At 38.9% G+C, this 57,557-nt stretch carries 50 protein-coding genes and 1 tRNA gene; 37 read left to right on the forward strand and 14 right to left on the reverse strand.

All coding sequences use genetic code 11. The features are described 5' to 3' along the window. The 5 genes from menD to AB7E53_RS02810 all read right to left on the reverse strand — a co-directional run. On the reverse strand, window positions 1-893 hold an 893-nt coding region (menD, locus tag AB7E53_RS02790; protein ID WP_446774047.1), incomplete at its 3' end, for a 2-succinyl-5-enolpyruvyl-6-hydroxy-3-cyclohexene-1-carboxylic-acid synthase. Window positions 894-899: 6 nt separating this feature from the next. Then, window positions 900-2,006, reverse strand: a complete 1,107-nt coding sequence (locus tag AB7E53_RS02795) for an isochorismate synthase (protein WP_446774049.1) — start codon at window positions 2,004-2,006, stop codon at window positions 900-902. After that, on the reverse strand, window positions 2,003-3,232 hold the full coding sequence (locus AB7E53_RS02800; protein WP_068183733.1) for a Cof-type HAD-IIB family hydrolase: 1,230 nt from the start codon (window positions 3,230-3,232) through the stop codon (window positions 2,003-2,005). Before AB7E53_RS02800 ends, AB7E53_RS02795 begins: the two co-directional genes overlap by 4 nt. 155 nt (window positions 3,233-3,387) lie before the next feature. Next, complete coding sequence (locus AB7E53_RS02805; protein WP_068183736.1) at window positions 3,388-3,651, reverse strand: helix-turn-helix domain-containing protein; 264 nt, start codon at window positions 3,649-3,651, stop codon at window positions 3,388-3,390. 129 nt (window positions 3,652-3,780) lie between these two features. Next, the gene (locus AB7E53_RS02810; protein ID WP_446774050.1) at window positions 3,781-5,703 is read right to left on the reverse strand and encodes an AAA domain-containing protein; all 1,923 of its coding nucleotides are present in this window, start codon (window positions 5,701-5,703) and stop codon (window positions 3,781-3,783) included. A gap of 506 nt (window positions 5,704-6,209) precedes the next feature. Between AB7E53_RS02810 and AB7E53_RS02815 the strand changes: the two genes are divergently transcribed. From AB7E53_RS02815 to AB7E53_RS02825, 3 genes are read left to right on the forward strand one after another with little or no spacing between them, the layout of a single operon-like run. Further along, complete coding sequence (locus tag AB7E53_RS02815) at window positions 6,210-8,456, forward strand: aconitate hydratase (RefSeq protein WP_079683244.1); 2,247 nt, start codon at window positions 6,210-6,212, stop codon at window positions 8,454-8,456. A 7-nt stretch (window positions 8,457-8,463) separates the two neighbouring features. Beyond that, a complete protein-coding gene (gene icd, locus AB7E53_RS02820) occupies window positions 8,464-9,729 on the forward strand; it encodes an NADP-dependent isocitrate dehydrogenase (RefSeq protein ID WP_446774052.1) in 1,266 nt (421 codons plus the stop codon). Between the two features lie 3 nt (window positions 9,730-9,732). Continuing rightward, window positions 9,733-11,085, forward strand: coding sequence for a citrate/2-methylcitrate synthase (locus AB7E53_RS02825; protein ID WP_179398294.1), 1,353 nt, complete (start codon window positions 9,733-9,735; stop codon window positions 11,083-11,085). 71 nt (window positions 11,086-11,156) lie between these two features. Here the strand turns inward: AB7E53_RS02825 and AB7E53_RS02830 are convergent, their stop codons facing one another. Beyond that, complete coding sequence (locus tag AB7E53_RS02830) at window positions 11,157-12,416, reverse strand: type IX secretion system plug protein (protein ID WP_446774054.1); 1,260 nt, start codon at window positions 12,414-12,416, stop codon at window positions 11,157-11,159. 155 nt (window positions 12,417-12,571) lie between these two features. On the opposite strand from AB7E53_RS02830, the gene AB7E53_RS02835 reads away from it, so the two are divergent. From AB7E53_RS02835 to nqrF, 6 genes are read left to right on the forward strand one after another with little or no spacing between them, the layout of a single operon-like run. Further along, on the forward strand, window positions 12,572-13,921 hold the full coding sequence (locus AB7E53_RS02835) for a Na(+)-translocating NADH-quinone reductase subunit A (RefSeq protein ID WP_446774055.1): 1,350 nt from the start codon (window positions 12,572-12,574) through the stop codon (window positions 13,919-13,921). Between the two features lie 21 nt (window positions 13,922-13,942). Beyond that, window positions 13,943-15,136: an NADH:ubiquinone reductase (Na(+)-transporting) subunit B gene (locus tag AB7E53_RS02840; protein ID WP_179398291.1), complete on the forward strand. Its 1,194-nt coding sequence runs from the start codon at window positions 13,943-13,945 to the stop codon at window positions 15,134-15,136. Window positions 15,137-15,156: 20 nt separating this feature from the next. Next, on the forward strand, window positions 15,157-15,846 hold the full coding sequence (nqrC, locus tag AB7E53_RS02845) for an NADH:ubiquinone reductase (Na(+)-transporting) subunit C (protein ID WP_179398290.1): 690 nt from the start codon (window positions 15,157-15,159) through the stop codon (window positions 15,844-15,846). A 4-nt stretch (window positions 15,847-15,850) separates the two neighbouring features. Continuing rightward, window positions 15,851-16,480 carry an NADH:ubiquinone reductase (Na(+)-transporting) subunit D gene (locus tag AB7E53_RS02850; RefSeq protein ID WP_179398289.1) on the forward strand — a complete coding sequence of 210 codons (630 nt, stop codon included), beginning with the start codon at window positions 15,851-15,853 and terminating at the stop codon, window positions 16,478-16,480. A gap of 24 nt (window positions 16,481-16,504) precedes the next feature. Continuing rightward, window positions 16,505-17,122: an NADH:ubiquinone reductase (Na(+)-transporting) subunit E gene (gene nqrE, locus AB7E53_RS02855; RefSeq protein WP_179398288.1), complete on the forward strand. Its 618-nt coding sequence runs from the start codon at window positions 16,505-16,507 to the stop codon at window positions 17,120-17,122. A 29-nt stretch (window positions 17,123-17,151) separates the two neighbouring features. Beyond that, the gene (gene nqrF / locus AB7E53_RS02860; RefSeq protein WP_446774056.1) at window positions 17,152-18,411 is read left to right on the forward strand and encodes an NADH:ubiquinone reductase (Na(+)-transporting) subunit F; all 1,260 of its coding nucleotides are present in this window, start codon (window positions 17,152-17,154) and stop codon (window positions 18,409-18,411) included. A 634-nt stretch (window positions 18,412-19,045) separates the two neighbouring features. On the opposite strand, the gene AB7E53_RS02865 is transcribed toward nqrF, so the two are convergent. Next, window positions 19,046-20,224 (reverse strand): transglutaminase-like domain-containing protein, encoded by a 1,179-nt coding sequence (locus AB7E53_RS02865; protein ID WP_079683252.1) that lies wholly within the window; start codon window positions 20,222-20,224, stop codon window positions 19,046-19,048. Between the two features lie 150 nt (window positions 20,225-20,374). Between AB7E53_RS02865 and AB7E53_RS02870 the strand changes: the two genes are divergently transcribed. Together AB7E53_RS02870 and AB7E53_RS02875 are read left to right on the forward strand one after the other, a co-directional pair. Further along, window positions 20,375-20,557, forward strand: coding sequence for a hypothetical protein (locus AB7E53_RS02870; protein ID WP_068183770.1), 183 nt, complete (start codon window positions 20,375-20,377; stop codon window positions 20,555-20,557). A 134-nt stretch (window positions 20,558-20,691) separates the two neighbouring features. Further along, window positions 20,692-22,458, forward strand: a complete 1,767-nt coding sequence (locus tag AB7E53_RS02875) for a glycoside hydrolase family 9 protein (protein ID WP_446774058.1) — start codon at window positions 20,692-20,694, stop codon at window positions 22,456-22,458. Between the two features lie 9 nt (window positions 22,459-22,467). Here the strand turns inward: AB7E53_RS02875 and AB7E53_RS02880 are convergent, their stop codons facing one another. Further along, window positions 22,468-22,920, reverse strand: a complete 453-nt coding sequence (locus AB7E53_RS02880; protein WP_446774060.1) for a type I restriction enzyme HsdR N-terminal domain-containing protein — start codon at window positions 22,918-22,920, stop codon at window positions 22,468-22,470. Window positions 22,921-22,975: 55 nt separating this feature from the next. Here AB7E53_RS02880 and AB7E53_RS02885 point away from each other — a divergent pair, with 55 nt between their 5' ends. The 7 genes from AB7E53_RS02885 (at window position 22,976) to AB7E53_RS02915 (ending at window position 29,594) form a co-directional block, all read left to right on the forward strand. Next, window positions 22,976-23,752 (forward strand): AMP nucleosidase, encoded by a 777-nt coding sequence (locus tag AB7E53_RS02885; RefSeq protein ID WP_068183776.1) that lies wholly within the window; start codon window positions 22,976-22,978, stop codon window positions 23,750-23,752. A gap of 9 nt (window positions 23,753-23,761) precedes the next feature. Further along, window positions 23,762-24,784: a DNA polymerase III subunit delta gene (holA, locus tag AB7E53_RS02890; protein ID WP_079683255.1), complete on the forward strand. Its 1,023-nt coding sequence runs from the start codon at window positions 23,762-23,764 to the stop codon at window positions 24,782-24,784. A gap of 933 nt (window positions 24,785-25,717) precedes the next feature. Then, window positions 25,718-26,173 (forward strand): helix-turn-helix domain-containing protein, encoded by a 456-nt coding sequence (locus tag AB7E53_RS02895; RefSeq protein WP_446774062.1) that lies wholly within the window; start codon window positions 25,718-25,720, stop codon window positions 26,171-26,173. Window positions 26,174-26,233: 60 nt separating this feature from the next. Continuing rightward, window positions 26,234-27,016: a dihydroorotate dehydrogenase electron transfer subunit gene (locus AB7E53_RS02900; RefSeq protein ID WP_179398283.1), complete on the forward strand. Its 783-nt coding sequence runs from the start codon at window positions 26,234-26,236 to the stop codon at window positions 27,014-27,016. Continuing rightward, window positions 27,004-27,915: a dihydroorotate dehydrogenase gene (locus AB7E53_RS02905; RefSeq protein ID WP_446774064.1), complete on the forward strand. Its 912-nt coding sequence runs from the start codon at window positions 27,004-27,006 to the stop codon at window positions 27,913-27,915. The genes AB7E53_RS02900 and AB7E53_RS02905 overlap by 13 nt, the downstream gene beginning before the upstream one ends. A 162-nt stretch (window positions 27,916-28,077) precedes the next feature. Beyond that, window positions 28,078-28,725 carry an MgtC/SapB family protein gene (locus tag AB7E53_RS02910; RefSeq protein ID WP_394353436.1) on the forward strand — a complete coding sequence of 216 codons (648 nt, stop codon included), beginning with the start codon at window positions 28,078-28,080 and terminating at the stop codon, window positions 28,723-28,725. A gap of 374 nt (window positions 28,726-29,099) precedes the next feature. After that, window positions 29,100-29,594, forward strand: coding sequence for an ester cyclase (locus AB7E53_RS02915; protein ID WP_446774095.1), 495 nt, complete (start codon window positions 29,100-29,102; stop codon window positions 29,592-29,594). 110 nt (window positions 29,595-29,704) lie between these two features. On the opposite strand, the gene AB7E53_RS02920 is transcribed toward AB7E53_RS02915, so the two are convergent. The 5 genes from AB7E53_RS02920 to AB7E53_RS02940 all read right to left on the reverse strand — a co-directional run bounded on the left by AB7E53_RS02920 (window position 29,705) and on the right by AB7E53_RS02940 (window position 35,424). Next, complete coding sequence (locus AB7E53_RS02920; RefSeq protein ID WP_446774066.1) at window positions 29,705-30,319, reverse strand: aminotransferase class IV; 615 nt, start codon at window positions 30,317-30,319, stop codon at window positions 29,705-29,707. Then, on the reverse strand, window positions 30,303-31,346 hold the full coding sequence (locus AB7E53_RS02925) for an aminodeoxychorismate synthase component I (RefSeq protein WP_446774068.1): 1,044 nt from the start codon (window positions 31,344-31,346) through the stop codon (window positions 30,303-30,305). The genes AB7E53_RS02920 and AB7E53_RS02925 overlap by 17 nt, the downstream gene beginning before the upstream one ends. A 1-nt stretch (window position 31,347) precedes the next feature. Beyond that, window positions 31,348-32,229 (reverse strand): carbon-nitrogen hydrolase, encoded by an 882-nt coding sequence (locus AB7E53_RS02930; RefSeq protein WP_179398277.1) that lies wholly within the window; start codon window positions 32,227-32,229, stop codon window positions 31,348-31,350. A 4-nt stretch (window positions 32,230-32,233) separates the two neighbouring features. Beyond that, window positions 32,234-33,274 (reverse strand): agmatine deiminase family protein, encoded by a 1,041-nt coding sequence (locus tag AB7E53_RS02935; protein ID WP_446774070.1) that lies wholly within the window; start codon window positions 33,272-33,274, stop codon window positions 32,234-32,236. A gap of 158 nt (window positions 33,275-33,432) precedes the next feature. After that, window positions 33,433-35,424, reverse strand: a complete 1,992-nt coding sequence (locus AB7E53_RS02940) for a glycoside hydrolase family 97 protein (protein ID WP_446774072.1) — start codon at window positions 35,422-35,424, stop codon at window positions 33,433-33,435. A gap of 110 nt (window positions 35,425-35,534) precedes the next feature. Between AB7E53_RS02940 and AB7E53_RS02945 the strand changes: the two genes are divergently transcribed. Further along, complete coding sequence (locus AB7E53_RS02945; RefSeq protein ID WP_446774073.1) at window positions 35,535-37,274, forward strand: SGNH/GDSL hydrolase family protein; 1,740 nt, start codon at window positions 35,535-35,537, stop codon at window positions 37,272-37,274. 67 nt (window positions 37,275-37,341) lie between these two features. Here AB7E53_RS02945 and AB7E53_RS02950 read toward each other — a convergent pair whose 3' ends face one another. Further along, complete coding sequence (locus AB7E53_RS02950; RefSeq protein ID WP_446774075.1) at window positions 37,342-37,728, reverse strand: PaaI family thioesterase; 387 nt, start codon at window positions 37,726-37,728, stop codon at window positions 37,342-37,344. Between the two features lie 133 nt (window positions 37,729-37,861). On the opposite strand from AB7E53_RS02950, the gene AB7E53_RS02955 reads away from it, so the two are divergent. The 18 genes from AB7E53_RS02955 to AB7E53_RS03040 all read left to right on the forward strand — a co-directional run bounded on the left by AB7E53_RS02955 (window position 37,862) and on the right by AB7E53_RS03040 (window position 57,442). Further along, window positions 37,862-39,562, forward strand: coding sequence for a glutamine--tRNA ligase/YqeY domain fusion protein (locus AB7E53_RS02955; RefSeq protein WP_179398274.1), 1,701 nt, complete (start codon window positions 37,862-37,864; stop codon window positions 39,560-39,562). 13 nt (window positions 39,563-39,575) lie between these two features. After that, a complete protein-coding gene (locus AB7E53_RS02960; RefSeq protein ID WP_446774077.1) occupies window positions 39,576-41,000 on the forward strand; it encodes a tetratricopeptide repeat protein in 1,425 nt (474 codons plus the stop codon). Between the two features lie 3 nt (window positions 41,001-41,003). Beyond that, complete coding sequence (locus AB7E53_RS02965; protein ID WP_079683266.1) at window positions 41,004-41,906, forward strand: DUF368 domain-containing protein; 903 nt, start codon at window positions 41,004-41,006, stop codon at window positions 41,904-41,906. A 242-nt stretch (window positions 41,907-42,148) separates the two neighbouring features. Next, a complete protein-coding gene (locus AB7E53_RS02970) occupies window positions 42,149-42,376 on the forward strand; it encodes a 4Fe-4S dicluster domain-containing protein (RefSeq protein WP_068183827.1) in 228 nt (75 codons plus the stop codon). A 22-nt stretch (window positions 42,377-42,398) separates the two neighbouring features. After that, a complete protein-coding gene (locus tag AB7E53_RS02975) occupies window positions 42,399-43,478 on the forward strand; it encodes a 3-methyl-2-oxobutanoate dehydrogenase subunit VorB (RefSeq protein WP_350457076.1) in 1,080 nt (359 codons plus the stop codon). Between the two features lie 187 nt (window positions 43,479-43,665). After that, the gene (locus tag AB7E53_RS02980) at window positions 43,666-44,430 is read left to right on the forward strand and encodes a thiamine pyrophosphate-dependent enzyme (protein ID WP_446774079.1); all 765 of its coding nucleotides are present in this window, start codon (window positions 43,666-43,668) and stop codon (window positions 44,428-44,430) included. 18 nt (window positions 44,431-44,448) lie between these two features. Further along, window positions 44,449-44,991 (forward strand): 2-oxoacid:acceptor oxidoreductase family protein, encoded by a 543-nt coding sequence (locus AB7E53_RS02985; protein WP_068183837.1) that lies wholly within the window; start codon window positions 44,449-44,451, stop codon window positions 44,989-44,991. A gap of 213 nt (window positions 44,992-45,204) precedes the next feature. Continuing rightward, complete coding sequence (locus AB7E53_RS02990; protein WP_446774081.1) at window positions 45,205-46,500, forward strand: DUF3472 domain-containing protein; 1,296 nt, start codon at window positions 45,205-45,207, stop codon at window positions 46,498-46,500. A gap of 30 nt (window positions 46,501-46,530) precedes the next feature. Further along, the gene (locus AB7E53_RS02995; protein WP_446774083.1) at window positions 46,531-48,540 is read left to right on the forward strand and encodes a putative porin; all 2,010 of its coding nucleotides are present in this window, start codon (window positions 46,531-46,533) and stop codon (window positions 48,538-48,540) included. Window positions 48,541-48,546: 6 nt separating this feature from the next. Continuing rightward, window positions 48,547-49,374, forward strand: coding sequence for a transporter substrate-binding domain-containing protein (locus tag AB7E53_RS03000; RefSeq protein ID WP_446774085.1), 828 nt, complete (start codon window positions 48,547-48,549; stop codon window positions 49,372-49,374). Between the two features lie 94 nt (window positions 49,375-49,468). Beyond that, on the forward strand, window positions 49,469-50,755 hold the full coding sequence (locus tag AB7E53_RS03005) for a DEAD/DEAH box helicase (protein WP_079683271.1): 1,287 nt from the start codon (window positions 49,469-49,471) through the stop codon (window positions 50,753-50,755). A gap of 693 nt (window positions 50,756-51,448) precedes the next feature. After that, window positions 51,449-51,522 (forward strand) — tRNA-Thr (locus tag AB7E53_RS03010). A gap of 101 nt (window positions 51,523-51,623) precedes the next feature. Beyond that, on the forward strand, window positions 51,624-52,187 hold the full coding sequence (locus AB7E53_RS03015) for a DUF4199 domain-containing protein (protein ID WP_079683272.1): 564 nt from the start codon (window positions 51,624-51,626) through the stop codon (window positions 52,185-52,187). Next, a complete protein-coding gene (locus AB7E53_RS03020; RefSeq protein ID WP_446774087.1) occupies window positions 52,187-53,134 on the forward strand; it encodes a glycosyltransferase in 948 nt (315 codons plus the stop codon). The genes AB7E53_RS03015 and AB7E53_RS03020 overlap by 1 nt, the downstream gene beginning before the upstream one ends. Next, window positions 53,131-53,658 (forward strand): nitroreductase family protein, encoded by a 528-nt coding sequence (locus tag AB7E53_RS03025; protein WP_179398268.1) that lies wholly within the window; start codon window positions 53,131-53,133, stop codon window positions 53,656-53,658. The genes AB7E53_RS03020 and AB7E53_RS03025 overlap by 4 nt, the downstream gene beginning before the upstream one ends. A 1-nt stretch (window position 53,659) precedes the next feature. Beyond that, the gene (locus tag AB7E53_RS03030; RefSeq protein WP_446774089.1) at window positions 53,660-54,226 is read left to right on the forward strand and encodes a manganese efflux pump MntP; all 567 of its coding nucleotides are present in this window, start codon (window positions 53,660-53,662) and stop codon (window positions 54,224-54,226) included. A 125-nt stretch (window positions 54,227-54,351) separates the two neighbouring features. Continuing rightward, the gene (ilvD, locus tag AB7E53_RS03035) at window positions 54,352-56,082 is read left to right on the forward strand and encodes a dihydroxy-acid dehydratase (protein WP_446774091.1); all 1,731 of its coding nucleotides are present in this window, start codon (window positions 54,352-54,354) and stop codon (window positions 56,080-56,082) included. After that, complete coding sequence (locus tag AB7E53_RS03040; RefSeq protein WP_446774093.1) at window positions 56,075-57,442, forward strand: GntT/GntP/DsdX family permease; 1,368 nt, start codon at window positions 56,075-56,077, stop codon at window positions 57,440-57,442. Before ilvD ends, AB7E53_RS03040 begins: the two co-directional genes overlap by 8 nt. Window positions 57,443-57,557 lie beyond the last annotated feature (115 nt).

A 57,557-nucleotide genomic window follows, 5' to 3' on the forward strand; every position in this document is an offset into this window, starting at 1 on the left:
GGTTTACAGCTTCTCAAGAATTTCTTAATTCTTTTCGAAACGACATGACCTCCTAAGGTAATTAGTAAATCGGGAGAAAAACATGCAATTTCTTCGTTTAATAATTGATAAATAATGGCATCAAAGTTATAAATTACTTTTGAAGAACGAATGTTAGCCGTATGTTCGGCCAGAATAACACAATCAAACTTTTCAGCAATACTTTCAAGCGCTTTTTCCAATCCATTAAATGGAGGCAACTGACCTATCAGAATCATTTTCTTTGTAGACAGGTTCCATTCATCCAATAAGGCACTGTTATTTAGAGAATAATCAACCGGATTCCTTAGTATCGGCTTATTCTTTGGTAACTCTGTTACTGAAAAATCGAATAAAGGTTCTGATAATGGTATATTTATATGAGATGGTCCGGGAAGACGATTCATTAATTGAAATATAGCATCATGGATCATTCGTTTACAGTACCACTCATCTTCTTCCGAATCGGGCTCTAAAAGTTGTATTGATTGCTTTACAAGTGAATTAAAAACACCAGGTTGCGGAAGAGTTTGCCCATCCATTTGCCCGATCCATGATTGAGGTCTGTCGGCCGAAATAACCAGCAAAGGGATTTGTTGATAATACGCTTCTGCAACAGCAGGTCCAAGATTCAGCAATGCCGTTCCCGATGTACAACACACGGCAACTGGTTGTTGAATTTTCTGAGCCAGTCCCAATGCAAAAAATCCGGCACTTCGTTCGTCCACAACTGTGTAACAACGAAAAAATGGATTCTGGGAAAATGTTTGAATCAAAGGGGCATTTCTGGAACCAGGGCATAGTACCACCTCACGAATTGAATATGCTTCGAGCATGGATGCCAGTAACAATACATTTTTCTTTGATGAGTACATAAAAGTTTATTTTAAAATAGCCAACATGGTTTGTAATTTATCATTCGTCTCTTCCCATTCCTGATCAACATCCGACGAATCCAAGAGACCGCCTCCGGCAAAAAGCGTCAGATCATTTTCCCCTATATTCATGCATCGAAGGTTGACGTATATATCATTCCGCCCATCTGCATCAATCATTCCGATGAATCCGGAGTAATAACTTCTGTCGTATCCTTCATTTTCTTTGATGAATTGAAGAGCTTCCTTTCGGGGTAATCCACAAATAGCTGGCGTAGGATGAAGAAGTTCAACCAAATTACCTAAACATCTTCTATCTGCCGTTTCAAATCTGAATTCTGTTTTTAAATGAGCTAAATCACCTGCCTGGACAGTAAATGGACCATCTTCAAGTACATCAATATTAGCCGAAGCCAACTGACTTTTAATATAATCAGCAACCAGGGCCTGTTCTTTTCTGTTTTTATCATTCCAACTGTCGGGTAAGTTGTTCCCGATCAAAGGCTGTGTTCCAGCAAGTGCAACAGTATTCCAGTGACCCAATTGCCCAGACAATAGTAATTCAGGTGTACTACCTAACCAGGTTCCACTTTGAGGAGAATGACATAGGTATACAAAAGCTCTTTTATAGCGTCTGCAAGCATTGTAAAATGCTTTTGCCGGCGAGAATTCACTCGTTTTCTTTATATTAACCTTTCTAGACAATACCAACTTTTCAAATATGCCTTCTCGCAATGGTTTAATAAAGACATTAAAAGATTTATTATAAGCATAATACAAATCTTCTTTATCCAGCATAAATACTGTTTCTTTATTTGCACTGCAAGCAGATGACTGAAACGATGTTACTCCAGCTATTGATTTCCAACCAACAGACACAATATCAGCACGAATCAATACTATCGGATGTGATTCATTCAAGCAGAATGGAGCCAGAACAAATCCTTTTTTGTCGTTTAATTCTGTATACGACTTTAATTGCCCCATATCACCACCTTCCTGTAAAACAAGGGTAGGTTCATTATTTCCCGGCAAGAGATATAATGCGAAACTACGTTGTTGATGTATTAGGGAGTCGATACCACTAAAGTTAGTTACTTCACTAGGAATCATCTCTTCTTTAAAATGCTGTTCATCACCCTGATACTTGAGATTAATTTCCCCATTGAGGAAACTACATCTACATTCCAAATGTGAGTTGACCGTCCTTTGTGAATAACTTTGGCAATAGCTGTAACTGTATCTCCTTCTCTTGCAGAAGAAATATGATTTCCACTTACCTGCATTCCCACAACAAACTCGCCCTCATTACATAACAAGTTGGACCCAAAACCGGCAACAGTTTCCGCTAATGCAAGCGTAGCTCCTCCGTGAAGTATTCCAAATGGCTGACGTGTTCTTATATCCACAGGCATAATAGCTTCCACATGATCCTCTTCTGCAACGGTAAATTTCATTCCTAATGAATGCATCAGCGTATCCTTCAGATTATCATTAATCTTATCCAACGATGTGCTGAGTCCGATGAATGCGGAGAAAATATATTTCTCTATTAAATGTGCAACTCCATCTTCATCATTCGACAAAGTAACATAATCTGCACAAGCTTTAACCGGCTCCTGAGCGTTTGCCATTGCTACGCCAAGACCGGCATATTCTATCATTGAAAGATCATTAAATCCATCACCAACCGCGATTACCTCATTTTTTGTAATCTTAAGGTCCTTGACGAGCATATCCAACGATTTGGCCTTATCTGTATTTAGTGGAACTAATTCAAGGAAATAAGGCTCAGATCTATATACCCCAATTTGTCCACCGTAGGTGTTGTGCATTTCTTTTTCAAGCAAAGCCAGGCGGGTAGGTTCTCCCATCATAAGACATTTTGACGGAGAAAAATTCATAGCCTCCAAGAAATCATCTACCTGTCGAACAGGCATTTTATTCAGAAATGCCTCTTTTTGAACATATTCATTGTCGGGTGTCTCAGTAATAATTGATGATTCATCGAAAGAAACCAGCGCAAAATTCTTTTTCTTTGCTATTTGTTGAAAGTGGGGGAGTATATTTTTATTTAATCTTTTCTCATGTGTAATCTGGTCGGTTGCACACTCTACAATGCACCCTCCATTAAATGAGAGAATATATCCACCAAATTCAGAAAGCCTTAATTCTTCGGCTAGAGGCCTGATACCATATGTGGGTCTCCCCGAAGCAAGAACCAATTTTATACCTAATTCCTGAGCTTTAATAAGAGCCGATTTCGTCCGGTCTGTTATTTCTTTTTTTGTATTTGTAAGCGTTCCATCAATATCGAGGACCAATAGTTTATACTTCATGGGGTATATTTGTTTTTATTACAAAAATAAAACTTATTTCTGAAACTCACTTAAGTTAATCACTATTCCTGTATTCAATTTCATTTTTAAATAAAAACCCCATAAAAGAAGTCTTTCGAGCTCTTTTATGGGGTTAATGGGATTATAAAATAAATTTATACTCCTTCTACGGGACTAATTACAAGTTGCAATTTCAAACCTCTTGAAAGTCTGATAAGCGTTGAAAGCTGAAGGTCAACTTTTCCGGCTTCAATTCTTGAAATATATTCCGGCTTAACTCCTAGGAGTTCAGCAAATTGCTTCTGATTCAAGCCCATATCTTTTCTACGTGCTTTCAACATTTTGCAAATAACAACAACTTCTGCTTTCGGATCCAATTTCCCAGCAGCTAATTCTGCAGATTCTTTTAAATTTTCCATATTCTTCTAACTGTTTTCTAAACCAAATTATTAATAGTGTATCTTTTGTAACTATAACATACATATTGCACAGATTGTTCCATCAATTATTAAAAAAAATAATCTATAAATAGAAATAGCTCTATTTTCCTAGGATATTTCTTCTGTACAAACTGAAATTATTTTTCCTTTCTTCTTAATATAATCAAACAATTCTTTATAAAAAGAATGTTTTGTAAGTGTTGAAGCATTACCTAAAATAATAAGCTTCATCCTTGCCCTTGTAATCGCCACATTCATTCGACGAAGATCCTGTAAAAAACCAATCTGACCCTCATTATTAGATCTGACCAGACTTATTACTATCACATCTCGTTCCTGACCTTGAAAACCATCCACTGTATGAACAGTGATTAATTTTTTGAATGGCTTAAAATATCCATCTTTCTTGATTAGAGAACGAATGTATTGAATCTGCGCTTTATAGGGTGATATAAGTCCGAAATCTATCTTTTCATCTAAAATCCGTTCTTTTCCTATTTTTTCAATATACTCATGTAACGTCTCAATCAAAACATTTGCTTCAGTCTTATTAATTTTACTTAGTGAGCCCTCAAGCTGAGCTTCAGAACTATCACTATCGTCTGTATTAATCCATACTAAAGGCGTATCATATGCCAGAATTCCACGATTTTTAACTTCTGCTGCAGCAATCAATTCATCATTGTAGAACCATGCAGAAGGGAAACCCATAATGTCATCGTGCATTCTGTACTGGATTTTAAGCAAACTCACAGCTAACGGCTTCCTTGTTGCAACTTTTTGCATCAAGGTTTCACTTAATCCTCCTTTCGCAGCTTCCAAACACTTAATCGTTGGAGGAAGCTGAAAATGATCTCCGGCAAAAACCACACGATCAGCCTTATTAATCGCAACCCAGCATGCAGCTTCTAGTGCTTGAGCAGCCTCATCGATAAACAACGATGTAAATCGATGACTTTCCAACACTCTGTTCGATGCTCCGATGAGTGTGCTTGCTACAACGCGCGCCTGATCAAACAGCGAGGCATCAATTGCTAATTCCAGCTCAGTTGCCCTGAATCGCAAACGAGACATCCTGTTTCGTATCGTTTCACGTTCATCCTGATTTTTCCTCCTCATGGAGCGTTGCATATCTCGAATTGCTTTTCTTATGCTCCATAATTCTGGATAATCCGGATGAGCTTCAAAACGTCGCTCATAAGTAAATGAAAGCATCTTATCATTTACCCGGGTTGGATTACCAATCCTTAAAACCGAAATACCCCGGTCTACAAGTTTCTCTGCAATCCAATCCAACGCTGTATTACTTTGTGCGCAAACTAATACCTGATTTTCGCGCTGCAAAGTTTCACAAATTGCCTCTTCCAGAGTTGTTGTCTTTCCTGTACCCGGAGGTCCATGTACAACAGCAACATCTTTTGCCCGAAGCACCTTGTTTATAGCCTCTTCCTGAGTTGAGTTAAGCCATGGAAAACGAATTGGCATCAAATGCCTCTCCATCGCAGCATTTTTTCCAAGCAAAACATCCCTCAAATGTGCCAACCTGTTATTTTTAGCATTCATTACCGAAGTAATGGCTGCAAACATAGCTTTATAACTTGTTTCATCAAAATAAAGTTGCACTCCAAATGTATTTGCGTGCTGAAGTTCAATCAATGCTTCCGGATTTGGTAAAATAACCACCATTTTATCATCCTGTACATAACTTATTTGAACCGACCAATTAAAATAATGAATAGAACCTTCACCTCCTACACGAAAGAAACACACCGGTCTCCCATATTCAAAAGAATGTTCTATCTCTTTATCATCGGTTCTCACAACCTCAACCACAAACTGATTTAATGAATTAAAATAACTTTTTTCGGTAATAACAGGATACCAACAAAGTCCCTGTTGCTTTTTTTTCCAAATACCAACTTGTTCTGTTTGCTTTTTGTACGCTTCCTTTTCATAATTGTACTCCTTTTGCAATAATTCAAATTGATTTTGGAGTTCAGTTATAGGTGAAAGAGTTGGTTTTAATATCATTTAAATCATATTTGAACTGCAAATATACAATTTATTCTTATTTTACTTACTAGTTTAGCACAAACTAGCAAATTTTATTGAAAATATTATTTTTTAATAATTAATATATAATATTTCGACAAAATAAAGGCTATAAATAATGTCAATTGAAAACAAAAATTGTATTTTAAAATAAATGATCCTGATCAAAAGGATAAAAACAACGAATCTTATACTTAAATCACATATTAATATACCATATGGCCATTTTATTCTATTATTATGAGTACATATAATTACTATAGATAATTTTATTTCCGCTCAAAAAAATGCTTTTCATTCATAATCAAGTACTAATGATTACAAATAGTTGCCAAAGCGATTATTGTTATAAATAATTCTAATAAAATAGTCCATTTTCAGAACAAAATAGCAGTTCTTGCAGTTTTATAGAGGTAGAAAAGATAACATGATGCTTAACAATCAATTCCCGGTTGAAAAAAATAAATTATATAAATTGTTACGATATGATATTTGATATTGAAATGCTAAAAAAATTCTACGCCTCTTTTGGGAGCAGGGTAGAGCGTTCTAAACAAAGCGTTGGTAAATCTATGACGCTTGCCGAAAAAATCTTATATGCGCATCTTTTCAATCAAGAGGATTTAAAGAGTTTTAAACGAGGTATTGATTACGTAAATTTCCGACCAGATCGTGTTGCAATGCAGGATGCGACAGCTCAAATGGCCTTGCTGCAGTTTATGAACGCAGGTAAAGACAAATCTGCTGTTCCTGCAACAGTTCACTGCGATCACCTGATACAAGCAGACATGGGTGCAAAAACGGATATGAATACTGCAAACGAAAGCAATAAAGAGGTTTACGACTTTCTTAGCAGTGTTTCCGCAAATTTCGGAATAGGTTTTTGGAAACCGGGTGCTGGTATTATTCATCAGGTTGTTTTGGAAAATTATGCTTTTCCCGGAGGAATGATGGTAGGAACGGATTCCCATACCCCTAATGCCGGAGGACTTGGTATGGTTGCTATTGGTGTGGGTGGAGCCGACGCTGTAGACGTTATGACTGGTATGGAATGGGAGTTAAAGATGCCAAAACTAATTGGCGTAAAACTTACAGGAAGACTAAACGGATGGGCGTCTCCTAAAGATGTAATCCTTAAATTAGCAGGGATTCTTACTGTTAAAGGAGGAACAAATGCTATTATAGAGTATTTTGGCGAAGGTACAGCTTCTATTTCTGCTACTGGAAAAGCGACAATTTGCAATATGGGAGCAGAGGTTGGAGCAACAACATCTCTTTTCCCTTATGATAATCAGATGTCAGCCTATTTAAAGGCTACCAACCGAGAAGAAATTGCCCTAATGGCAGATGCTATTGAATCTTATCTTAAACCTGATCCGGAAGTAATTGAAAATCCCGAAGAGTATTACGACAGGGTAATCGAAATTGATCTTTCTGCATTAGAACCACATATTAATGGTCCTTTTACTCCCGATGCAGCCACTCCGATTTCTGAATTTGCTGCAAAAGTAAAGGAAAATGGTTATCCACGCAAAATGGAAGTGGGGCTGATCGGCTCGTGTACAAACTCTTCATATCAAGATTTAAGCAGAGCAGCCTCTATTGCCCGTCAGGCTTACAGCGATAAATTAAAAGTTGCAGCTCCGCTGATCATCAACCCGGGATCGGAACAGATCAGATATACTGCCGACAGAGACGGGCTTCTAGCTTCATTCGAGAATATAGGTGCTGTAATAATGGCTAATGCCTGTGGACCATGTATCGGTCAATGGAAAAGACATACAGACGACAACACACGGAAGAACTCGATAGTAACTTCATTTAACCGGAATTTTGCCAAAAGAGCTGACGGAAATCCGAATACGCATGCGTTTGTAGCTTCCCCGGAACTTACAATGGCTTTAACTATTGCAGGAGATCTCTGTTTCAATCCGCTTACAGATACTCTCGTAAATGAGGCCGGCGAACAAATTATGCTTCAGGAACCCAAGGGTACCGACTTTCCGCCAAATGGCTTTGCTGTAGAAGATAATGGTTATATAGCTCCGGGAGAAAAGAAAACTGAGATTAAGATCAATCCTGAATCTGCCCGTCTGCAAGTTCTTAAACCTTTTGCTTCCTGGGACGGAAACGATCTGTTGGAAATGCCGCTACTCATTAAAGCTGAAGGAAAATGTACAACAGACCATATTTCGATGGCTGGTCCCTGGCTACGCTTCAGAGGTCATTTAGAGAATATTTCCGATAATATGTTAATGGGAGCTGTCAACGCTTTTAACGGAAAGACAAATGCAGTCTTGAATCAGCTTAACGGTGGATACGAAGCTGTGTCATCCGTTGCCAAGCAATACAAAGCCAAAGGAATATCATCCATTGTTGTTGCTGAAGAAAATTATGGAGAAGGTTCTTCCAGAGAACACGCTGCAATGGAGCCTCGTTTCTTGAATGTGAAAGTAATTTTGGCAAAATCGTTTGCCCGCATCCATGAAACCAATTTAAAGAAACAAGGTATGCTGGCAGTAACGTTTAACAATAAGTCGGATTACGATAAAATAAGAGAAAACGATCATATTTCAATTGTAGGCTTGCGCTCGTTTGCTCCTAATAAGAATCTAACAGCCATCCTTTATCACGCAGATGGTACACAAGAATCCTTTGAAGTAGTTCATACTTATAATGAAATGCAAATAGAATGGTTTAAAGCAGGTTCAGCACTAAACGTTACAAAATAAAAGAATAATGAATAAGATTACAAAACAAAACGACAAGCTGTTGGTGCCGGATAAAGTTACGATCCCTTTTATAGAAGGAGATGGTGTTGGTGCAGAAATAACCCCGGTTTGCCAGTCTATTGTAAATAGTGCCATAAAAAAAGCCTATAATGGAAAGCGGGAAATCCTTTGGAAGGAAGTTCTGGCAGGAGAGAAGGCCTTTAATCTTACCGGGAATTGGCTTCCAGAGGATACAATGGAGGCATTCAGAGAATATTTAGTGGGTATAAAAGGTCCGCTTACTACTCCTATCGGAGGAGGTATTCGTTCGCTGAATGTTGCTTTAAGACAAGAACTGGATCTGTATGTATGTCTTCGTCCGGTTCGATGGTTTAAAGGGGTCGTATCTCCGGTTAAAGAACCTCAGAAGGTAGATATGTTTATTTTCCGTGAAAATACGGAAGATATCTATGCCGGAATCGAATGGCAGCAAGGAACTCCCGAAGCAGCAAAATTCCTTAAATTCCTTACAGAGGAGATGGGCGTAAAGAAAGTCCGTTTCCCTGAGACATCTTCTTTTGGTGTTAAACCGGTTTCCGTTGAAGGAACACAGCGATTGGTACGTTCGGCAATCGAATTTGCAATCACAAATAAATTACCAAGTGTAACGCTTGTCCACAAGGGCAATATCATGAAGTTTACAGAAGGTGGATTTAAATTATGGGGATATGCTGTTGCTGAAAATGAATTTGCAGCACAAACGTTTACAATGCCTCAATATGATACTATTAAAAAGAACGAGGGAGAAGCTGCCGCAAACAAAGCGTTAGAAAATGCCGTAAAAGAGGGTAGGGTAATCATTAAAGATGTTATTGCCGATGCCTTTTTGCAGAACACGCTGCTTATTCCGGAGGAGTATTCGGTAATCGCTACGCTGAATCTTAATGGAGATTATATATCCGATCAGCTTGCTGCTATGGTTGGAGGAATCGGCATAGCTCCGGGAGCAAATATCAATTATCAGACAGGACATGCCATTTTTGAAGCCACCCATGGAACAGCTCCGGGTATTGCTGGTAAGAACGTGGTTAATCCATCCTCTTTGTTATTATCGTCCGTTATGCTTTTAGAGTACATCGGCTGGAACGAAGCTGCCAAATTAATTGTTGATGCTATGGAATCAGCTTTTGAAAAAGGCGAAGCAACACACGATCTTGCCCGATTTATGGATAAAGGGAAAACTCTTTCAACAACTGAATTTCGTAATTGTATCAACCAACAAATAAATATGTGAGACATGAAAAAGGAATATATTATCTACAAGCTATCAGAAACTATAAAGTCGTCATGTAAGATTGAAAATGAGTTATTTACTCAATTCAACGTTAAACGAGGACTAAGAAACGAAGACGGATCGGGTGTTCTTGTGGGACTTACGAAAATCGGGAATGTAGTTGGTTACGAACGTATGCCGGAAGGAGGCTTAAAAGCCATTCCTGGTAAATTATTTTATCGCGGACTTGACGTTGAAGATATTGTTCACGGATTGATAGCTGATAAACGCTTCGGGTTCGAAGAGGTAGCCTATTTGTTGTTATCGGGCAATCTGCCGGATAAAGAAGAGCTAGATGCTTTTCTTGAATTAATTAATGAAAATATGCCTCTCGAGCAAAAAACAACGATGAATATTCTGGATCTTGAAGGACAGAACATTATGAACATCCTTGCCCGGAGTGTATTGGAAATGTACACATTCGATCCAAACCCTGACGATACATCCAGAGACAATCTGATGCGTCAGTCTATCCAGCTGATTTCAAAGTTCCCCACGATTATTGCTTATGCATATAATATCTTCAGACATAGTACTCAAGGAAGATCATTGCACATCCGTCACCCGAAAGAAAATCTTTCCATAGCAGAAAACTTCTTGTTTATGCTTAAAAAGGATTATACAGAGCTAGAGGCACGCACATTAGATTTATTGTTGGTTTTACAGGCGGAACACGGAGGAGGTAACAACTCTACATTTACAGTACGCGTAACAAGTTCTACAGGCACAGATACCTACTCGGCGATTGCTGCAGGTATAGGGTCTTTGAAGGGACCGCTTCACGGTGGCGCCAATCTACAGGTTGTAGACATGTTTAATCATCTGAAAGAGAATATCGGTGACTGGAAAAGCGTTAAGGAAATAGATAAATATTTCAACTGTATGCTCCGTAAGGAAGTATACGATAAATCGGGTTTGATATACGGTATCGGCCATGCTGTTTATACAATTTCAGACCCCCGTGCTATACTGCTTAAAGAGCTGGCAAGGGATCTTGCTAAAGAAAAAGGCCGCGAAGAGGAGTTTGCTTTCTTGGAATTACTGGAGGACAGAGCTATTGAAACATTCTCTAATTTTAAAGGAAACAAATCAGGCAAACGAGTTTCATCTAACGTAGATTTCTATTCTGGGTTCGTATACGAAATGATAGGTCTGCCTCAGGAAATATACACGCCACTCTTTGCAATGTCTCGTATTGTAGGATGGACGGCACACCGAATCGAAGAGCTAAATTTTGAAGGGAAACGTATTATTCGTCCGGCTTATAAGAATGTATTGGAAGAACGTCCGTATGTTCCTATCAACGAAAGAATCTGATTCGTTAGCATCTAAGCTATAAAAAAAAGGAATGTTTCTGGTGTGTACCAGTTACATTCCTTTTTTTCTGATTATTCCGGAAAGTTAATCCTTTTTACGGCAATCAATTTATCGAACTTGGAGCCAAAAGGCCTGTGGTAAACCATAATTCGGTATTCATTAGACGTCTGACTGAAGTTGCCTTCAACAGGAGCTGTTTCTCCTTTTTGCTGTCCGTCTGGAACAAAAAGATACTGATAATTATAGGTTCCTTGCTTTAATAGAACCGATTTTTCGTATTGTCGGGCATCTTCATTATACTCCATACGGCTATTTTCGTTCAATACATTATTAAACAAATTTCCCGAGATATGTATATTCCCATTAACAATTGGTTTTGAAGCCAGAGAGAAGTGTACAATATAATAATCGGCCTCGGTATCCGGATCTTCAACCTGCGAACTTCGTATAACGTATTGTCCGTTTTGATCCTGATCGTATAAGTAAGGTTTATCGCTACGCACTCTATCCTGATAGAGATCAATATGATAATAGGGGCGATGGAACTGAATCCGCTGTACCCCCATACCATTGTATTTATTACTTAAAAATTCAATTCTTCTATATTCGTTACCAGCTTCAAATATTAAATCCCTATTAAACTGATAAATAATACGATCTTTAGCTATGGTTAATGGTTGGATGTTTTTCACCATATTGTCATATCTGTTGTTCTGATAAATCTGTACTTTCAAATCAGACTGAGGAGCTGTGATTTCATAATTTGGATGTACAATTTCAAAACCAATCTGCTGATGCTCCTTATTAACGTCGATGTCTGTATTCGAACTTACAGTCGCAGCAACGTTCACTTTTGGCTCTACAATAGAAAAGCAAGCAGTAAAAACAATATCCTTTAGCCGGTCTTCATTATAAACCTTTACAACATAGTTTCCGGAAACCTTGAATTTGATGTCGTTGTTCGGCAAAAACAACCTGTAATTGGTGTAGAAAGTAGTTGTGTTAAGCGAATTGGCAAAATCATCGATGGATAAATTCTGAAAGCCGCTCATATATTCCAGCGATGATAGGACAGAAGGAGTCCAGTCCGCATTGCAATGGGTAATAGTGTACGCATACCTTCCATAGCCGTGACTTAAAGCATCGAAATTAATTTCGATAACCTTTCCGCTATTCAACTCTATTACAGGAGCGGAAAAAGTTTCGCCTTGAACTTTAACCTGCAACGTTTTTATTTGTTTATGTTTAACCTCCGTGCAATAAGTTTCCTGACAATTGCCCGTTACAAATAAAAAGCTTAAAATCAGTACAAATAATTCGAATCGTTTCATTTTAAATTATGTTTTAAAGAAACCCTAAAGTCACGTTCTAACTGGGTGCAAAATTATGGAATTATTTCTCTATTTATTTCTACTTTCCTGCTATAAAGCATAAAAAATTTATTTACTTTTGCGGGAAATTACACATAAACAATTTTACTTGTATCATGGCAAATGTGATAAAGATTAAAAAGGGTTTAGACATTAATCTGAAAGGTAAAGCTTCGGAAGTATTGTTAACCGTCGGAAAATCAAATAGCTATGCTATTATTCCCGACCATTTTAACGGTATTTTCCCGAAAGTTGTTGCTAAAGTAGGAGACAAAGTCAAAGCCGGTTCTGTATTGATAATTGATAAGAACCGCCCCGAAATCAAGTTTGTTTCGCCTGTTAGTGGTGAAGTTACAGCCGTTAACAGAGGAGAAAAACGCAAACTGCTTAGCATCGTGGTAACAGCGGATGCGCAGATTGAGTATGAAGAGTTTGGCAAAAAAAATGTTGCTTCTTTAAATGCAGAAGCGATAAAGGAGTCTATCCTGCAAGCAGGAATCTGGCCCTTTATTAAGCAACGCCCTTACGATATCGTGGCTTCGCCCTCCGATTCGCCACGCGACATTTTTGTTTCATCATTCTTCTCAGCTCCATTAGCTCCTAATTTTGATTTTATTCTGAAAGGTCAGGAAACTGATTTTCAGACAGGATTAGATGCACTGGCAAAACTTACTGTGGGCAAAGTATACCTGGGTGTACGAAAAGGTTCTTCTGTTGTTGCAAAAAACGTAGAAGTAATTGAAGTTGAAGGCCCGCATCCGGCAGGAAACGTAGGGGTGCAGATAAACAATGTTAAGCCAGTAAATAAAGGAGAAGTGGTTTGGACTGTTTTACCTACGGATGTCATTCTGATTGGCCGTTTGTTTAACAAAGGAATTGCCGATTTCTCCAGACTTGTTGCCATAACTGGTTCTGAAACAACTGAAAGAGGATATGTTAAAGCGATCGCGGGTTGTACTATCGAAAGTATTGTTGGTAATAAAATATTATCGAACAATCACATCCGTATTATCAGCGGAAATGTATTGGTTGGAACTAAAGTTTCTAAAACCGACTATCTGGGAGCATACGACAATCAGATTACTGTAATTCCGGAAGGAGATGACAACGATGAATTCTTTGGATGGGCTACACCTGGACTAGATAAATTTAGTGCAAGCCGCACTTACTTTTCTTGGTTACTTGGTGGAAAAAATAAAGAGTATATCATTGATGCCCGTATCAGAGGTGGAAAGAGAGCTATGATTATGTCTAACGAGTACGATAAAGTATTTCCGATGGACATCTTACCCGAGTATCTGATCAAGGCAATTATTGCCTTCGATATCGACAAGATGGAAAATCTGGGTATTTATGAAGTCGCACCTGAAGATTTTGCTCTTTGTGAGTTTGTAGACACTTCTAAGATAGAACTTCAAAAAATTGTTCGCGAAGGATTAGATATGTTACACAAGGAAATGATTTAACAACATTAAAAATTGAATACATTGAAAGCGTTAAGGAATTATCTCAACACGATTAAGCCTAACTTTGAGAAGGGCGGAAAGCTGGCGATGTTCCATTCTGTATTTGAAGGTTTTGAAACGTTCTTATTCGTTCCTAACCATACTTCAAAATCCGGAGTGCACATTCACGATAGTGTGGATTCAAAGCGTACCATGACAGTGGTTATTCTCGCTTTGATGCCTGCTTTGCTTTTTGGTATGTATAATATCGGATACCAGCACAATCTTGCGATTGGTGCAGATCCGGGATTTATCATGACATTTATTTTTGGATTTCTGGCTGTATTGCCTAAAATTATAGTATCGTATGTAGTTGGCCTTGGCATCGAATTTGCCATTGCCCAGGTTAAAGGACACGAAATACAGGAAGGATTCCTTGTTTCAGGTATGCTTATACCGATGATTGTTCCCATCGACACACCTCTTTGGATGATTGCAGTTGCTACAGCATTTGCGGTTGTTTTTGCAAAGGAAGTATTTGGAGGAACAGGTTATAACATCTTTAATGTAGCTCTTGTTACACGTGCATTTTTATTTTTTGCATATCCGGCTGCAATGTCTGGAGAAAAAGTATTTGTACGTACCGATAGTACTTTTGGCCTTGGTGCAGGAAATATAATTGACGGATTTTCTGGAGCCACACCACTGGGACAAGTAGCAACAGCAACTACGTCTGATGCACATATGACAGGTATTCTTGGAAATTCATTATCTTCATTCGATATGTTTCTGGGCCTGATTCCCGGGTCAATTGGTGAAACATCTGTTTTAGCCATCCTTCTTGGTGCAGTAATACTGATTTGGACAGGTATTGGAAGTTGGAAAACAATTCTTTCAGTATTTGTTGGTGGTGCATTTATGGCTGCTATCTTTAACCTTATCGGAACTACCGCTGCAATGAATGTATCTCCATTAGACCACCTTTTATTAGGAGGATTTGCTTTCGGAGCTGTGTTTATGGCTACCGATCCTGTTACTTCAGCAAGAACAGAAACAGGCAAGTACATTTATGGTTTCTTAATTGGTTTCATGGCGATTTTTATTCGCGTATTGAATCCCGGTTATCCAGAGGGAATGATGTTGGCAATTCTTTTATTAAATGTATTTGCTCCTCTAATCGACTTTTACGTAGTTGATTCTAATATTAAGCGTCGTTTGAAGCGAGCAACAAAGTAAATCTATAAAAATACAGTAATATGAATAGAGATAGTAATTTATATACTATAGTATACGCTTCTGTAATGGTGATACTTGTTGCGTTAGGGTTAGCCCTTACATCACAATCGCTCAGAAGCTACCAAAAGAAAAATGAAGATATAGATAAAATGATGCAGATTCTTCGTTCTGTACGCGTTCAAACTACTGCGGCAGATGCTGAAGCAACGTTTAAGAGTCTTATCAAGGAGTCTTATCTTGTAGATGAAAATGGCAAACAAGTTGAAGGAGACGCTTTTTCAACCGATTACGTGAAAGCTTTTGCTTCAAAAGAAGCTTTACCTGTATTTGTTGCATCTATTGATGGAGAAACTAAATATATCATGGCAATGAGTGGCGCCGGTCTTTGGGGACCACTTTGGGGATATATGTCTGTTAATGAAGATAAAAGCACAGTGTATGGCGCAGACTTTAGTCATCAGGGAGAAACTCCGGGTCTGGGAGCAGAAATAACTCAATCTTTCTTTAGCAAAGAATTTTACGATAAGAAGTTATTTAATGAAGCTGGAGAATTTAAATCCATTGCGATTGTAAAACCCGGAAAAACTGCAGAAGGACAAGATTACGTTGATGGAATCTCTGGCGGAACGATTACAAGCCAGGGTGTAAATCAAATGATTCTAACTAGTATGGGTGGGTATATTAAGTTTTTAACCTCACAAAAACAGTAAGGAAATGGGAATATTAACTAATAAAAATAAGCAAATATTACTCGGCCCGCTGAGTAAGAACAATCCTGTTGTGGTTCAGATGCTTGGTATTTGCTCAGCATTGGCAGTAACATCCAAGCTAGAACCTTCGCTTGTAATGGCTATTTCAGTAACTGCTGTAGTTGCTTTTGCAAATGTAATAATCTCTTTGCTTCGTAATACAATCCCTAACAGAATCCGAATAATAGTTCAACTTGTAGTTATCGCTGCATTGGTTACCATTGTAAGTGAGGTTCTAAAAGCGTTTGCGTATGATGTAAATAAACAGCTTTCTGTTTTTGTGGGACTTATTATTACGAACTGTATTTTGATGGGACGTATCGAAGCTTTTGCTTTAGGTAACGGACCATGGGAGTCTTTTCTTGATGGAGTTGGTAATGGCTTGGGATATGGTATAATTCTTGTAATCGTTGGTTTCTTCCGCGAATTACTTGGTTCTGGTACTCTTTTCGGCTATCATGTTATACCACAGGCCGTTTACGATTTTGGATACGTTAACAACGGATTGATGATTTTGCCTCCAATGGCTCTTATTACCGTTGCCGTAATTATTTGGGTTCATCGTTCCAGAAACAAGGACCTTCAGGAAAATTAATTCTAACTCAAAAACAGGAATAGAATGGAACAATTATTAAGTACAATCCTCCGGGCTATCTTTGTTGACAATATGATCTTTGCTTATTATTTAGGCATGTGTTCATATTTGGCTGTTTCAAAGAATGTAAAAACCGCTTTAGGATTAGGTATAGCAGTAACATTTGTATTGGTGTGTACCTTACCAATCAATTACATGCTCGAAAATTATGTTTTGAAAGAAGGAGCTCTATCTTGGTTAGGGGCAGATTTTGGCTCAATTAATTTAAGTTTTCTTTCATTAATTATATTTATCGCAGTTATTGCTTCTTTTGTACAACTTGTTGAGATGGTTGTAGAGAAGTATGCTCCTTCGTTATATGCCTCATTAGGAATATTTCTACCTCTTATTGCTGTAAACTGTGCAATATTAGGTGGATCTTTATTTATGCAACAGAAAGCATTCCCAAATGTAGGCATTGCGACAGCTTATGGTTTTGGTTCAGGTATTGGATGGCTGTTGGCAATTGTAGGTATGGCAGCCATACGCGAAAAACTGCAATACTCCGACGTACCCAAACCTCTAAAGGGATTAGGAATAACCTTCATTATTACAGGTTTGATGGGTATTGCCTTCATGAGTTTCTCAGGGATTAAAATTTAAGTATTAACTCGATAAAACGAAATAGTAAGATGACTTTATTAATGTCGGGCGGATTAACAATCGCTATCAGTGCCATTGTTTTCTTATTGATTACATTGGTCCTTGTAATTGCATTGTTATACGCTAAAACAAAATTAGTCCCATCCGGAAATATCAAGGTGGTTGTTAATGGCGAAAAAGAGTTTGAAGCTCCTATTGGCGGTACTGTTTTAGGCACATTGCAGGCTCAGGGAATCTATCTTTCTTCTGCTTGTGGCGGAAGTGGTAGCTGCGGACAATGCCGTTGTCAGGTTGAAGAAGGTGGTGGTAATATTTTACCTACCGAAGTTGGATTCTTTTCTCGTAAACAAATTAAAGATCACTGGCGCTTGGGTTGTCAGACCAAAGTGAAAGAAGATATGGTTATTCGTGTACCTGAAGAGGTATTTGGTGTAAAATCGTGGGAATGCGAAGTTGTATCAAACAACAACGTGGCTTCATTTATCAAGGAATTTGTTGTTAAACTACCGGAAGGAGAGAAGCTTAACTTCAAACCTGGTAGCTATGCTCAGATTGTAATTCCTAAATTCGACATCAAATATTCGGATATGGATATCGATGATCGTTTCAAATCGGAATGGGACAAATTTAAGTTGTGGCCACTTACTTGCAAGAACGAAGAAGAAACAATCCGTGCCTATTCAATGGCCAACTATCCTGCAGAAGGAAATATCATTACATTGAACGTTCGTATTGCAACTCCTCCTTTCGACAGAAGTACAGGTACCTGGAAAGCGGGTGTTAAACCTGGTATTGCTTCCTCTTATATCTTCTCATTAAAACCGGGAGATAAGGTTACAATGTCTGGTCCTTACGGTGACTTCCACATTCTGGAAACAAACAATGAAATGTTGTACATCGGTGGTGGTGCTGGTATGGCTCCGCTTCGTGCTCAACTGCTTCACTTATTCAATACTGTTAAGACAGGTAGAAAAGTTTCTTATTGGTATGGTGCCCGTTCGAAGAACGAAATTTTCTATGAAGAAGATTTCCGTGCTATCGAAAAGGAATTCCCTAACTTTAAGTTCCACATCGGTCTTTCTGAACCTCGTCCTGAAGATAACTGGACTGGCATGGTAGGTTTCATCCACCAGGTTATTTATGATAATTACTTGAAAGATCATGAAGCTCCTGAAGATATTGAATACTACATGTGTGGTCCTGGTCCGATGTCTAATGCTGTTAAAGTAATGTTAGACAATCTGGGTGTTGCAAAAGAAAACATCTTGTTCGACGACTTCGGAGCATAATTGCTTCCAGACAATATAATTTTAGAGAGGACTATCGTTTGATAGTCCTCTCTTTTTATATATTCATGTGATCACTCCCTTTTTTCAGGACGGGTCATAAAAACGATTTATTGCAAAAACAACTGTCATCCATCATTTTTAGGCTTTAAGATAATGAATACCAAGCAATTATAAAATGACAGATGTCTAAATCCATCTGTCATCATGTGTCATCTGTCACCCTTTTTTTGTAAGCGGAGTATAACATCGTAATCCTTCCCATTTTATATAAACTAAACGTTTCTATTCTGTAAATAAACACGATGCCTTAACAGAATTAGGACATACAATACGATGTACTATTATTTTCATAACGGAGAACTATTCGTTTGGCATATATTCACTTTGCGTTTGACAATTGTTGAATGCAAAGTAGACATATGGGTAACTTGCATTCAACAATTGTCAAACGAATAGATTGTAACTATGAAATAAATAGATTGTAGTTATGAAAACAATAGTATCCCTAATCCTTTGAAATAGCAGGTAATATATAATACAATCATCAACCTTCATACTAGAACTCCGGACACCTTCGCTAAATCCATCCTAAAATAGTTTACACAGATGGATATTACTTCTATACAATTTCTTATTAATTGAAATAAAGCCGTATTTCTTTCGGTTCTTTAATTTCTACAACGTCTTTACGTAATCCTTTGGCGGTCGTATACTCAATGGTATATTCTCCCGGTTCTGGAAGTGTTACGGTAAGATATAGGTTCATATCATCCGTCGGACCAGCCGTTTTACCAGAAGCAACGGTATCACCCTTGGTATTCTTTATGGTAATTGTTTCCGCAACACGGCCATCAGAATCGAGCGTACATTGCTCGGCCTTATACATACGTATCGTAACGGCTATACCCTTTGCCTTTTCAACCAGCTGCTTCTGATATAGCTCGATGTAGCGGTCGGTCACATCTACACCTCCCACGGTTGAATCCCTGCGGGCCCAGACCATTGGGAACGCCAATCCGTCGTGTTTGTAGGAGGTTGCGTAGATCCAATGGATCGGATTGCTTTTATCAGCTTTTCCGGCACGGTCTAGAAACCATCCTTTATTTAATGCATCCGGATAGTATTCTGTAAAATACCATTGTCCGTCAATGTAAACTTCACTCCAGTTGTGGTTTCCTTCTTTCGATACCCAAAGAGGAGTACCCGCTACACGCGATGGAATACCTGCTGCCCTGAACGCATCGGTAAGCAGGATGGATAACCCTGAGCATGAGGCCATGCTTATCTTCATGGATTCGGAAGGCGACTGATTTGGCTTTTTACGTTTTGTATTGTATTCTACCTTAACCAGTCCGCGTAACGATTTATTAATTGTATCTACAGCTTGGTGTATATCGGTAAGGTCTTTTACAAGGGGATATAGCATATCGTAAAATGCCGGTCGCCAGTCTTCTCTGGTTTCATCCATAGATGCATAGGGGAGTACCTCATTGTAAAAAACAGGAAGCGGCACCTCTTTTGCCCATGGAAAAGTTTCTCTGGCTTTATAGGCCAACTTTACATTGGAAGTAAGCAACTCTGCAGGCAGGGTATCAAGGTCGGCTTTGCTCATATAGGCAATAAGAAAAGCCATTCCTTCCCGTTGCGAGGCAGGAAGGTTTTTGATAGACGCTTCTAATTCCTTTTTTCTTTCCGGTGTTACCTTACTTAAAGATTCGACGGTCTTGGATTTGATTGAGGGAGATACTTGTTTGTACACTCCGGAACAGGAGACAAGCAAGCAGACTGAGAACAGGATAAATAATCTACTCATATTATTAAAATGGTTATTTAGTTTTGGAAAGTAGGTTTCCGATTTGCAAATATATAAAATAATAATTCTTTTTTGTAAGTTATGTAATATCCTGCAGCAATTTACGTTTAATAAGCATCAGATATATATACCCTAAAACAGTAACAGATTATGAAACCTATAATTCTATCTTTCTTTGTAATCATTTTCTTTACTGCCCTGTTTTTGGACAATAAGGAAAATAAGCCGGTTGTGATGGAAAGAAAGGTTACAAGCTCGGCCGAATTCAAAAATATAACTAAGTCAGATTCTATCTTAACCAAATTTGTTATACAAAACAATGGTTTAAAATAATTGAAATTCAACTTTATTATGTACGTTTGTAAAAACTACTAATGTTGAATTTGTTTGAACAGACTGCTGTATAATTATTTTCATAGAGTAATTAACAGACAGCATGTTCAATTATTTATTTAATTATTTTTTGTATGAAAAACCACTATTTGAATGTTTCTGTATGCACATTAATTACTCTTTTATTTACTGCATGTGCAAAAATCAATCCTCCGGTAAATGAGCTATATAGGTTTAACCAGTTGGGGTTTTATCCTTCTCAAGAAAAAATAGCAGTGCTGGATACGGTTGTTTCCGGACCGTTCTATATTAAAGAGTTTAACTCAGGGAAGGTAGTTTACGAGGGTATGCTTTCTCAGCCCCGGTTGTCTGCTTTTTCGGAAAAGGAAACCGTTGTAATCCCTTTCTCTCAACTCCGCACTATAGGTACTTATTTCATCGAAATTCCGGAAGTAGGTAAATCTTTGCCATTTGAAATTAAAGATTCGCTCTTTTCGTCCCTGTCCAAAGCATCACTCAAGGCTTTCTATTTACAACGTTCGGGTACGGCTTTAGAAGCTGAATTTGCTGGAAAATGGGAGAGACCTGCAGGCCATCCGGATACTTTGGTAAGGATTCATCCTTCGGCTGCAACAGCTGTTCGTCCGGCAGAATCTTTAATTTCTTCCCCCAAAGGTTGGTACGATGCAGGTGATTATAACAAATACATCGTGAATTCCGGTTTTACAGTGGGAATTCTGCTTTCATTGTACGAAGATTATCCACAGTATGCACAGAGCGTTTCGGTTCAGATTCCGGAAAGCGCGAATCAAACTCCCGATTTATTGGACGAGATCTGGTGGAATCTGGAATGGATGCTTTCCATGCAGGATCCGTCGGATGGAGGAGTGTATCATAAGTTAACAACTCCATCATTCGAAGGGATGATTAAACCCATCGAATGCAAACAACCGCGTTATGTGATCGAAAAGTCTGTAACAGCTACACTTGATTTTGCAGCATCAATGGCACAAGCATCAAGGGTGTTTGCGCCCTTTGAAAAGGATTATCCGGAGGTTTCACAAAAAATGCTTCAGGCATCCATTCGTGCTTTCAATTGGGCTTTACAGCATCCGGATGCATTGTATAATCAGAGAAAAATGAATGCGAACTTCAAACCGGCAGTTTCAACCGGTGGATACGAAGATCGTTCTGCTACGGATGAGTTTTTCTGGGCAGCCACAGAATTATATATAACTACAGGCAACGATAAATATACGAGTTACGTAAAACAATATCTGCCCGAATCATTTATTTTGCCTGTTTGGGGCAATGTATCCGGACTGGCACAGATGTCATTAATCAGACACCGTGACAAGTTGGAGAAGGAGATGGGTAGTCTGTCTGATTCTGCCGGAAAGCAGCTTATTAATTATGCGGATAGTTGTTTGGCAGGAGTAGAGCTTGCTCCCTACGCGGCTGCCTATGGCCGATCTGCTAAAGATTTCTTCTGGGGATGTAATTCAGACAAGGCATCCAATCAGGGCATTGCATTTCTGTATGCATATCGGTTAACAAACGATCGTCGTTATCTGACCAATGCATTACATACAATGGATTATTTATTAGGGAGAAATGCCACAGGTTATTGTTATGTAACCGGATTTGGCCATAAATCGCCGTTACATCCGCATCACAGACTTGCAGCAAGCGACGGTATTGATGAGCCGCTTCCGGGATTTCTGGTTGGAGGCCCGAACCCCGGTAAACAGGACGGGTGCGAATATCCGTCTTTAGTTCCCGACGAGGCTTATATTGACATTTTACCCTCTTATGCCTCCAACGAAATTGCCATCAACTGGCAAGGGATGTTTACTTACTATGTGATGGCTCTGGATGCTACGTTAAGGGATATAAAATAAACGTAGTTTCTATATAATGGAATCGTACATTGGGATTTCATTCAGATAGGTATAGTTGCCGGTTTCGAAATCGATCCGGCAACAAAAATGCTGCATTCCATTGCTCACTACCAGGTACCTTACCTTCAAAACCATATTATAACGTATAATCTGGTCGATTACAGACTGTTTTATAGCTACCGTGGGGGATTTATACTCTGCAATAAAAACAGGGGCTAAAAAACGGTTGTAAGCAACCGTATCACATCGTTTATTGGTTCCGTTAAGAACTATACTGATTTCGTTGGCTATAAGTTCTTTTGGAAAGCCTTTTTCAGTAATAAGATAATTAACAAAATGTTGTCTTACCCATTCTTCGGGAGTCAGGGTCACGTATTTCTTACGTATTGGATCTAAAATTAGGTGCTTTCCGTTCTTTTCGGATATTTTAGGAACGAAGGATGGGAGGTTTAATGAGAACATTTGTTACTTTTGTTGAGACTTTTAGTGTAAAATATCCCCTCAAAGGTAGTGATTTATGAAAACAAAACAAGAAATAGTTGAAAATTGGTTGCCTAGATATACGGAACGCAAGCTCGAAGATTTTACCAAGTATATTTTGCTTACCAATTTTACGAAATATGTGGAATTATTTGCCGAGACCTTTAATGTACCCATACTGGGACTTAAATCGTCTATGCCTAACGCTTCGGCCGAAGGTATAACCATTATCAATTTTGGTATGGGTAGTGCAAATGCGGCCACTGTTATGGATCTGCTATCTGCTATCAAACCAAAGGCTGTATTGTTTCTGGGTAAATGCGGCGGACTTAAAAAGAGTAATAATCTGGGCGATTATCTGTTGCCTATCGCTGCCATTCGGGGCGAAGGCACATCCGACGAGTATTTACCCAAAGAGGTTCCTTCGTTGCCGGCATTTTCCATGTTAAGGGCTATTTCTTCCGCCATTAGGGATCAGGGACGCGATTATTGGACAGGTACGGTTTACACTACCAACCGCCGGGTGTGGGAATACGACAATGAGTTTAAATCTTACCTGGTAAAAACCCATGCAACCGGTATAGATATGGAAACGGCTACATTGCTTACTGCCGGTTTTGCAAATGAGATCCCAACAGGCGCACTGCTGATGATTTCGGATAAACCTATGGACGAAAGCGGTGTTAAAACGGAGGAGAGTGATAAGTTGGTGACTCAGAACTTTGCTCCCGAGCATGTGAACCTCGGTATCGAAGCTCTGCGACAGATCATCAAAGGCAACAAAACAATCAGACACATACGTTTTAGCTGGTAATTTAAAAATATGGCCAAGAAAGAATATACATTCGAAGAGTTATCCAGAGATATTGTTCAGAAAAAGTTCAGTCCCGTCTATTTTTTTATGGGGGAAGAACCCTTTTTTATGGATAAACTTACCGATTTGCTGATCAATAATGTTTTATCGGAAGAGGAAAAAGATTTTAATCAACTTGTTTTTTACGGTGCTGATGCCGAAGCAAGCGCCATTATCAATGCGGCCCGCCGTTTTCCGATGATGTCTAAATACCAACTTATTGTTGTTAGGGAAGCCCAGCTTATAAAAGATATTGAAGAGCTGAATCACTATGTGCAAAATCCGCTGCAATCTACAGTGTTGGTTGTTAATTACAAATATAAAAACTTGGATAGAAGAAGGGCTTTAGCCGGATCTGTGGATAAAACAGGCATATTATTCGAGTCTAAAAAGGTTGCCGACTATAAAATGCCTGCTTTCATAGGCAGCATGTTACAACAACAAAATATTGCTATCGATGCGAAAGCATCGCAGATGTTGGCCGACTTCTTAGGAAATGACTTAAGTCGGCTTACTAAGGAGTTGGACAAGCTATCTTTGCTTCTTCCTGGTAATCTGCCTAAAAAAATTACTCCTGAACTTGTAGAGCAAAACATTGGTATAAGCAAGGAGTTTAACAATTTTGAGCTTATTAAGGCGCTTGCGTCCAAAGACAAACTCAAAGTAAACCGGATTATTCATTATTTTGATAAGAATCCCAAAAACAATCCTATACAGGCAACCTTACCAGTGTTATTTAATTACTTCTCTAATTTATTGATATGCTATTATAGTCAGGATCGATCCGAAAATGGATTAATGCAGGCATTGGGACTGAAAAACAGTTTTCAGGTCAAAGATTATGCTATGGGAATCAAGAATTACTCGGCCATGAAAGTCTTCAATCTGATATCTGATATACGTACCTGCGATGCTAAATCGAAAGGAGTAGAGAATATTTCTTTTTCAGATGGAGAACTCCTTAAAGAACTTATATACAAAATACTTCATTAGGATTTATTTTATCTTATATTTTACAAGAAGTAAATATTCTATATCTGTAAGTTTAAAAATCTAAATTCAGATTCATTTTCAATAGCACTAGTTATTCTTTTGCATAAAGTCTACTCAATTAAAGGGATTATTGCTAGTTTGTTGTTTACAAACGTACCGCAATAATCCCTTTTCTGGCTGTATTATAGTCAATTAGCTCAAAATAAACCCTCCGAGAATCGAATATTTTACATTACACGAATAGTTGTTCACAAATATAGCCATTTTGCACCAATAGCAGTCCAGCTTAACAAAAATCATATAGTATACAAGCGTAAACCAAGCCAATTTGGCATTTCTAAATATTTTTAGAGAATATAGACAATATACATCTGTAATCAAAAACATGAAATAGGTAGGTTTAACAATCTACACAAACAATTGTTTACATTTATGTAATTCTTGGTTTACGTATTATCAAATAGTTTACAACTATAACAGATCACAATTGTATACAAATGGAGTAGGGGATGCCATTTTGGATGATCCTAATGTAAATTTGCTTATGTTATCGTATTCCAATCAATTATCATAGTCAAGTTGAGAGTTCCTTTAATTTATTCCTTCATTAATTTACAACTGTTACCTATTTGATGTAAATTCACTATTTAAACACTAATACAAATGTTAGTATATATCTGAATACCATTTATTTATATATTTTATGCAAACTTTTAGTTTAATCAATATTTATACCTGATATACCTGTTTCATTTTGTAAACATTACATATGTGTATAGATGTTTACAACCGTACAGTTTAAATTTATAATTATAAATTGCATATTTGTAAACTATTGTTTACCTTTGTTCAAAATTACATTTGTTTACAAAAAAAGAGAAATTAAGACACAATGTCAGCATTAATATACCTTTTCTATTAAATATTATTCAGATGAAAGATAGAATTTTGAGAATCATGGAACATGAAGGAATTTCACCTTCTAAATTTGCTGAAGAGATTGGCATTCAAAGATCAGCCATGTCTCATATTATTTCTGGACGCAATAATCCCAGTTTGGATGTGCTGACAAAAATTATGCAACGATTTACTTACGTGGATACAGATTGGCTATTGTTCGGTAAAGGATCGATGGTTAAAAATGGAATTACTAAAATCGAAGAGCCTAATTTATTTCGCGAGAATGAGATTAATCCGCCCATTGTACAGGTCGAACCCGAATATCGCAAGCACACGGAGTTCAGCAAACCCGAAATTACAACAAAAAACACTGGTATTGAACAGATTAAATACGAAGAACGGAGCTCTAAAAGTGTAAGTAAAATAATGATTTTTTATTCGGATAACACTTTCGAGACCTTTACTCCCGAAAAAAACAAGAAAGAATAAAATTCTATTGGCTTTAAGCCGCTTTATCTTTTATCTTTGTATCCAAATTGTGATATATATATGAAGAAGTATTTACTGGATTTAAAGGTTGCAGATAATGTTCGCCTTCATCCAAATTATTGTCTCCTGAAACTAACTTCAGAAGAAACTCTTCCAGAGATGATTCCCGGACAATTTGTAGAAGTTCGAGTGGATGGTTCATCTTCTACCTTTCTTAGACGTCCAATTTCTGTTAATTATGTGGATAAAGATCGGAATGAATTGTGGTTGCTTGTCCAACTAATTGGTGACGGCACCCGCCGAATGGCCGAATACAGACAGGGAGATACGATGAATGTTGTATTGCCTTTAGGTAATGGTTTTACAATTCCAGATTCGGATCAGGAAGAAAAGAATTTACTACTGGTTGGTGGTGGAGTTGGAACAGCGCCAATGCTGTTTTTGGGTGCTGTTTTAAAATCCAAAGGCTTTCATCCAATCTTCCTATTGGGAGGAAGAACAAAGAATGATGTATTGCAGTTAGACGATTTTGCAAAATTCGGCGATGTTTGCATTACTACTGAAGATGGTTCTTTAGGCGAAAAGGGATTTGTAACAAATCATTCGATTTTGAACACAAAGCTGTTTGATACAATTTATACCTGTGGTCCGAAACCTATGATGGTAGCTGTGGCAAAATATGCTGCTGGCAAAGATATTTCATGTGAAGTGTCTCTTGAAAATACCATGGCTTGTGGCTTCGGAGCCTGCCTTTGTTGTGTAGAAAATACAGTAGAAGGACATGTGTGTGTTTGCACAGAAGGTCCGGTCTTTAATACTAGAAAATTAAAATGGCAAATTTAAATGTAAATATAGGGAATCTGCAATTGAAAAACCCGGTGATGACCGCCTCTGGGACTTTTGGTTATGGCATCGAGTTTGCCGATTTTGTAGATTTAACTCAAATTGGAGGTATATTCGTTAAAGGTACAACAATTGAACACCGCGAAGGCAATCCATATCCTCGTATGGCAGAAACTCCCGCCGGAATGCTTAATGCAGTTGGACTACAAAACAAGGGTGCCGATTATTTTGCAAATAACATCTATCCGAATATAAAGGATATTGATACGTACATGATCGTAAATGTGAGTGGATCTACCGTAGAAACTTACGTTGAATGTGCCGAAAAAATTGCTGCTTTAGACAAGATCCCAGCTATTGAATTAAATATTTCTTGTCCAAACGTTAAGCACGGAGGTATGGCTTTCGGTGTTACTTGCGCTGGAGCTGCAGAAGTGGTTCGCGCCGTAAGAAAGGTATACCCCAAAACATTGATAGTTAAGCTTTCGCCCAATGTAACCGACGTAACGGAAATTGCAAGAGCCGTCGAAGCTGAAGGTGCTGATGCTGTTTCTCTTATCAATACCCTTCTAGGAATGGCTATTGATGCCGAAAAAAGAAAACCGATATTATCGACAGTTACGGGTGGACTTTCCGGACCATGCGTTAAACCTATTGCACTGAGAATGGTTTGGCAAACTTACAATGCTGTTAAAATACCCATTATTGGCTTAGGGGGGATATCCAATTGGAAAGATGCAGTAGAATTTATGCTGGCAGGCTCTTCTGCAATTCAAATTGGAACATATAACTTCGTTGATCCGGCAATTTCTGTAAAAACAGTTGAAGGCATCAACGATTATCTAGATAAGCATGGCTTCAAATCTGTAACCGAAATTATTGGAGCTCTTGAAGTCTAATAATAAATAGTATGTAATATTTGTAATTACAAACTTAAATAATTAAGTTTGTAATTACAATAAACATATTTACCGTCTAATCTTTTACGTATGAATTTCAGTAATGCCATCGATGATTTGCTAACTTTACTACAGAGCTTAACAGTTACTCCGTATACTGCTATGTTGAAATTGTTAGTTAGTTTTGTCCTTGGTGCTATTATTGGATTTGAAAGACAATTTAGAAGGCATGATGCAGGAATGAGAACTTTTACATTAATTTGTATGGGGTCGACTGCGGCAATGCTTCTTTCAATTTGGATTCCACAATCATATCCTAACTTTCTAAATGGAGATCCTGGAAGAATAGCAGCTCAAGTCTTAACTGGAATAGGCTTTTTAGGTGCAGGCGCAATTATACAGAGTCATGGCAGCGTACACGGCTTAACAACAGCTGCTTGTATTTGGGTTATGGCTGTAATTGGACTAACTGTTGGCGCTGGAATGTATATTACAGCTATTATTACAACAATTTTCACATTAATCGTACTTGTTTCTCTCGAAAGTTTAGAAAAGCGGATGTGGCTTGATGGAGTCAATAAAATTTTATCAATAACTTGTAATACGGCAACACCTGATCTTCGAACTATACGAAGTATTATTGAAAATAGGAATATATTTATAGTCAGCCTTTCCTACGAACAAAATTACGATAAGAATATTGCAGTAATTACGTTTAAAGTGAATGTCAAAGCAAAATCTTCTTATACAGAATTATTTAACCAAATTCGCTCATTAGGTTATATATCCCAAATAAAGCTATTAGCTTAACGAAAGTCTTTTACATATTAGCATATCTAACATGATTATTTACTTATTATAATTATGTATCCAATATATTTATAATCACCATTATGTTTAATACTGTTTGCGATAACATGTATCCTATCTTAAAAATACGTAGATATACAAATTAGCCATATAAACTATTCTAAAGCAACTAGAAAATAAAACAAACTTTATTAATTTATTTTTTGTTTTATAATTGAGTTGATTTGCCAAGTACCATCCTAACAAGTGTACTAGATGAATTTGATTAAAATAGTTATTTAATTATAAGGAGGTGCATATGAAAACGGTTAAATTTAAAACTTATTAGTGCTTTATTACTACTGATAATTGCGTTTAGTCTAACAAATTGCATTATTAGTAAGGATGACAAAAAAGAATACGATCAACTTAAGGCACGCTGTGAACTTGAAAGTCAAAACAAAAGTACAGTCAGGCAGGTTTTTGAAGCTATAAATGCCAGAGACTTCGAAAAAATGAGAACTTTTTATGCTCCTGAATATAAGATGACTGGTCCACGTTTGCCGAACGCCTACACTATCGACTCTTTAATTCAGTATATACAAAGAGATATAGCAGTATTTCCAGACTGGAAATATAGTGTTGAGAATATGGTAGCACAGGGTGATACTGTGGCAGTTAAAATAGCCCAGTTTGGTGTTCAAGCAAATGAATATATGGGTATTAAACCTAAAGCAAATCAAATATCAAGAGCAGCCATTTTTATTACGGTTTTCTCCAACGGAAAACTTAAAGAAACATGGATTCTGCAAGATAACCTGGGATTTATGGAGCAAATTGGAATGCAATTGACTGTTAAACCAGAAGATAAGACTAAAGGAAAGAGATAAATTAATACTTTTGGGACTAAATCAGAGGTATTAACCATAAATAAAGGTCAACTAAAATAAAAAAGTCCGAGGAACAACATCTTCGGACTTTTCTTTATTATTTAGTATATCTACGCATTTTTATGAATAGTATTTTTTAATGTAGACTTATTTATCATTAGGTCTATTTCTCCAAATTGTATCATGGCATTAAATAGTCTAATTCTATTATATGTATATATATCTTCCAAATAAATATTACGTTCTTTAATGGTATAATCGCCTAGCAGTTGTTCCCGACGAGTCCCTTTTAAAAGTGGTTTTGCAGGTGTCTCCCATTCCATCCCACTCCACAATGCAATGTTACAGAAACTTGTGTCTGTAACAAGTCCATTCTTAACAATTAGAATATCATCGGCATCATTACGCAAATCAAACAATTGATTAATCCGATTACGATCAGTGCTCTTGTATTTATAATTTATTTCGTTATCAAAAACAAGACTCAGATTGTTTATAGACGGCAGTTTATAAGGTTGATAACTAACATCGATTATCTCTTGGTCATATATTACTCTGCATTTTGTTCGCTCAAAATGTGTCTCAGCATTAATATAATTTTCAAGATTAATGAACGTGGAGGATCCAAATAACTCTTTACGAGTAGTATTAAAGCGCTTATTATGAAAGGAAAGATTCTGGATCTGTCCTTTTTCTATACAAATTGATTCAATATAGTGGCACATATACTTTCTGTATCATTTCGTTATACTCAGATTCTAAATTACTTTTTGCTGTAATACCTCCGCCACTCTTGAAGTAGAATTTGCCGTCGGCCTGTTCTATAAAACGGATCATTACCGTACTATCTAATCTTTCACCATCAAAATAGCCAGCAATACCTGTATAAAATCCTCTTTTATGTGTTTCAGATTCACTTATAATTGCCTGCGTCTTCTTTTTAGGTGCTCCTGTAATTGAGCCGGCAGGTAATAAGGCAAAAAGAATATCCCCCAACTTGGCACTATAATCAACAGGGAGTTTTCCTTTTATTTCGGAACTTACTTGAAGCAAAGAGCCTTTATTTGTCATTATTTTATCCAAATAGCGGTATTTACTTACTGTAACATCTTTTGCAACAATACTCAAATCATTTCTAATCAGATCAACAATTGTTGCATGCTCTGCAGACTCTTTCAAATCATTCAGAATACAATGCTCAGCATCCGGTAATGAGGCATCAATTGTTCCTTTCATGGGATAGGAATAAATATCGCCATTTTGTATACGAACAAATATTTCTGGCGAAAAAAATACAAACCGATCTTTAAACCACATTTTATACAGGGAATCCGATCGAAGAAAAAGCTCCTGCAACGAAAGATTTGTTTCAACCAGAGTAGCACAAGTAAGGTTGGTTAAATACGAATTCCCTTCGTTAATATTTTTGATAACAGTTTGAAATGATCGTTTATAATTTTCCCACGACACAGGCTTCACAACCCATTTTATATCTTTATCTAATTTTGTTGTCCTTTCCGGGTCAGAATTAAAATTACCCATCAGCTCCCCTCCTGCTCTATTTATATTACAAGCATTATCAACATTCGTGAAGCCATTCAAATTGAATAAACATTCTTTAGAGTTGATAAGATGAGGTTCTTCGATAAAGATTTCAGCCTGATAATAATCAATAATAAATAGAAAAGGCTTGCCCGATTTACCTAGCAGATTCATACGGTCAAGCGCTTCTTGTTTAGTAAAAAGTTTCATTTTATTTTAGGAAACGTTCTGTTAATCCACCAAAAGCATCTATGCGGCGATCTCTAAAAAATGGCCACCATCGGCGTACATTCTCACTTCTTGTTTTATCAATTTCCACAACCTGAATCTTTTCATCCAAGTTCGGGAAACTTACAAGCAATTCACCTTGTGGACCAGCAACAAAACTATTTCCCCAAAACTGGATACCATTTGTTTGCCCCGAAGGATCAGGTTCATGTCCGGTTCTGTTCACCGAAATTACTGGTATACCGTTTGCAACTGCATGAGCACGTTGAGAAATAACCCAAGCACCAAGTTGTCTGTCTTTTTCATCAGAAGGATCGCTACTCTCCCATCCAATTGCTGTAGGATAAATAAGCATTTCTGCACCACGCATGGCCATGAGGCGTGCAGCTTCCGGATACCATTGATCCCAACAAACCAATACGCCCAAACGTCCAACAGAAGTATCAATCGGCTCGAAACCTAGATCACCTGGTGTAAAATAGAATTTCTCGTAATAAGCAGGATCATCTGGAATATGCATTTTTCTGTATTTACCAGCAATGCTGCCGTCGCGTTCCAAAACAACCGCAGTATTATGATATAAACCAGGAGCTCTTTTTTCAAACAAAGAGAGTACAATCACGACTCCCAATTCTTTTGCCAGAGCTCCAAATATTTCTGTAGAAGGTCCCGGAATAGACTCTGCTAGGTCAAAAAGAGTAGTATCTTCTGTCTGACAAAAATAGAGTCCATTATGTAACTCCTGCAAAACGATTAGTTCGGCACCATCTTTTGCACAACTGCAGATACCAGCTTTCAATCTTTCGATATTATCAGCTATATTACCTGTATTTTTTTGTTGAATTAAACCTACTTTCAATTTCATACTTCTATTCTTTTATAAAACCCTCGGGATATTGCATAGTAACACAATGAAGAGATCCGTGTTGTTTTATCAACGGTAAACAATTAATTCCTACAATTTCACGGTCTGGGAAAGCCTTTCTCAACTGACTTATGGCCTCATTATCTTTAGGAGAATTATAAGTTGGCAACAATACTGCTCCATTGATAATAAGGAAATTAGCATATGTTGCAGGCAAACGCTCACCATTCCATTCCACTTTATCTGCCATTGGCAAATCAATAAGTTTATATGGTTTATTATCTAGCGTACGGAACTCCTTAAGCTGCTCTTCCATCTCTTTAAGCTCTGCAAAATGTTCATCAGTTTCATCATCACATTTTACATAGGCAATAGTATCCTCGTTACAAAGACGAGCCAATGTATCAACATGACTATCCGTATCATCTCCGGCTAAATATCCACTTTCAAGCCATAAAACCTGCTTAAACCCAAAAATATCTTTAAGTTGATTTTCAATCTCTTCCCTGCATAAATACTCATTGCGATTGAGAGACAATAAACATTCTGCCGTTGTTAGTAATGTACCCTTCCCATCAGATTCGAGGCTACCTCCTTCCAGTACGAATGGTTGCATATTTAGAGGTAAAACTTCGTCGGCAAATGTATTAGACATAAACAACCTTCGAGTAATCAGATTATCTTTATCTGCTGCAAACTTCATTCCCCAGCCGTTAAAAACAAAGTCGTAAACCGCCGGAGTGCCATCGATAAAAACAGAAATACCACCATGATCTCTGGCCCAAGTGTCGTTTGTGTCCATTTCACGGAAAATCACCTTGCTATAATCTACATCTCCCAACTGCTGTTTTACAATCTCCTGATCAGCACATACGATAAGAAGCTTCTCCCGTTTAATAATTTCGTGCGCAATGGAAACAAAACAAGGAACAACTTCTTCCAATATAGGAGCCCAATCGGTATCCTCATGTGGCCATGTAAGTTGTACTGCACTTTGCGGTACCCACTCGGCCGGAAATAGTATATCTACATTCTCTCCTTTCATCTTTCTTCAATATTTCTTTATGATAAACTGCCCCTAATTTCTATTACTATACAATGTAACAGAAATCAGGTCGTAATGCATGGCAAAGATACAAAAAAAACAGAGAGGCAGCACTTCCGAAAAAGTACTGCCCCTCCAATATAAATCAAAACAAGAAATTACTTAAAAATACGCGCTGCAAAACCTCCACCCGGAGCCATTTTGATTTGCAACTTTTTATTGGCTGGAATCGTAATGATTTCTTTTTTGTAGTCCCTGCCAGCTCTGTCGGCATTAACCCCGTCTTTAAAAATTTCCGCCTTAAACGTTCCTTCTCCCAAAAAAGAAAGATCCAACTCTAATTCTCGCGAATCCCAGTTTGTGAGTGCCCCAACATACCAATCGGCTCCATTTCTTCTTGCAATAGCAACATATTCTGAGACTTTACCATCCAGAGACATGGTTTGATCCCAAACAGTTGGAACTGAAGCGATGAATTCCGTACACTCTTCTTCGCGCATATAATTAGAAGGATTGTCGCATAACATGTTAAACGGTGATTCAAAAATAACATAGGTCGCCAGCTGCCGGCAGCGGGTTCCCTGGCTCATCGGCTCCGAATTAATAGGTCGATAGCTACCTCTTGCAGCATTTCGCATCGCCCCTTGCGTGTAATCCATTGGACCAGCAATCATACGAATGAATGGAATAGTAACATCGTAAGTAACCATATCATAAGATTCCGGTGACCATTTTAATTGCTCCAGACCGTTTACTCCTTCGTAATTGATTACGTTCGGATACGTTCTATTTAAACCTGTTGGCTTAAACACTCCATGAAAATCGACCATCATTTTATATTTTGCACAAATCCGGGCAGCTTCGTATAAAAAGTTTACCATCTGCTGGTCGTCACGATCCATAAAATCTACTTTAAAACCTTTTACACCCATTTCGGCATAATGCTTAACCACTTTTTCCATATCACGGTGGAATGCCCAATAACCGGCCCAAAGAATTATATCCACATTCTTGGATTTTCCGTACTCAACAAGACCTTTAAGGTCAATCTCAGGAATAACCTGCATCAGATCTGCTTTTAAATTAACAGACCACCCTTCATCCAGAATAACATAACCAATACCGTGGGCTGATGCAAAATCAATGTAGTATTTGTAAGTTTCATTATTTATGCCTGCCTTAAAGTCTACACCATAAATATTCCAATCATTCCACCAATCCCAGGCAACTTTTCCCGGTTTAACCCATGACACATCTCCTGCACGATTGGGAGAAGCAAGGCGAAACACCATATCATTATCAGTCAGCTGTTTATCCGATTCAGAAACAATAAATGCACGCCAAGGGAAAGTTCTTGTTCCAGTAGTCTTAGCTATAAAGTCTTCACGTTGTTTAACTAACATTTGCAAGCGGTTATGACCACCCTGTTCAACTGTTTTAGGATAAGGAGCATGAACCGCCTTCAATGATGGCTTTTCTGTAGAATTATTTAGGAACATGCCGGGAAAATCTTCCAGATCTGCCTCAGTAATACATAGCTTTTTACCATTATCGAGCGTAACCAGAAATGGTAAGATCATAAGTCTACCCGAGTTTAATTTCGTAATAGGCTCATTTACATAAGGTTGTTCGAAAGAATTAAAAAACTGCTGCTCGAAAGTAGGAGCTTTACTATTAACATATGGGGCAAAAGTCTCATAATTCTTAGTGAAGTTATAGGATGCCTCTTCAGATTTAACAACGATATCACCTTTCTTTCTAGTTACAAAACGATAAGCCAATCCATCATTATAAGCTCTGAATTCAATAGACCAATTACCTTTAAAATTCAAGCTCATTCCGTTGTAGGAATCGGCAACCTCCGCCTTTTTATAAAATGGAGAAGGGATAACCTTATTGACAGCGCTTCTAGTTACTTTAGCAACTTTAGCATGTAAGCCAAGTATCTCATCTCCTTCAAGAGACATTGATATTGAAGATGGAGCCAGTACCTCTGTTTCTTCATGCGAAACTGAAAATGAGATAGTTTTATCTACATTAACTACGGTTTTTAATTTACCGTCGGGAGAATCTAACTGATAACTTTTTTGAGCCATAGCCTGCAGGCCAGAAGCTAGAAATAAGGTTAGACATACAAGTTTACAATTCATGGTTTTTTTATTTTATAATTGATCCTGCAAAGATAAGAGCTTTTACAAATTTTTAGTTTTTAAAAATGTATTATCTTTGTCAGTTTTGTATCAAATTTCAATTAAATACTATGTTAAATTTAAAGATTACAAGTTTATTTATGCTTTGTCTGTTTCTATTACCGGCAAATGCACAACAAAAATGGTTCAATCCGATGAATACGGATTATCCGGTTATTCAGAATCAAGGATGGACAAAAGAAATTGGTAATTCTTATGCCAGGCTACCCCAAAGAGCAAAAAGCGAAGTGAGGGAACCTCTATGGAATTTATCACGCAATTCGGCAGGTCTTGCCATTCACTTCTATTCAAATGCAAATAATATTACCATTCGCTACAAGGTGGAAGGATCTTATTCTATGCCTCACATGCCTAATACAGGTGTTTCAGGAATCGATCTTTATGCGATAGACAGTGATGGAAATCTGAAGTTAGCTTCCGGCAGCTATAAGTGGGGAGATACAATCTCTTTTAACTACAAAATTGATGCAAAAGACAAATATCATAACTTGGGTTTCGAATATCGCCTTTATTTACCAACTTATACATCTGTTAAGTGGTTAGAGATTGGAATTCCGGAAAATGCAGATTTAGAATTCATTCCTTTACGAGAAGAATTACCCATAGTGGCCTATGGCACCTCCATAACTCAGGGAGCTTGCGCAACCCGTCCTGGCATGGCGTGGACAAATATAGTATCACGTTCGTTAGATTTACCTGTTATTAACCTTGGATTTTCGGGAAATGGCAAATTAGAAAAGGAGGTGATAAACTATATTAATGAACTGGATGCTCAACTATATATTCTAGACTGTTTACCCAATCTTCCCGGATATAAAGAAGAGGATGTTTTTAAAAAGGTTGTAGATGCCGTAAAGCAAATCCGATCTAAGCACAACACTCCTATTTTGTTGACCGAACACGCCGGATATAGCAATGCAGGCTTAGATACAACCCGTCTGAGAGATTATACAATTCCGAATAAAGCTTCTCGAAAAGCCTACGAACGCTTATTAGCAGATGGTGTTAAAGATTTGTGGTATCTTTCTAACGAAGAATTGAATTTTTCGATGGACAGTTGGGTTGATTATGTACATCCTTCAGATTTAGGAATGCAATTTTATGCTGATGCGTATAATAAAAAAATACGTGAAATTTTAAAAATGTCCAAAGGAAACCTCACAACGACCTGCCCGGTTACTCAACGTAGAGAACCAGGAAACTATGAATGGCTCAAACGTCACCGCGAAATCCTTCAAATGAATAAAGCAAATCCTCCGAAAGCCGTTGTATTTGGCAATTCAATCATGCATTTTTGGGGAGGAGAGCCCAAAGGTCCGCGTTCAACGGGAAAAGATAGTTGGGAAGCATATATGGAGCCACTTGGCTTCCGTAACTTTGGCTATGGATGGGATCGGATTGAAAATGTATTATGGCGTGTATACCATGGTGAGCTTGATGGATATAAGGCCGACCGAATTCTTATTAAAATCGGGACGAATAATTTTGGAGTGAACAGTGATAAAGAGATTTTGGCAGGATTGGACTTTCTTTACAAGGCAATCCGTCAGCGTCAGCCCGAAGCAACAGTTACAGTACTAGGTATTTTACCTCGGAGAGGTATGGAAAAAAGAGTTGTGTCAATAAACAAAGAGATTAGTAAATTAGCAAAGAAACAGGGTTTTATATATAAAAATGTGAACAAAGACCTGCTTCTTTCCAATGGACAAATTAATGAGTCACTCTTTGGAGACGGCTTACATCCAAATGCCGAGGGTTACAAAATAATAGGTAAAAAGATTACCGAATAGAGGAAAGTCTTTTTACCCATTATTACTTAACAGACAATACATCAAATCTGAGATTTATTTTCTAAAATTAATCAGGTTTGATGTATTCGTTTACAATGCAAAATGTACCCGAAGCCTTGGCAACAATTACATCATCACAATATATTTCACATTCGCTGAAATGAACTCTTCTACCAGCTTTAATTAAGATTCCTTTGGCAATAAGTTCATTTCCCCATGCCCCCCTTAGAAAGGAAACTTTAAGCTCTGCCGTTAATACATCCAAATTTACCGGAGTTACTGTATAAGCTGCAAAACCGGCTATAGTATCGGCAAGTGCAGCTACCACCCCACCGTGTATCACTCCACTATATTGTTTATGTTCTGCTGCTAATGGCATTTTAGCTTCAACCTTGCCTTCTTCAATGCTTGTAAATTCTATACCCAGATGATTTAAATAAGGATTTTCTTTCACACGATTGATCAACTTTGATTTTATCTCGGCGTCCATATATTCTTTTTGCCCGCAAAATTAGTTAATACTGCGAAGAAAGCCCTATCTTTGTCGTTTAAAAATTAAAATAACATCGTATTATACTTTGTAACATATGAGCGAGATCAATATTAAAGAGGAAGAAGGAAAAAAGAGTCTTAACTTTATAGAGGCTTTCGTAGAGAGTGATTTGGCTGCTGGAAAGAACGGCAAAAGAATTCAAACCCGTTTTCCGCCGGAGCCCAACGGTTACCTGCATATCGGTCATGCCAAAGCGATTTGTCTGGACTTTGGAATTGCCGAACGTTATAACGGGATTTGCAACCTGCGTTTTGACGATACCAATCCGGTAAAGGAGGATGTTGAGTATGTAGACTCAATCATGGAAGACATCAAATGGCTTGGCTTTCATTGGGAAAATGTATATTACGCTTCAGATTATTTTCCTCAATTATGGGATTTTGCAGTTCGTCTCATTAAGGAAGGCAAAGCCTATGTGGACGAACAAAGTGCAGAAATTATCGCTCAACAGAAAGGAACTCCTACCCAACCGGGAACAAACAGTCCTTTTCGCGATCGCCCGGTAGAAGAAAGTCTTGATTTGTTTAATCGTATGAATCAAGGTGACTTTGAAGAAGGCAGCATGGTATTACGTGCCAAAATCGATATGGCTTCAAGCAACATGCACTTCCGCGATCCTATCATATATCGTATCATAAAACACCCGCACCATCGTACCGGCACAGCGTGGAAAGCTTATCCTATGTATGATTTTGCACATGGTGAAAGTGATTATTTTGAAGGAGTGACACATTCATTGTGTACATTAGAATTTGAGGTTCACCGTCCTTTATATGATTATTTTATTGATTTGCTTAAGAAAGACGACGATTACCGTCCACGTCAGATCGAATTTAACCGACTGAATCTTACCTATACAGTAATGAGTAAACGTAAGTTGCTGCAATTGGTTAAAGAAGGACGTGTAAATGGATGGGATGATCCACGAATGCCTACCATATGCGGTTTTAGACGCAGAGGATTCACCCCCTCTTCTATCCGTAGCTTTATCAACAAGATCGGCTATACAAAATACGATGGTATTATCGATGTAGCACTATTGGAACATGCAGTCAGAGAAGATCTGAATGCTACTGCTCCAAGAGTTTCGGCAGTATTGGATCCTGTAAAATTAATCATTACAAACTACCCGGAAGGGAAAGTTGAAATGATGGAAGCAATTAATAATCCGGAAGATCTGACTCAGGGAAGCCATGAAATAGCCTTCTCACGCGAATTATTTATTGAAAGAGAAGACTTTATGGAAGATGCTCCTAAGAAATTTTTCCGTATGACTCCCGGTCAAGAAGTTCGATTGAAGAATGCTTATATTGTAAAATGTACCGGATGTAAGAAAAATGAGTCTGGAGAAATTGAAGAGATATATGCCGAGTATGATGAGTTGACTAAAAGCGGAATGCCTGAAAGCAATCGTAAAGTTAAGGGAACACTGCATTGGGTATCTGCCGAACATAGTTTACCTGCAGAAGTTCGTCTTTATGACCGATTATTTACTGTTGAGAATCCATCGGAAGATAAAGAAAAGGACTTCCTTGAACTTCTTAATCCAGACTCGCTAAAGGTTTTGACAAATTGCCGGGTTGAAGCAGAGTTACAGCATGCAAAACCTTATGATAACTTCCAGTTTCAGCGCCTGGGCTATTTTAATGTAGATCCGGATAGCAATAGTGAAAAGATTGTTTTTAACAGAACAGTATCACTTAAAGATACATGGAGTAAAGTGAAAGATAAATAACTAGATAGAATTAATGATGAAAAAAAACATTTCGCAACTGTTAGAGAAATTCAAAACAGGTTTGGCGGAAGGAAAAGATCCCTATTTCGATTCTGAAGAAATAGAGGATCTTTTGAATGGTATTAGTGATGAAGAAGCAAAAGAATACTTAATTCCAATTTTAGACTTGGGACTAAGACTGTATCCTTTTAACCAATCTCTACTCATTAAACGAATTGAAAAAGAGTGTATTAATGAAAATTACGAAACGGCATTATCGTATGCCGAGGAGTTAAAGCACGTTGATGATCCGGATCTTCATGTGGCACGTTTGGAATGTTTCTGTATGTTAGAGGAATACCACAAAGCGGTCACATATCTTGATAATTTGGAGGCAGAAAAAAACGAATACTTAGAAGAAGTATACGAATCGTTTATAAATATCCTTGCCGATCATGAATTCTATACGGTAGGAATTACTTTTGCAAAAAAGGCAATTAAGTTATTTCCGGATAACAATGATATTCAATTAGCTCTTTTATATATTTATTTCGACTACGAAAAAAATAAAGAAGTAATAAGGCTGGCTACTAAGCTTACAGACAAAATGCCCTATTCTTACGATGTCTGGTATATGCTTGGCGCGTCTTATGCTCGAATAGAAGAGTTCAACAAAGCAATCGAGGCCTTAGATTTTGCACTCACGTGCAAAGATTGTCTGGAATCCAAAATGCTTAAAGGTTTTTGCCTTGCCGGAATCAAGAATTACAAGGAGGCACTGGAAATCAACCTCGAAGTAAATAAAGAAAAGCCCACCAGTCTTGTTCAACAAGCAATTGTGCAGTGTTATAGTTATTTGGGACAGAACGAAAAAGCAAAACTTTTATCAAGATTTCTGATTGAAGTGTACAAGGGAAACTGTCCGAGATCAGTACTTGGCTGCTATCTTAATACTTGCATGGTCACTTCACAAGAAGAAGAAATGATTGATGCGCTAAAAACTCTGGCATCCACTGGATCACAGCATAAAATGCACCTATTTCTTCAAATGATGGTAAGTAGTTTAATGGATCTTGAGGATAGCACCGATTATTCCGAAGAAATTCTAAAACTCAAAATAGAATTTGGAGGCAATATGAATTTATTTCAGGATATGCTGTTTAAAAAAGGCTTTTTTCATTTTGCAGCCGGTGAGGTTCGTTCTGCCTTGCAATATCTGGAAGAACTGGAAGAAGAAAATTCGGATTATTACCTGCTTCATCCCTTATTAACTTTATGTTATCTTGAAACAGGTAATAAAGATCGATTCTTAAATCAGCTATCTTTGTTGCCGAAAGATAGATTGACAGTACTTTCAAAGATAAATCATATACATTTTAATCCGGTGCATGATAAAATTATGCCAAGGAGCAAAGATCTTAGCAGTATATTAATAAAGAATATAAACAACTACAATTAATCTATGAAAAGAGGTATCAAAGATTATGGAATGTTGATGCTCAAAGGCATAGCCATGGGAGCAGCCGATGTAGTTCCCGGTGTATCCGGAGGAACAGTAGCATTTATAGTAGGAATCTATGAAGAGCTTATCAACTCTATTAAAAGTATAAATCCTACAAACTTAAAATTACTGTTTTCATTACGGATAGCCGAATTCTGGAAAGCGATAAATGCGAATTTTCTACTTGCGTTGGTTAGTGGAATCGCGATAAGTATCTTTTCATTGGCAAAACTTATCACATATTTACTTGAAAATGAACCCGTGTTAGTTTGGGCATTTTTCTTTGGACTTGTGTTAAGTTCCACTTATTTTGTGGCAAAGACCATTACACAATGGGATTGGAAGACTTACTTGTTCTTTGTTATCGGAACAGTGGGTGCCTACTTTATTACAGTTGCCACCCCTACCGAAACGCCTAACAATCTGTTCTTTATATTTTTATGCGGTGCTATTGCTATCTGCGCCATGATATTGCCCGGAATCTCAGGAAGCTTTATACTGGTTCTGCTTGGCAAGTATTTCTATATCATGAGTGCTGTCAAATCTCTCGACATCGTTGTAATGTTAGTATTTATTTGCGGTGCATTTATCGGTATTACAAGCTTTTCAAATGTACTCTCATTTTTATTGAGAAGATTCCATAATACGACAATAGCTACATTAGCAGGTTTTATGCTTGGCTCATTAAACAAAGTGTGGCCATGGAAAGAAACAGTCGAAACCTATGTAGATAGTCACGGCCACATCAAACCATTGGTTGAAGAAAATATTCTGCCGAACACCCTTTTGTGGGAAGGTATTGGACTGATGCTTTTCGGCTTTATACTTGTTTATGTATTGGAAAAAATCTCTCAAAAGAAGTAATTTCATCGAAATAGAATCTATAAAAGTCCTGATCAGTGTTTTGATCAGGACTTTTTTTATATCCTGTTTAGGAGGTTAATAAACAGATTCATAGCTGTTTATTTGATTAATCATTACATATTTAAAATATGTGATATTGGGAAAAGAAAGAAAATAAAGGTCTGTTTTTAAAAGAAATAATTAACTTTGACCCACTCGAATGTGTTTAACATAGTAGATTATTGTTTTAAAAAAGTGATAATATGGCAAAGGTAAAGGGAGCGGTTGTTGTTAATACAGAACGATGCAAGGGATGCAATCTGTGTGTAGTTGCGTGTCCTTGTGATGTATTAGAGTTGCATCCGCGCGAAGTAAACAACAAAGGATATCATTATGTGTATATGAAATCTCCCGACGACTGCATTGGTTGTGCAAGTTGTGGGGTGGTTTGTCCGGACGGTTGTCTGACCGTATACAGAGTTAAATTATAAATGAAATCAATCTGAAACAGATATGGCAGAAGAAGTAAAATTGATGAAGGGAAACGAAGCTATCGCTCATGCTGCAATACGTAATGGAGTAGACGGCTATTTTGGATATCCCATCACACCCCAATCGGAAATATTGGAAACCTTGACAGCCGAAGCGCCATGGGAAACTACAGGAATGGTAGTTTTACAGGCTGAAAGTGAAGTTGCGGCTATTAATATGGTATATGGAGGTGCAGGATGTGGCAAAAAAGCCATGACATCCTCGTCAAGCCCCGGTATTAGTTTAAAACAAGAAGGTATATCTTATATTGCAGGGGCCGAGTTACCTTGCCTTATCGTGAATGTTATGCGTGGAGGTCCTGGTTTAGGAACAATCCAACCTAGTCAGGCCGACTATTTCCAAACAGTGAAAGGCGGCGGACATGGCGATTACCGCTTAATAACCCTGGCACCTTCTTCGGTTCAGGAAATGGCCGATTTTGTTGGCTTAGGTTTCGACCTTGCGTTCAAATATAATAATCCGGCTATGATTCTTGCCGATGGTATTATTGGTCAGATGATGGAAAAAGTCGTACTTCCTCCATTCACTCCCCGCCGTACAGACGACGAAATCCGCAAAGAATGCCCTTGGGCAACTCTTGGAAAAGTTGGAGGTCGTAAACGCAATGTTATCACTTCCCTGGAACTCGATGCCGCTGTTATGGAAGAAAACAACCTTCGTTTTCAAGCTAAATACAAGAAAATTGAAGAAAACGAGGTTCGCTTTCAGGAAATTATGTGTGATGATGCAGAGTATCTGTTAGTGGCTTTCGGATCTTCAGCCAGAATTTGTCAGAAAGTTGTTGAATTGGCTAGGGAACAAGGAATTAAACTTGGATTACTTCGTCCTATTACACTATGGCCTTTCCCTACAAACATATTGAAAGAATATGCTGAAAAGGTAAAAGGAATGCTGGTGGTTGAACTAAACGCCGGTCAGATGGTAGAAGATGTACGCTTAGCCGTAAATGGCAAAGTGAAGGTCGAACACTTTGGTCGTCTTGGAGGTATTGTATTTACTCCGGATGAGATATTACATGCGTTAAAAGAAAAATTATTCTGAACCGATTATGCGCGACAACAAACTTGACAAAATACTTACCATTATTTTTATGGTACTAGCTATTGCAGCTGTAGTAAGTTACTTTGCAGTAGATGATAGAACCGTATTTTTGTATTGTGGCGGAGCTGCGATATGTTTACGCTTAGTGCAGTATTTTATGCGTTTTGTACATTAAAAAGGATCAATTATGGAACTAAAAGATATTATCAACCCGGCTAATTTGGTTTACGAAAAACCCAGATTAATGAATGAAAACGCCATGCACTACTGTCCGGGATGTAGTCACGGTGTTATCCACAAGCTGATTGGTGAAGTTATAGACGAAATGGGTCTCGAAGAGAAAACCATCGGTATAGCTCCGGTTGGATGTGGTGTATTTGCCTACAACTATTTAGATATTGACTGGCAGGAAGCGGCTCATGGTCGCGCGCCCGCCATTGCTTCGGCAATTAAAAGGCTTAATCCGGACAAGATGGTGTTTACTTATCAGGGAGATGGCGATTTGGCTGCTATCGGTACGGCAGAAACAATCCATGCGGCCAACCGAGGCGAGAATATTGTTATTGTGTTTATCAATAACGGTATTTACGGGATGACAGGCGGACAGATGGCCCCTACAACTCTTGAAGGTATGGCAACCTCTACAACACCTAACGGCCGCGATATTTCGTTGAACGGACACCCGCTTAAAATATCGAACCTTTTGGCACAGCTGGATGGTACTTGTCTGGTTACCCGACAGAGTGTACATACGCCCGGGGCTGTTAAAAAAGCAAAGAAAATGCTTCGCAAGGCCTTCGAAAATGCTATGGCTAATAAAGGGACTTCTATTGTCGAGTTTGTTTCTACGTGCAATGCCGGTTGGAAAATGACTCCCGATGATGCGAACAAATGGATGGAAAAGAATATGTTCCCTGCCTATCCGTTGGGAGACTTAAAGAATATTGATTAAGTAATATAAAATAGCTACATGAAACACGAAATTATTATTGCCGGATTTGGAGGACAAGGAGTTCTTTCCATGGGAAAGATTCTTGCATATTCCGGACTAATGGAAGGAAAAGAAGTGAGCTGGATGCCATCTTACGGCCCTGAACAGCGTGGAGGAACTGCAAATGTAACCGTAATTCTGAGTGACGATCCTGTTAGCTCCCCTATTCTAAATGAATTCGACATCGCTATTATTCTTAATCAACCTTCGATGGATAAGTTTGAAAGTAAGGTTAAACCCGGAGGAATACTTATTTATGATGGTTATGGCATTCACAATGTGATTAAAAGAGAAGATATCAGCATTTACAGAGTAGATGCTATGGATGCAGCAACCGAGATGGGTAACGAAAAAGCATTCAATATGCTCATTCTTGGAGGTCTTTTGAAGGTATGTCCGATGGTAAAACTGGAAAATGTATTACTCGGATTAAAGAAGTCTCTTCCTGAAAGACATCACAAACTTATTCCAATGAATGAAGAAGCCATTAAGAAAGGAATGGAAATCATTCGTCAGGCATAAGCCAGATTGTAAGTTATACAATTCACTTTACAAAGCCGGAAGGAACATTTCTTCCGGCTTTTCTTATTATTCTGCCCAGTCCGGTTAATTTTATACCACAGTTTTTAATTTATATCTCATCTATTATTTAATAAACCCAATAATTAAGTACATTTGCAATTAATACATACAAATGTATTTACGCCAATTTATTACTAAATCAAACAAATTATTATGAAGATTATGAAAAAAGTTTTCTATGGGTTACTTCTTGGCCTGTTTTTTACACCTGTAATGGGACAATCCTATTCGGTAAATAAAGAAGCCTTCTCTGTTAAATTACATGGCAATGCTTACATTGCTTCCGCTAAGCCTGTTGCCGAAATTTCGGATAAAGGTCTTACCGCCTGGACAAATCAGTCCCATGTTATCTCAACTTATATTTATTCGGATAAGCCTCAAACATGTATGTTGTATATACAAGGTACAAAACAAGAGGGTGATGCATCGCTTGAAGTGCTGGTGGGAAAACAGAAGTTTACAGTTCGGCTTATGGATGGGCAAAGCCTGGATAAAGTTGCGGTAGGAAAAATAAAACTATCCACCTCCGGATATCATGCAATTAAATTAAAGGGTATAAAGAAAAAAGGGAAAGAATTTGCCCGGATAGAATCTTTTATACTTGAAGGCATTGAAGGAAACGTAAACTATGTTGGCGATTTCTCGCCCTATTGGGGAAGTAGAGGGCCATCGGTTCATCTCAATTACGCAATGCCCGAACAGACAACCGAATGGTTTTACAACGAGGTTACCGTGCCCGTAAACGAAGATGTTATAGGCAGTTACTATATGGCTAATGGCTTTGGAGAAGGCTACTTTGGTATGCAATGCAATTCGGAAAGCGAACGCAGGGTTTTATTTTCGGTATGGAGCCCTTTTGATACCCAGGATCCGAAATTAATTCCGGATGAAGACAAGATCAAAGTATTACGTAAAGGAAAGGACGTTCATATCGGCGAGTTTGGAAACGAAGGATCAGGCGGACAGAGTTTTTTACGTTATAACTGGAAGTCGGGTGTTACTTACAAATTCCTTACTCACATTAAACCCGATGGAGCAGGAAATACCATTTACACAGCCTATTTTTATGCAACCGACCAAAAAGAATGGAGGTTGATTGCCAGTTTCTCCCGTCCTAAAACTAACACCTATTACACCCGTGCACATTCGTTCCTGGAGAATTTCATTCCATCACAGGGATATCTAAGCCGAAAAGTATGTTTTACCAATCAGTATTGTCTCGGCACAGATGGAATCTGGCGACCGGTAACAAAAGCAACTTTTACCCACGATGCAACAGCCAATGCCAAAGCAAGGCTTGATTATGCCGGAGGTGTAACCGAAAATAATGCATTTTTCCTAAAGAACTGTGGTTTCTTTAATGATAAGACCGGTTATGGAACTAAACTTGAAAGAATCAATTCCGGCAAGGAGCCTGTCATAGATTTCAACGCGCTTAACAATCTGTGATATCATTTTTTTGTTTTATCTTTGCGCTCAATGAAACAGTTCATACATATAGTACTGCTATCCGTCTTGTTCAGCGGAGCCTTACAAGCCCAGCGGTCGGGAGAATCAAGGAAAAGAGGAGGATTTTCTCTTTCCGGATTGTCGTCGCCAACCAGCATGCCAGCTGACAGCCTCGTTACAGATAGCACAAAATTGAATTCCAAAAGAATAACAGCCTTCAGGCTTACAGATAAGATAGGCGACACATATATTGCGCCCATGGACACCAACCGGATGAATTACTACAACAGTACGCTTGTAGAAGGTAAATCGGTTGCCATAGGCTATTTAGGTAATCTAGGTTCGCCCCTTCAGTCTAAAATATTCTCAGAGCGTAAGGAAGAACGGGATTTTATCTTTGCAGACGCATATGATTATTACCTGACGACCCCCACAAATGCTAATTTTTTCGACACCAAAATACCCTATTCCAATCTGATGTACACCACAATGGGTGGAAGTACTCAAAAGGAAGAGCAGTTAAAAGGCACGCTTACAAGCAATTTTGGAAAAAAAGTGAATGTGGGGGCCGATCTGGACTATATCTACGGACGTGGTTATTACAACTCCAACGGTACTAAATTATTAAGCTATCGTTTGCTCGGGAATTATATTTCAGATCGCTATCAAATGTATGCATATCTGGCTAATTCCAATTTTGTTAATTTTGAAAACGGAGGTATTACGAACGACCGTTACATAACTAATCCGGACGATTATACAGACGGAAGAAGGGTTACCGACACAAAAAATATTCCTGTTCGCTATTCAAACACATGGAATCGTGTACGTGGCAAGCAGTTTTTTGTATCTCACCGGTACAACCTGGGATTTATGCGTACCACAGAGGGAACCGACGAGGATGGTGATCCTAAAGAAGAGTTTGTTCCTGTATCCAGCATCATTCACACGTTGGAATATAAAGACAACAGGCGCCGTTTTATAACCCACGATGCTGCTGGTGTAGATTCCAGCTATGTAAACAACTACATTGAAGGATCAGTAAACGACACCACCTCTTATTGGTCAATAAAAAATACTTTTGCCCTTTCTTTACGGGAAGGATTTCAGGATTGGGCTAAATTCGGACTGACTGCATTTATCAATATAGACAAAAGTCGTTATCGATTGATGGATTCTATTCCGCGCAACAAATATATTTACGACGAAGTATCTACGTTTGTAGGTGGAGAACTTTCAAAAAGACAAGGTAGTATACTAACATACGTGGCTCGGGGAGAATTGGGAATTGTAGGACCCGATGCCGGAGAATTCCGTTTAACCGGAGAACTTAAATCCAGCTTCCCTCTTTTCCGCAAAGAGGCATCCATAAAGGCTGTAGGATATATCAAAAACCTCACTCCTGCATTTTATCAGCGTCATTACCATAGTAAATACTTTTGGTGGGATTATAAACTGAAGAATATACAACGGGTATATGCCGGCGCAGAAGTGAATCTTGAATCTACCCGTACAAATCTGTCTGCAGGCGTAGAAAGTATACAGAATTACGTATATTTCAATACGCAAGGTACTCCGGATCAGTTTGAGAGCAATCTTCAGGTTATAACCGCCCGTCTTAAACAAGATTTTCGTTTCGGTGCTTTTAATTGGGAAAACGAAGCCGTATATCAATTAAGCAGCGAAAAAAAGATTTTACCATTGCCCCAACTCAGCCTGTACAGCAATATGTACCTGGGGGTAAAACTGGCAAAGGTCCTTACTCTGCAATTGGGAGCTGATGTACATTATCACACATCCTATTATGCTCCCTACTATCAGCCTGCAACCCAACAGTTCCAGCTTCAGGAGGAAGTAGAAGTGGGTAACTATCCGTTGATCAACGCTTATGCGAACCTACACCTTAAACAGGCCCGATTCTTTGTGATGTTCTACAATGTAGGCTCCAAATTTGTTGATCCTGAATATTTTTCGCTTCCCCACTACCCGCTCAATCCAATGAGTATGAAGATGGGTATCTCAGTTACTTTTAATGATTAACAGCCTATGAAGTTTAAAAAGCTATATAGTTTGTACGGCCTATTGCTTATAGTGTCTTTGGCAACCATGTGGCTTCTTTATCCTTATATAACAAGGAAACCCCTGCATCGTGACTATGAAGAGATAAAGAAAGAGGGGGTATTGCGTATTGTTACAGAGTACAATAGTTCCGGATATTACATTAAGGGAGATACCATTGAGGGCTTTCAATACGAACTAAGTCAGGTTATTTCTGAAATTTCGGGTCTCGAGGTAGAGATTCATCTTGATATGAATCTATCCACCAGCTTCGAAGGTTTATCAACGGGTAAATACGACATTATTGCCCGCAATATACCAGTAAGCAGTAACATGAAGAAAAATTATCTTTTTACCGACCCCATTGTTCTGAATAAACAGGTGCTGGTACAACGAACCGAGGAGGCAAACCAGGGAATAAAGCCAATCCGCAACCAGCTAGATCTTGCTCAGAGGCGTTTGTATGTTCCTAAAGACTCGCCTGCCAAGCTTCGTATCGAAAATCTTTCGCACGAGATTGGAGATACGATTTATGTATCAGAAGACGAACTGTACTCTACCGAACAGCTGATAATTATGGTTGCAAAGGGGGATATCGACTTTGCAGTGTGCGATCTGCAACTTGCTAAAAAATCGGCGACTCAGTTTCCGGGAGTTATTGATATTGATACCGACATTAGTTTTACACAGTTGCAATCGTGGGCGGTAAGAAAAAATTCGCCTGTACTTTTGGACAGTATCAATAGTTGGTTTAATCAGATTAAACAGTCGGGACGTTACGAAAATATATACAAAAGGTATTATAGCGATAAATAGTTCCATAATATGGAATGAATAAGCATCAAACTACTTCAGCAAGCTGAATATTGCTAAAAAATACCTATCTTTACCGTGTAAATAAAGTTATAAGATGAGATTTGATGAACTAGATCTGGAAGATGCAGTCCTGGATGGCCTGGATGCCATGAACTTTCAGGAAACAACCCCTGTGCAGGAGTTAACCATACCGGTTATATTGGAGGGAAAAGATATTATTGCCTGTGCGCAGACAGGAACAGGAAAAACTGCAGCTTATGTGCTCCCTGTTATCAATGAGTTGAGCAAAGGAACACATCCTTCAAATGCAGTGAATGCTATAATCATGGCTCCAACCCGTGAACTTGCACAGCAGATCGATCAGCAAATCGAAGGTTTTACCTACTTTATACCGGTTTCGGCCGTTGCCATTTACGGAGGCACCGACGGTGTGGCCTGGGAACAACAAAGCAGGGGACTTAAAATGGGTGCCGATATTGTTATCGCTACACCCGGACGGCTTATCTCGCACATAAAGCTTGGTGGAGTAGATTTATCTAAAGTGTCTTTCTTTATCCTGGATGAAGCCGACAGAATGTTGGATATGGGATTTTTTGACGACATTATGTCAATACATAAGTTACTCCCTCCTACCTGTCAGACTATCATGTTTTCGGCTACTATGCCTCCCAAAATCAGAACCTTGGCGAAGACTATCCTAAAGGATCCCGAAGAAATTAAAATTGCTATCTCGCGCCCTCCCGAAACTATCCTGCAATCTGCCTACATCTGTTATGATATACAGAAATTACGTATTCTGGAAGATTTGTTTGCTAAAAGCAGACCGCAGCGGGTAATTATATTCTCTTCGTCCAAGTTAAAGGTTAAAGAACTTGCCTTTGCCATCAAACGGATGAAGTTTAATGTGGCTGCTATGCATTCGGACCTCGAACAGGCCAAACGGGAAGAGGTAATGAAAGATTTCAAGAACGGAAGAATAGACATACTTGTGGCTACTGATATTGTTGCCAGGGGGATTGATATTGACGACATCAAGCTGGTGATCAATTTTGATATTCCGCACGATCCCGAAGATTATGTACACCGTATCGGACGTACGGCCCGTGGCACCAATGGCGAAGGTTTAGCCATCACATTCGTTGCCGAACACGAGCAAGGTCAATTTTCTCGTATTGAAAAGTTCCTCGAAAAAACAATCTACAAAATTCCTGTACCGGCCGAATTTGGAGAAACTCCGGCTTACGAACCTGAGAAGCATCCGGAAGGAAGGGGATTCAGACGGCCTGGGGGTGGAGATAAAGGCAGAACAGGCCATGGTGGCGGAAACAGACAGGGAGGGCGTTCGAACTTCCGTAAAGGTCCCCGTCCAGCCAATAAATGATGATAGTATTCTTTCTGTAACTTTATTCTATTGATCTTGCATCGATACAGATAAAATAGGTGGCCGCTTAATTTTGCGGCCTCTGTTGTTTTTATAGGGTTCCGGACTCTCCCACCCGCTTATCCGGATATCATCTGTGTAAAATATTCCAGCATTAACCAGATTCCCTATTAGCTTTAATTACAAAGCAGTTGTAATCAGCCACGTGCATAACGAAGTGCTAATCGTTGGACCATGGTTGTTTTTTCGTTGGACCTAGGTCAACATATCGTTGAACCAAGGTTGAGATATCGTTGGACCTGGGTCCAACGATTAGTTCTTCGTATTAAAATTATTTAATCTCGGTATAGAAAAGGTTTATTTATAAGACCACAGACGTAAATATACTCAAGGATGCTCCGGCAAATAAACTATAAAACCATAGATTTTACGCAGCGAGCTCACATCAGACTATAAACAATAACAACTAAACATTATTTAACACTTACAGAAACACAAGCATACCAGCACGTTAACCTCTTTAAGTTAAAAAAATAACAGCAAACACTGTGAAACCCCTTGCAGGGTAAAGAAAAATGTCTACTTTTGCACCCGGGTAAGTCCTACACGGCATGCTCCCTCGGAATCCCCCAGGGCTTGACCGCAGCAAGGGTACTTGGTTGTAGCGGCGCGATGTAGTAAGCTTACCCACCTGCCTCTTTAGCTCAGTTGGCCAGAGCACGTGATTTGTAATCTCGGGGTCGTTGGTTCGAATCCGACAAGAGGCTCAAAAAAGGAAGCTTACCAAAAGCTTCCTTTTTTTATTTCCAATTATTCGGCAAATATGCGGCAAAAGAATTATTTTTGCTGAAAAGTAAACTGTCACAACATGATTGAAAACAAAAATTATCTACTCAAGGCAGCTGCAACCTACGGATTGTCATTAGGCATATACTGGATTATTAAATATATGTTCTTTATATTCGGCTTGCAAGTACCCTTTTTGTATGTAGTTTATTGGGGGATGACAATGACCGTTCCTTATCTGGCCTATATATTGACAAAGAAATACAAACAATATATCGGTGGACGTATCAGCTTTTTCCATGCCTGGCAATTTGGAATTCTGATTTACTTTTTTGCCGCTTTGGTAGTTTCTCTGGTACATTATATTTTCTACAGATTCATTGCTCCGCCCGACTATATAGCGAACGCTTATAAACAAACCATCGAAATGATGACAATGGCCAATGTGGATGCCAAGCTGATATCAACGCTGAAAGATATGGCAACACCTACTTCCATTGGGATGACAATTCAGGGAATCTTTAATAATGTAATGTATGGCATTATTTTTTCCATTCCTGTTGCAGCGATTGTTTGCCGCGGATATAAATCCGCCGGGGCATTAAATAAAGAGGATAAAGAGAATACTGATAATACGATTGAATAATGGACATATCACTAGTCATTCCGTTGTACAATGAAGCCGAATCTCTACCCGAGCTTTATGCCTGGATAGAGCGCGTAATGAAAGCTAATAATTTCACGTACGAAGTAATTTTTGTAAATGATGGTAGTACGGACAATTCATGGGAGGTGATAGAGCGTCTCAAGGCCCGCTCTCCTTTCATCAAAGGAATTAAGTTCAGACGCAATTACGGTAAATCTCCTGGATTGCATTGCGGTTTCGAACGGGCACAGGGAGATGTAATCATTACAATGGATGCCGATCTGCAGGATAGCCCGGATGAAATTCCGGAATTATACCGTATGATAATGGAAGATGGCTACGATCTTGTATCCGGATGGAAGAAGAAAAGATATGACCCTATATCCAAAACAATCCCTACCAAGCTTTTTAATGCTACGGCACGCAAGTTTTCGGGCATCAAATTGCACGACTTTAACTGTGGACTGAAGGCATATAAAAATATTGTCATAAAGAATATCGAGGTTTATAATGATATGCACCGTTATATCCCCTATCTTGCTAAGATAGCCGGATTTAATAAAATCGGCGAAAAGGTGGTAAAACATCAGGCCCGCAAATACGGCACCACCAAGTTTGGTCTTAGCCGCTTTGTAAATGGCTACCTCGACTTGATCACACTTTGGTTTACCTCCCGTTTTGGCAGAAAGCCCATGCACTTCTTCGGTTTATGGGGAAGCGTTATGTTTTTTATCGGATTTGTTGCATTGATAGTTGTATTGGGAATGAAGATGGCCTCCCTGTATGCAGGTGACCCACGTCCGCTTGTTACCAGTTCGCCCTATTTCTATATCTCACTAACGGCAATGATTATGGGTACGCAAATGTTTCTGGCCGGATTCCTTGGCGAATTAATCTCACGCAGCGATTCAAAACGTAACCAATATAAAATTGAAGCCGAAATATGAACTTTCTCGAATTAGTTACTAAACGTTGCTCCATACGCAGGTTTGCATCTACACCTGTGGAGATTGAGAAGATTGAATACATTCTCGAAGCGGCAAGACTTTCCCCGTCGGCTGTAAATTTTCAGCCTTGGACGTTTGTTGTGGTTCAGCAGGAAGAGGGAAAACAAAAGTTACACGATTGCTATTCGCGTGAGTGGTTTAAATCGGCCCCCCTTTATATTATTGTTTGCGGACATCATGACCAGTCCTGGAAAAGAGGTTCCGATGGCAAAGACTTTCTGGATGTTGATGCAGCTATCGCGGCCGAACATATTTGCCTTGCAGCAACCGAATTAGGATTAGGTACCTGCTGGGTTTGTAACTTTAATGCCGAGCTCTGTCATCGTCAATTTGGCTTACCGGATACAACCGAACCGATAGCCATTATTCCGATTGGTTACCCAGAAGATTCGTTAATGTTCGAACAAACAGCCAAAAAAAGAAAAGGATTGAGCGAAATCGTTAAATGGGAAAAGTACTGCTGATATGTTTTTTATAGAAATTATTTTATTGTCGGTAGGACTTTCGATGGATAGTTTGGCGGCATCCGTCACCACAGGCTCAGTAATTAAAGAATACAAAAGAAGACATATATTTCGCATCGCATCCATCATGGCCATGTTTCAGGCAGGGATGACTATGATTGGCTATTTCGCCGGAATAGGTTTTTCTAACTACATCTGTAGTTTTGATCATTGGATTGCTTTCTTTCTGCTTCTTTATATAGGAGGTAAAATGGTTTACGAAGAGCTATCTGCCAATGATGAAGACGAAAACTGCAAATGCAATCCGCTCTGCAACAAGACAATATGCTGCCTGGCTATTGCAACCAGTATCGATGCACTGGCCGTAGGGATATCTTTGGCGCTTATCAGCACCGGAATCATGATTCAGGCTTTAACAATCGGATTGGTAACCTTCGCTTTTTCTGCATTTGGAGTGTACTTTGGAGGCAGGTTTGGCCGGAACATTAATTTACGACTCGAATTAATCGGGGGGATCATTCTTATTCTTATCGGTTTTAAAATTCTATCCGAACATCTTTTTTTCTAAGAAAAAACAGTATCTTAGCGACCGATCATATTATCTGATAAAACCAAACTACTGCTTAACAGGCCTTAAATTTACTTAACCTTAATAGGCGTGTTATATTGACAGTAATGTAAAAATACACATGTATGAAAAGCCAACAATTAAGAAAGCTTGCACCCGAACTTGATTCGCTGCGTTTAGGTAGCGGATGGAGTGTGGAAGACCTCCAAAAACCTCAGATTATTGTAGAAAGCAGTTACGGACACAGTCACCCTGGTAGTGCCCACCTCCAGACATTGGTAGAGGAAGCCGGAAAAGGGATTAAAGACTGTGGCGGCAAACCTGCAAACTACTACGTAACCGATATTTGTGACGGCGAAGCACAGGGCCACGATGGGATGAACTACTCACTTGTTTCGAGAGACATCATGGCTGCGATGATTGAGATTCATGTTAAAGCTACGCCCTTTGATGCCGGTGTTTTTATTACCAGCTGCGATAAGTCGGTCCCCGCACATTTAATGGCCATAGCCCGTTTGGATATGCCGGCGTTGTTGATGCCCGGAGGAATCATGAGTGCAGGTCCGAAGTTGCTTACACTGGAGCAAATTGGCAAATACAGTGCGATGCACGCACGTAAAGAGATTACCGACGAACAATTTATGAGTTACAAAAGGGATGCCTGTCCCAATTGCGGAGCCTGTTCTTTTATGGGTACAGCCTCCACCATGCAGATTATGGCGGAAGCATTAGGTATGGCCCTGCCAGGCACAGCTCTGATACCAACCTCCTCGCATTATCTGAAGGATGCTGCACGTGCAGCCGGCGAAAGAGCTCTGGGCCTTGCCAAAGAACAACTTAAGCCGTCGGACATCATGACTATGGAGGCATTCGAGAATGCAATCATGGTTCATGCCGCTATTGCCGGATCAAGCAATAGCCTGCTTCATCTTCCTGCAATAGCACATGAACTGGGAATCGAGCTATCCCCTGCCCTGTTCGATAAAATACATCGCAAAATTCCCTATTTGCTTAATATTCGTCCCAGTGGATATTGGCCGGGCGAATATTTCTGGTATGCAGGTGGTGTACCGGCCATCATGGAAGAAATAAAGGATTTTCTACACCTTAATATTCTTACTGTTACAGGAAAAACAGTGGGTGAAAATCTGGAGAACATGCGATTGAGAGGCTTTTACGAAGGTTGTAGAAAGCACTTATCGGGTCTGGGAGTAAAAGTACACGATATTATAAGACCGGCCAGCGAGCCTATAAGGCACGAAGGTGCCATTGCCATACTGAAAGGAAATCTTGCCCCCGAAGGAGCTGTTGTTAAACACTCGGCCATCTCGCCCAAATTGTTAAAGGTTTCTTTAAAAGCAAGGGTGTTTAACTGCGAAGAAGATGCTATGAAAGCAGTAATCGACAAACAGATTCATCCGGGTGACGCAGTGTTTATTCGTTATGAAGGTCCCAAAGGAAGCGGTATGCCTGAAATGTTCTATACAACAGAGGCCATAGCATCCGACGCATCACTTATCGATAGTGTGGCACTTATCACCGACGGTCGGTTCTCGGGTGCAACAAGAGGTCCGGCTATTGGACACGTTTCGCCGGAAGCCATTGACGGGGGACCTATTGCCCTTGTTGAAGAGGGCGACATAATCGGTATAGATATTCCAGAGCGCAAACTGGATATTATCGGGATTAATGGCGAGCTGCTTTCGCCAGATACGATTGAAATGGTTCTTACCGAAAGAAGAAGAAAATGGAAATCGCCTGTTTCAAAGCATAATCAGGGTATATTGCAGATATATACACGCAACAGTGTTTCTCCGATGAAGGGTGCATATATGGAGGACAACAGCAATGAGTGAAGCATCCCATTTACTACTTGTCACATTCTTATCCATTGGTTTGTTACTTTATCTCGTACTTAGGGTAAAGTTACATCCCTTTCTGTCGCTGCTTATTACGGCCATGTTTTTAGGTGTAACTTCGGGAATGCCTTTAAGCAAGGTTAACACGGCTATACAAAACGGATTGGGTGGCACATTGGGGTTTGTAGCCACCGTGGTAGGCATAGGAGGAATATTCGGACAGATACTGGAAGCATCGGGTGGTACAGAAGCCATTGCAAGGAATCTTATTCGGCGTTTTGGCAAAGACAAGGCACATTGGAGTCTGGTTATGGCCGGTTTTCTGATTGCCATACCTGTTTACTTCGATGTAGGTTTTATAATTCTGGTGCCGGTTGTGTATGCTTTGGCTAAAGACACGAAGCGTTCTACTTTGTTCTATGCAATACCTTTATTGGCAGGACTGGCCGTTACTCATACATTTGTACCTCCTACTCCCGGACCTGTGGCTGTGGCGGATATGTTGGGTGCCGACTTAGGCTGGGTCATTCTCATCGGATCTCTTATCGGTCTGCCGGTAGCTATTCTTGCCGGTCCGGTATTTGGATCTTACATTTCTAAAAAAATCGATGTGGCTCCCCCGAAGCACATGATGGAAGAACTGAATAATGGTACAGAACAGTCGGAATGTTCGCTTCCTTCTTTCACTGCTGTTGCAACCATTATAGGAATGCCCTTATTGCTTATGGTAGTAAAGTCTGTCATCGAACTTCTGATAAAGCTCGGCTACATGCAAGAAGGAATCGCGTACGATATATCTGTATTTGTTGGCCACCCGTTCACAGCTTTGATCATCGCAACTCTTATGGCGGCCTATTTTCTGGGTACACGCAGGGGATTTACCCGAAAACAATTACTGGATGTAAGCGCCAAAGCGCTGGCGCCGGCAGGTATGATTATTTTAATCATAGGTTCGGGCGGTGCATTTAAAGAGATGCTTATCCAAAGCGGTGTGGGTAATGTTCTGGCCGAAGGCATCTCTGCGACGAAGCTTCCTCCCATAGTTCTTGCTTTTATTATTGCTGCAGCGGTTCGTATAACATTAGGCTCGGCCACAGTGTCCATGATTACTGCCGCCGGAATAATCGGACCTATCCTGGAAGCCTATACCCTTTCCGAAATTCACCTGGCTTTGATCGTAATTTCAATCGCTTCGGGTGCTACCATTTTATCCCATGTAAACGACAGCGGATTCTGGTTAGTGGGCAAATACCTGGGGTTAACAGAAATGCAGACATTAAGGTCGTGGACCGTAATGGAAACAATTATTGCATTGGGTGGATTTGGAATTGCATTGTTGCTAAGCTTTTTTGTATGATGAGAATTTTAATAGTCAAACCATAATATTTCATACCTTTGCAAAAAATAGAAAGATTCGTATGACTAAGCTTGTTGCATTTACTGCAGCTGTGGGGATAGTCTTTATCCTAACA

The sequence above is a fragment of the Macellibacteroides sp. genome, from assembly GCF_050251695.1.
GTDB lineage: Bacteria > Bacteroidota > Bacteroidia > Bacteroidales > Tannerellaceae > Macellibacteroides > Macellibacteroides fermentans.

What these genes read in the sequence shown, in the direction of transcription:
- AB7E53_RS03000 (WP_446774085.1), top strand. Translation starts at nt 48,547, where the DNA reads ATGAAGTTTAAAAAGCTATATAGTTTGTACGGCCTATTGCTTATAGTG.
- AB7E53_RS02900 (WP_179398283.1), top strand. Translation starts at nt 26,234, where the DNA reads ATGAAGAAGTATTTACTGGATTTAAAGGTTGCAGATAATGTTCGCCTT.
- nqrF (WP_446774056.1), top strand. Translation starts at nt 17,152, where the DNA reads ATGACTTTATTAATGTCGGGCGGATTAACAATCGCTATCAGTGCCATT.
- ilvD (WP_446774091.1), top strand. Translation starts at nt 54,352, where the DNA reads ATGAAAAGCCAACAATTAAGAAAGCTTGCACCCGAACTTGATTCGCTG.
- AB7E53_RS02830 (WP_446774054.1), bottom strand. Translation starts at nt 12,416, where the DNA reads ATGAAACGATTCGAATTATTTGTACTGATTTTAAGCTTTTTATTTGTA.
- AB7E53_RS02945 (WP_446774073.1), top strand. Translation starts at nt 35,535, where the DNA reads ATGTTAAATTTAAAGATTACAAGTTTATTTATGCTTTGTCTGTTTCTA.
- AB7E53_RS02905 (WP_446774064.1), top strand. Translation starts at nt 27,004, where the DNA reads ATGGCAAATTTAAATGTAAATATAGGGAATCTGCAATTGAAAAACCCG.
- AB7E53_RS02965 (WP_079683266.1), top strand. Translation starts at nt 41,004, where the DNA reads ATGAAAAGAGGTATCAAAGATTATGGAATGTTGATGCTCAAAGGCATA.
- AB7E53_RS02795 (WP_446774049.1), bottom strand. Translation starts at nt 2,006, where the DNA reads ATGATTCCTAGTGAAGTAACTAACTTTAGTGGTATCGACTCCCTAATA.
- AB7E53_RS02985 (WP_068183837.1), top strand. Translation starts at nt 44,449, where the DNA reads ATGAAACACGAAATTATTATTGCCGGATTTGGAGGACAAGGAGTTCTT.
- AB7E53_RS02930 (WP_179398277.1), bottom strand. Translation starts at nt 32,229, where the DNA reads ATGAAATTGAAAGTAGGTTTAATTCAACAAAAAAATACAGGTAATATA.
- AB7E53_RS02975 (WP_350457076.1), top strand. Translation starts at nt 42,399, where the DNA reads ATGGCAGAAGAAGTAAAATTGATGAAGGGAAACGAAGCTATCGCTCAT.
- AB7E53_RS02955 (WP_179398274.1), top strand. Translation starts at nt 37,862, where the DNA reads ATGAGCGAGATCAATATTAAAGAGGAAGAAGGAAAAAAGAGTCTTAAC.
- icd (WP_446774052.1), top strand. Translation starts at nt 8,464, where the DNA reads ATGAATAAGATTACAAAACAAAACGACAAGCTGTTGGTGCCGGATAAA.
- AB7E53_RS02960 (WP_446774077.1), top strand. Translation starts at nt 39,576, where the DNA reads ATGATGAAAAAAAACATTTCGCAACTGTTAGAGAAATTCAAAACAGGT.
- AB7E53_RS02825 (WP_179398294.1), top strand. Translation starts at nt 9,733, where the DNA reads ATGAAAAAGGAATATATTATCTACAAGCTATCAGAAACTATAAAGTCG.
- AB7E53_RS03020 (WP_446774087.1), top strand. Translation starts at nt 52,187, where the DNA reads ATGGACATATCACTAGTCATTCCGTTGTACAATGAAGCCGAATCTCTA.
- AB7E53_RS03015 (WP_079683272.1), top strand. Translation starts at nt 51,624, where the DNA reads ATGATTGAAAACAAAAATTATCTACTCAAGGCAGCTGCAACCTACGGA.
- AB7E53_RS02935 (WP_446774070.1), bottom strand. Translation starts at nt 33,274, where the DNA reads ATGAAAGGAGAGAATGTAGATATACTATTTCCGGCCGAGTGGGTACCG.
- AB7E53_RS02850 (WP_179398289.1), top strand. Translation starts at nt 15,851, where the DNA reads ATGGGAATATTAACTAATAAAAATAAGCAAATATTACTCGGCCCGCTG.
- AB7E53_RS02940 (WP_446774072.1), bottom strand. Translation starts at nt 35,424, where the DNA reads ATGAATTGTAAACTTGTATGTCTAACCTTATTTCTAGCTTCTGGCCTG.
- AB7E53_RS02895 (WP_446774062.1), top strand. Translation starts at nt 25,718, where the DNA reads ATGAAAGATAGAATTTTGAGAATCATGGAACATGAAGGAATTTCACCT.
- AB7E53_RS02995 (WP_446774083.1), top strand. Translation starts at nt 46,531, where the DNA reads ATGAAACAGTTCATACATATAGTACTGCTATCCGTCTTGTTCAGCGGA.
- AB7E53_RS02885 (WP_068183776.1), top strand. Translation starts at nt 22,976, where the DNA reads ATGAAAACAAAACAAGAAATAGTTGAAAATTGGTTGCCTAGATATACG.
- AB7E53_RS02815 (WP_079683244.1), top strand. Translation starts at nt 6,210, where the DNA reads ATGATATTTGATATTGAAATGCTAAAAAAATTCTACGCCTCTTTTGGG.
- holA (WP_079683255.1), top strand. Translation starts at nt 23,762, where the DNA reads ATGGCCAAGAAAGAATATACATTCGAAGAGTTATCCAGAGATATTGTT.
- AB7E53_RS03040 (WP_446774093.1), top strand. Translation starts at nt 56,075, where the DNA reads ATGAGTGAAGCATCCCATTTACTACTTGTCACATTCTTATCCATTGGT.
- AB7E53_RS02810 (WP_446774050.1), bottom strand. Translation starts at nt 5,703, where the DNA reads ATGATATTAAAACCAACTCTTTCACCTATAACTGAACTCCAAAATCAA.
- AB7E53_RS02910 (WP_394353436.1), top strand. Translation starts at nt 28,078, where the DNA reads ATGTTGAAATTGTTAGTTAGTTTTGTCCTTGGTGCTATTATTGGATTT.
- AB7E53_RS02835 (WP_446774055.1), top strand. Translation starts at nt 12,572, where the DNA reads ATGGCAAATGTGATAAAGATTAAAAAGGGTTTAGACATTAATCTGAAA.
- AB7E53_RS02865 (WP_079683252.1), bottom strand. Translation starts at nt 20,224, where the DNA reads ATGAGTAGATTATTTATCCTGTTCTCAGTCTGCTTGCTTGTCTCCTGT.
- AB7E53_RS02990 (WP_446774081.1), top strand. Translation starts at nt 45,205, where the DNA reads ATGAAGATTATGAAAAAAGTTTTCTATGGGTTACTTCTTGGCCTGTTT.
- nqrE (WP_179398288.1), top strand. Translation starts at nt 16,505, where the DNA reads ATGGAACAATTATTAAGTACAATCCTCCGGGCTATCTTTGTTGACAAT.
- AB7E53_RS02870 (WP_068183770.1), top strand. Translation starts at nt 20,375, where the DNA reads ATGAAACCTATAATTCTATCTTTCTTTGTAATCATTTTCTTTACTGCC.
- AB7E53_RS02980 (WP_446774079.1), top strand. Translation starts at nt 43,666, where the DNA reads ATGGAACTAAAAGATATTATCAACCCGGCTAATTTGGTTTACGAAAAA.
- AB7E53_RS02880 (WP_446774060.1), bottom strand. Translation starts at nt 22,920, where the DNA reads ATGTTCTCATTAAACCTCCCATCCTTCGTTCCTAAAATATCCGAAAAG.
- AB7E53_RS02970 (WP_068183827.1), top strand. Translation starts at nt 42,149, where the DNA reads ATGGCAAAGGTAAAGGGAGCGGTTGTTGTTAATACAGAACGATGCAAG.
- AB7E53_RS02925 (WP_446774068.1), bottom strand. Translation starts at nt 31,346, where the DNA reads ATGAAACTTTTTACTAAACAAGAAGCGCTTGACCGTATGAATCTGCTA.
- AB7E53_RS02800 (WP_068183733.1), bottom strand. Translation starts at nt 3,232, where the DNA reads ATGAAGTATAAACTATTGGTCCTCGATATTGATGGAACGCTTACAAAT.
- AB7E53_RS03030 (WP_446774089.1), top strand. Translation starts at nt 53,660, where the DNA reads ATGTTTTTTATAGAAATTATTTTATTGTCGGTAGGACTTTCGATGGAT.
- AB7E53_RS02875 (WP_446774058.1), top strand. Translation starts at nt 20,692, where the DNA reads ATGAAAAACCACTATTTGAATGTTTCTGTATGCACATTAATTACTCTT.
- AB7E53_RS02805 (WP_068183736.1), bottom strand. Translation starts at nt 3,651, where the DNA reads ATGGAAAATTTAAAAGAATCTGCAGAATTAGCTGCTGGGAAATTGGAT.
- nqrC (WP_179398290.1), top strand. Translation starts at nt 15,157, where the DNA reads ATGAATAGAGATAGTAATTTATATACTATAGTATACGCTTCTGTAATG.
- AB7E53_RS03005 (WP_079683271.1), top strand. Translation starts at nt 49,469, where the DNA reads ATGAGATTTGATGAACTAGATCTGGAAGATGCAGTCCTGGATGGCCTG.
- AB7E53_RS02920 (WP_446774066.1), bottom strand. Translation starts at nt 30,319, where the DNA reads ATGTGCCACTATATTGAATCAATTTGTATAGAAAAAGGACAGATCCAG.
- AB7E53_RS03025 (WP_179398268.1), top strand. Translation starts at nt 53,131, where the DNA reads ATGAACTTTCTCGAATTAGTTACTAAACGTTGCTCCATACGCAGGTTT.